The organism is Streptomyces litchfieldiae, from assembly GCF_031845365.1.
GTDB classification, from domain to species: Bacteria; Actinomycetota; Actinomycetes; order Streptomycetales; family Streptomycetaceae; genus Streptomyces; species Streptomyces litchfieldiae.
Genome location: NZ_JAVREL010000002.1, coordinates 391,758 through 447,146 on the forward strand (window position 1 = coordinate 391,758; position 55,389 = coordinate 447,146).

Sequence of the window (55,389 nt, forward strand, 5' to 3'; positions counted from 1 at the left end):
CCGTGCCTGGGTGACGCGTTCGCCTCGCTCGCCTCCGCGCCGATGCTGCTGGGCCACCTGCTCGCCGCCCTCGCCACCGGCTGGCTGCTGCGCCGTGGCGAGGCCGCGCTGTGGCGGCTCATCCGGCTCTCCGCACGCCTCACCGCCGACCTTCTGCCCTGCCTGCCGGCGCTGCGCCGTGCGCTGCGGCTGCTGCGCACGCTGTGCGGCGCGGCTCCGCTGCCCGCGCGGGCGCACCGCCCGGCGCACACGGGCCATCACACGCTCCCCGCCCCGCACGGCATCGTCCTCGCCAACGCGACGACCCCGCGCGGGCCGCCCGCGCGCCCGGCGCACCACTTCACCCTCGCGGCCTGAACGCACTCCCGGGAACGACGAGTGCGCTCTTCCCGCGCGCTCGTTCACCCCTCTTCTCACCACAACGAACTGTGGAGTGCACTCACATGAATCGCACGCGTCTCGCCGTGTCCGCCGCCGTCTCCGCCGCTGCCGTTCTCACGCTCGCCGGGCCGGCCGCCGCCCACGTCACCGTCGACCCCAACGAGGCGGAACAGGGCGGCTACACCACGCTCAACGTCAGGGTGCCCAACGAGCGCGACAACGCCTCGACCATCGGCCTGGAGATCCACCTCGACCCCGAGCACCCGATCGCCTCCGTGCGGACGCAGCCCGTGCCCGGCTGGGACGTGGAGGTCGAGACCGCCGAGCTGGCGGAGCCCGTCGAGGTGCACGGCAGCGAGATCACCGAGGCCCCCAGCGTCATCCGCTGGACCGGCGGGGAGATTCCGCCAGGGACCTTCCAGCAGTTCCCGCTGTCCGTCGGGCCGCTGCCCGAGGACACCGACCAGCTGTTCTTCAAGGCGATCCAGACGTACGACAACGACGAGGTCGTCCGCTGGATCGAGGAGCCGGTGGAGGGCGAGGCCGAGCCCGAACACCCGGCCGCCGTGCTCAGCCTGGCCCCGGCGGAGGGCGGCGGCCACGGCGGTGACGACGCCGCCTCCGGCGACACCGAGGAAACGGACACCACGGCGGAGACCACCGAGAACGCCGCCAGTGAGACCACCGCCGACGCCGACTCGGACGCCTCCGACACCACCGCCCGCGTCCTCGCGGGCGTCGGCATCGCCGTCGGCGTGGCCGGCGTCGCGTTCGGCGTCCTCGCCGGCCGCCGCCGCACCCCCTCCTCGGACGCCTGATACCCGACCGCCCCCCAGCGCCGCGGGGCGGCCACACCCCGCCCCGCGGCACCTCTCGAACTCACGCACACCAGGAACGTTTCGCATGCACCTGCGCAAGATCAGCACCGCCGCCGTCGCCGCCGCCACCGCGCTCACCCTCGCGGCCTGCGGCAGCGAGAACGACTCCGGCGACACCGGCGACGACCCCGTCGCCGAGGTCTCCGGCGCCCAGGCCGAGGACGAGGGCACCGTCCTCGACCAACCCTTCGACAAGCCCGAGCTGCTCCTCACCGACACGAACGGCGAGCCCTACGACTTCGTCGAGGAGACCGCCCGCCGCGCCACGCTGCTGTACTTCGGCTACACCCACTGCCCGGACATCTGCCCGCTCACCATGAGCAACATCGCCGTCGCCACCGCCGGCCTCACCGAGGAGCAGCGCGCCGATCTGCGCGTCGTCTTCGTCACCACCGACCCGGAGCGCGACACCCCCGAGGAGCTGGGCTCCTGGCTGGCCAACCACGACCCCGAATTCACCGGCCTGACCGGCGACTTCGAGACCATCCAGGAGGCCGCCCTGGCCCTCGGCGTGGCCATCGAGCCGTCCTACGAGGACGACAACGGCGACATCGTCTCCACCCACGGCACCCAGGTCCTCGCCTTCCTGCCGACCGACGACAAGGCCCACGTCGTCTACACCGAGGGCGTCACCGCGCAGACCTTCGAACGGGATCTGCCCGGACTGATCGCCGGGGAACTGCCGTGATCCGCCGGGGAATCCCGGCCGTGGCCGCCGCACTCGCCCTCGCCCTCGGCGGCTGCGGGGACGACGGCGGCGGCGAGCCCGAACTCGAAGCCGGCGGCGCCTTCATCCCCGAGCCCGTCACCGCCGACATGGCGGGCGGCTTCCTGACCGTCACCAACACCGGCGACGCCGACGACACCCTCGTCTCCGTCACCAGCGACCTGACCGGGACCGTCGAGTTCCACGAGACCGTGGACAACGCCATGCACCAGGTCGAGTCCCTGCCCATCCCCGCCGGCGGCGAGCTCAGCCTCGGCCGCGGCGGCACCCACCTCATGCTCATCGACCTCTCCCGCAAGCCCACCGAAGGCGAGACCGTTTCCCTCCAACTGCACTTCGAGACATCGGACCCGATCACCCTCGACGTGCCGGTCGAAGCCGCCACCCACACCGGGGAGTGACACCGCAGCCATGACGACCACCATCCCCCGTTCGCCGGCCACGCTGCTCCTGCTCGTCGCCGCGGCGCTCGCCACGCTGCTGCTGGCCGCGTCGCCCGCCGCCGCACACGCCGAACTCACCGGCAGCACCCCCGGGGACGGGGAGGTGGTGGCCACCGCGCCCGACCAGGTCAGCCTCACGTTCTCCGAGTCGGTCTCGCTGGCCGACGACGCTGTCCGCGTGCTCGACCCGCGGGGCGAACGCGCCGACACCGGGCAGCTCGTCGACGAGGGCGGCAACACGCACTCCCTCACCCTCCGGCCCGACCTCGCCGACGGCACCTACACCGTGGCCTGGCAGGCGGTCTCGGCCGACAGCCACCCCGTCGCGGGCGCCTTCACGTTCTCCATCGGCGCCCCCTCCGAGACCACCGTGGAGGTGTCCACCGACACCGGCGACCAGGGCGCCGTCGGCCTGCTCTACGACATCGCCCGCTACGCCTCCTACACCGGCTTCCTCCTCCTCGCGGGTTCGGCCGCGTTCGCCCTGCGCTGCTGGCCGGACGCCACCGGGCGGCGTGCGGTCCAGCGCGTCACGCTCACCGGCTGGACGACGCTCACCGCCGCGACCATCGCGCTGTTGCTGCTGCGCACCCCCTACACCGGCTCCGGCGAACTGGCCGACGCGCTCGACCTCGACGGCCTCGGCGACGTCATCGACACCAGGATCGGCACCGCGCTGGTCACCCGGCTGCTGCTGCTCGCCGCCGCCGGGCTGTTCATCGCCGTGCTGTTCGGCCCCTACGCCCGGCTGCGCGCCACCCCCGAAGGCGACCCCGGGGCCGACCTCGACGAGGACACCGCGAGCCGCGTCAAGGACCTCGCCTTCGGCCTGGCCCTGGGCGGCACGATCCTCGCCATCGGCACCGCCGCCACCTGGTCCATGTCCGAACACGCCGCCACCGGGCGGCAGACGGGCCTGGCCATCCCCGCCGACATCCTCCACCTGCTGGCCGTCGCCGCCTGGCTGGGCGGCCTGACCACGCTGCTGGTCCTGCTGCGCACCGAGCCCGCGCTCCCGCGTGAGGCCGTCCGCCGCTTCTCCGCCGTCGCCCTGACCTCCGTCACGGTGCTGGCCGCCACCGGGCTCTACCAGTCCTGGCGGCAGGTCGGCCTCTCCTGGTCGGCCCTCACCGGCACCGACTACGGCCGGCTGCTCCTCCTCAAGGTCGCGCTGGTCGCCACGCTCCTGCTGGCCGCCCGCATATCGCGCCGCTGGACGGGGCTCCTCACGGACGACCCCGAGCCCGCGAAGGAAACGGAAACGGCCGAGGATCCGGCGCCCGAGCCCCTGACCGACGACCCCGAACGCGCCCGGCAGCTCGCCCGCCAGCGCACCGCCGTCGCCGAGGCCCGCCGCCGCCAGGCCCGGGACGCCGACCCCCGGCGGTCCGGCCTGCGCCGCTCGGTCCTCACCGAAACGGCCATCGCCGCCGTCCTCCTCGCCGTCACCACCGCGCTCACCGCCACCACACCCGCCCGCACCGCCGACAGCGAGACCCCGGCGGCCGCGACCGAGGACACAGCCGGACCGGAGATCTCGGGGAACGCGCAGGGCACCCTGTCGATCCCCTTCGACACCGGCGGCGAGTGGGGCCAGGGCACCGCCGAGGTGGACGTCACACCCGCCCGCACCGGGAGCAACACCGTTCAGATCCGTCTCTTCGACACCGAGGGCCTGCCCACCGGCGCCGTCGAGATCCGCGTCGCGTTCACCCTGCCCGCCGAGGAACTGGGGCCGCTGCGCCACGAACCGCTGCACGTCGGCGTCGGCCACTGGACCGTCACGGACGTCCAACTCCCCCGCCCCGGCGAGTGGGAGATGGCCCTCACCATCCGCACCTCGGACATCGACCAGGTGACCGAGACCACCACCCTCCGCGTCGAGTGACCCATCGATCGAACTGAACGAGCCATGACTGAACGCACCCACCTCTCCCGCCGCCGCCTGCTCACCGCCGCCGGCACGGCGGGCGCCGCCGGGCTGGCCGTCGGCACCACCACCGGCGCCCTCGCCCACTCCGCCGCCACCGACGACCCCGGCCCGGCCCTGACCACCCTCGGCAGCACCGCCGTCCCCTTCCACGGCGACCACCAGCCGGGCATCACCACGCCGATGCAGGCGCACGGCCACCTCGCCGCGTTCGACCTCGTGCCCGGGGCCGACCGCCGCGCCGCCGCCGCGCTGCTGCGCCGCTGGTCCACGCTGGCCGCCGAGCTGATGGCCGGCGGCCGGCCCGAGACGGACACCGGCGTCTCCCACGACGCCGGGCCGGCCTCCCTCTCCGTCACCTTCGGCTTCGGCCACAGCTTCTTCGACGCCACCGGCCTCACCACCGCCCGGCCCGCCGCGCTGGAGCCGCTGCCCGCGTTCTCCGCCGACGAGCTGGACCCGGCCCGGTCGAACGGCGACCTGTGGATCCAGATCGGCGCCGACGACGCGCTCGTCGCGTTCCACGCGCTGCGCACGCTCCAGCGCGCCGCCGCCGAGACGGCCGCCGTGCGCTGGCAGATGACCGGCTTCAACCGCAGCCCGGGCGCGACCGCCCGCCCGATGACCGCGCGCAATCTGATGGGCCAGGTCGACGGCACCAACAACCCCCGGCCGGAGGACGACGACTTCGAGGCCCGCGTCTTCGTGCCCGCCAACGGCGAGCCGGCCTGGATGGCGCGCGGCTCCTACGCCGTCGTGCGCCGGATCCGGATGCTCCTGGACGACTGGGAGAACCGTTCCCTCGACGAGCAGGAACGGGTCATCGGCCGCCGCAAGTCCGACGGCGCGCCGCTCACCGGCGGCGAGGAGACGACCCCCGTCGATCTCGCGGCCACCCATCCGGACGGCACCGGCGTCATCGCCGCCAACGCCCACGTCCGGGTCACCGCGCCGGAGAGCAACGGCGGCGCGGCGATGCTGCGGCGCCCGTTCTCCTACTCGGACGGCTTCCGCGACGACGGCGCCCCGGACGCCGGGCTGCTGTTCATCGCCTGGCAGGCCGACCCGCTGCGCGGCTTCGTTCCCGTGCAGCGGAAGCTCGACCGGGGCGACGCGCTGTCGGAGTTCATCCGCCACGAGGCGAGCGCGCTGTTCGCCGTGCCGGGTGGGGCGCGGGAGGGCGAGTACGTCGGTCAAGCCCTGCTCGAAGGGTGAGCGTCGCACGCGCAGCCGCCCAGCCGCGCGTGACCGGCAAAGCCGCACTTTCGCTGCGCGGGCGGAGAAGCGCCGTTCGGACACTGAGACCAGCGGGCACGGCGCGCAGCGACGGGGCTACCGTTACGGCATGACAGCAGCGAGCCGTTATACGTATCTCGGTCCCGAGGGCACCTTCACCGAAGCCGCGCTCCGCACCCTGCCCGAGGCGGCCACCCGTGAGCTGGTACCGATGATCTCGGTGCCCGCCGCCCTGGACGCCGTGCGCAACGGCGAGGCGGGCGGCGCGCTGGTCCCCATCGAGAACTCGGTGGAGGGCGGCGTCTCGGCGACCGTGGACGAACTGGCCTCCGGCGAGCCGCTGATGATCTACCGCGAGGTGCACCTGCCGATCGCGTTCGCGCTGCTGGTGCGACCGGGCACGACGATCGACAACATCAAGACGGTGACTGGCCACCCGGTGGCCCAGCCGCAGGTGCGGGGCTGGCTGGAGCGTTTCCTGCCGGAGGCGCAGTGGGAGTCGGCGGCCTCCAACGCGGACGGTGCGCGGCTGGTGCAGGAGGGGCGGTTCGACGCGGCGTTCGCGGGCGAGTTCGCGGCGCCGACCTACGGCCTGGAGCCGCTGGTGACCGACATCCACGACGCGCACAACGCCACCACGCGTTTCGTGCTCGTCGGCCGCCCGGCACGGCCGGCCGCCCCGACGGGCGCGGACAAGACGTCGGTGGTGCTGTGGCTGCGCATGGACCGGCCGGGCGCGCTGCTGGAGGTGCTCCAGGAGTTCGCGACCTGTGGGGTGAACCTGATGCGCATCGAGTCGCGGCCCACCGGCCGGGGCATCGGCCAGTACAGCTTCTCGGTGGACTGCGAGGGGCACATCTCCGACCGCCGGGTGGGGGAGGCGCTGATGGGTCTGAAGCGGCTGTGCCAGGACGTGCGGTACCTGGGGTCCTATCCCCGGGCGGACCATGTGGAGCCGTCGGTGATGCCGGGCACGGCGGACGAGGATTTCCTGCTGGCGGCCGACTGGCTGACCCGCTGCCTGGACGGCCGGACGGGCCCGCTGCGCGGCTGAGGGCCCGACCTGTGGACTCTCCGCAAAGTTATCCACAGAGCACCCTGTGTGCCTGTGCATAAGTCGACATGACCAATGAGGCAACATCGACATATGCCCCACCTCCCACCGAAGACACCCAAGCAGGAATGGATCACCTTTCGTCATCTCAATTCCCGCGGGTAACTCGGGAGCGTGAGGCAAATTCCCTCGTAAGTGAGTGTGGGCGGCGGTCGAATGGGGAATTCTCCGCCGCATGACAGGACCGCCGGGTAATCCACTGCGTCATCCACAGGGCCCCCGGCGGCCTGTGGATAACTCTGTGGAGACCGCCCCTGACCTGTGGATTTCCCTCGACGTGCCTTTCCGGGCAAAACGGGCTAAATACCCCAGCGTTCTTTTTCGATGCAACGGCGGTCCACCACCCCGGTAGCCTGGCCCCGTGATTGACCTTCGCCTGCTTCGTGAGGACCCCGACCGAGTGCGCGCGTCCCAGCGCGCCCGCGGAGAGGACGTCGGCCTCGTCGACGCCCTGCTCTCCGCCGACGAGGCGCGCCGGTCGTCCGGTTCCCGGTTCGACGCGCTGCGCGCCGAGCAGAAGCAGCTCGGGAAGCAGATCTCGCGCGCCACCGGCGAGGAGAAGGCCGAGCTACTGAAGCGCACCGGCGAGCTGGCCGCCGCCGTGAAGGCGGCCGACGCCGAGCGCGACGAGGCCGCCGCGGAGGCGGGGGCCCTGCTGCTGAAGCTGGGCAATCTGGTGCACCCGGACGTCCCGGTCGGCGGCGAGGAGGACTTCACCGTCCGCGAGACGCACGGGATCATCCGAGACTTCGAGGCCGAGGGCTTCGAGCCGCGCGACCATCTGGAGCTGGGCCAGGCGCTGGGCGCGATCGACACCGAGCGCGGCGCCAAGGTCTCCGGCTCGCGCTTCGCCTATCTGACGGGCGTCGGCGCGCTGCTGGAGCTGGCCCTGGTCAACGCGGCGATCGCGCAGGCCACGGCCGCCGGCTTCATCCCGATGATGACGCCCGCGCTGGTCAAGCCGCAGGCGATGGAGGGCACCGGCTTCCTGGGCCAGGCCGCGCAGGACGTCTACCACCTGGAGAAGGACGACTACTACCTGGTGGGCACCTCGGAGGTGCCGCTCGCCGGGTACCACATGGACGAGATCCTGGACGGCGGCCAACTGCCGCTGCGCTACGCCGGGTTCTCGCCCTGCTTCCGCCGCGAGGCCGGCTCGCACGGCAAGGACACCCGGGGCATCTTCCGCGTCCACCAGTTCGACAAGGTCGAGATGTTCTCCTATGTCGCGCCGGAGGACGCCGAGGCCGAGCTGGAGCGGCTGCTCGGCTGGGAGAAGCAGTGGCTCACGTCGCTGGAGCTGCCGTTCCGCGTGATCGACGTGGCCAGCGGCGACCTGGGCGCCTCCGCCTCGCGCAAGTACGACTGCGAGGTGTGGATGCCCACCCAGGGCCGGTACCGCGAGCTGACCTCCACGTCCAACTGCGGGGAGTTCCAGGCCCGGCGCCTGTCGATCCGCATGCGGGACAAGGAGAAGGGCGTCCGGCCGCTGGCCACGCTCAACGGGACCCTGTGCGCGGTGCAGCGCACCATGGTCCTCCTCCTGGAGAACCACCAGCAGGCGGACGGCTCCGTCCGCGTGCCGGAGGTGCTGCGCCCCTACCTCGGCGGCCGGGACTTTCTGGAGCCGGTGAACGCCGCGTGAGCGGCGACGGCATAGCGCCGCCCGCGCTGCCGCACCGGTTCCCCTACCGGCTGGTCGCCACGGATCTGGACGGCACGCTGCTGCGCGGCGACGAGACGATCTCGCCGCGCACCCGGGCCGCGCTCGCCGCCGCGCAGGCGGCGGGCGCGCACCACATCGTGGTGACCGGCCGCAGCGTGGCGTGGACGCGGCACATTCTGGACGACCTGGGGTACCGGGGGCTCGCCGTCTGCGGGCAGGGCGCGCAGCTCTATCACGCGGGCGAGCACCGGCTGCTGACCTCCGTGACGCTGGACCGGGCGCTGGCCCGGGGCGTGGTGGCGCGGCTGGAGGCGGAGCTCGGCCCGCTGGCCCTCGCGGCGAACCGGGACGGCCTGGACGGCGACATCGCGATGGACGAGCGCTTCCGCGCGGCGGTGGGCGACGCGTACCGGGGTCGCGGCGAGGACAACCCGTATCCCACGGACGCGCCCGACCGCACCGCGCTCTTCGAACAGCCGCTGATCAAGCTCTACATCCAGCGCACGGGCCTGTCCGACGACGAGCTCGCGGCGGCGGCCCGGTCGCTGGTGGGCGAGCTGGTGGAGGTCGTGGTCTCCGGCGAGAACCTGGTCGAGGTGCTGCCGCTGGGCCTGACGAAGGCCACCGGCCTGGCGCTGGCCGCGCGGCGCCTGAAGGTGACGGCCGGCGAGACGATCGCGTTCGGTGACATGCCCAACGACATACCCATGCTCAAGTGGGCCGCGCACGGGGTGGCCATGGGCGGGGCGCATCCGGATCTGCTGGCCGTCGCCGACGAGGTGACCGCGGGGAACGACGCCGACGGGATCGCCGAGGTGCTGGAGCCACTGCTGCGGCCCGCTGATTCGTAACGCCGCGGCCCGCAAAGTTATCCACAGGTTGTGCACAGGGGGTAGACCCCCGGTGATCAGGCATTTATGGATGAGCAACGGTCGCTGTCCACAGGCGTGTTGGCTTGTGGAGACGTCAACGCCTCACTCGTCCGGGTGATTTGAAACGACCCGTGGGGGTGGTGTCAGGTACACCCCCGACCGGTGCTCTGGGCGGCTGTGGCGCCGGCCCGGGACCGGGGATAGTAGGGCCATGACCGAGATGACGACGCTGCCGGCGGTGACGGCCGGTGCACCCGCACGGACCCGGCGCTCCGGGCGTTTCGAGCGATTCGGGCGTGAACTGCGCTATCTGACCGCCGGATTGCCGGTAGGCATCGCCGCCTACACGGTCATCGTCGCGGGGTTCTCAGTGGGCCTGGGCAGTCTGGCCCTGGTGATCGGGGTGCCCGTGCTGGCCTGGACGCTAAGCGTGGCGCGGTGGTTCGCGGCGGGGGAACGGCGGCAGGTGGAGACGGCGACGGGCCGCGCGATGCCCGCGCCGCACTACCGGGTGGCCGGGCCGGGCGCCACGCTGGGCCAGTGGTGGCGGGCGCTGGGCGATCCGCAGTCCTGGCGGGACCTGCTGCACGCGTTCCTCGCGTTCCCGCTGCGGGTGACGACGTTCTGCCTCGCCCTGACCTGGACGGTGGGCGGCCTCGGCGAGCTGCTGTACGGCACGTGGGCGTGGTCGCTGCCCCGCGACGAGGGCGAAACGGGCGTGCTGGACCTGGCGTTCGGCATCTCCTCGGAGGCCGCCGACATCGCGTTCAACACGGGCGTCGGCATCGTGCTGCTGGCGACCGCCGTCCCCATGGTGCGTGGACTCGTGGCGCTCCAGGCCGCGTTGGCCCGCGCACTGCTTACCCCTTCGGGTGACGGCGGGAGTTCGACGCATAACCCTGCGTGACAGCAGGGAAGAGACGGGGCATGTGGGGATTCCGATGGCGCCGGGAAGCGAGAGTCCGAACGTGGCGGCGGGGCACCATCGTGCTCCCGGCCGGCGTGCCGCCACCGTCACCGCCGCCCGAGCTGGCCGCCGACGAGGTGGCCCTGGGCGAGTGTTCGTGGAGCGGCGTCGCCGTGTGGGACAAGCCGGGCGGCGGCAGCGTCATCGGCTTCTGCGAGCCGTTCACACCGCTCAAGGTGTCCGGGCGGACCGGCCGCTTCCTCAAGATCGAGACCCTGGAGGGCGAGCCCCTCACGGGCTACGCGCTGTGCGCCGTGATCCGGGTGGATCCTCCCGAGAATGGGTCGGGAAAGCTGTAAGGACCCCGCCCCCGCCGGACATCACTGGGTATGGAATCGGAAGCACAGGCTGACGAGTTCGACCGGCTCTTCCGGTCAACCTTTCGCCGGGTACTGGCCTACTGCCTGCGCCGAACCAGTGAGACGGCCGCGCACGACGCGGTTTCCGAGGTGTACGCGGTGGCGTGGCGGAAACGCCGCCACGTTCCGGACGAGGAGCACGACGCGGCCCTGTGGCTGCTCGGCATCGCCCGGAACGTTCTCGCCAACCAGGCGCGTGGGCAACGGCGTTGGGCGCGCCTAATACGACGCGCCGCGCAGCAGCCCGCCGAGCCGCCGCCGTCCGTGTCCACGGACGGGGCGCCCGACCTCGCATCCGCGCTGGCGGCCCTGTCGGCCGCCGATCAGGAAATCCTGCGGCTCACCTACTGGGACGAGCTGCCGCACCGCGACATCGCCGTGGTGCTCGGGATCTCCGTGGGCGCCGTCGCCACCCGCCTGCATCGCGCCAGGGAACGGCTGCGGGCCGCCCTGGCCACCCAGTCCAAGGAGAAGCAACATGCCCGACGTTGAGCGCTCGGATGATGAACTGGCGGAAATCTTCCGCGAGTCGGACCCGGTCGCGCACCGCGCCCTGCCCGACGCCGATGGCCCGCTGGCCCTGCGGATCCGCACGCGGATACACATCGGTCGGCGGCGGCGTGTGGTGCTGATCCCGGCCGTGGCCGCCTGCGCGATGGCCGCGACGGCGGGAGGGTACGCCTGGATCGACGCCGACGGAACGGCGACGGTCCCGCAGCGGCAGGGCCACGCCGTTCAGGACACGGCGGAGGTGACGGCCGCCGCCGCGCCGATCGCGCTCGGCTGCGGAGACCACGGAGACGCGCTGGCCGTCAACGTCGCCTACGACACCCCCGAGGACCGGTGCCGCGACCTGTGGACGAACGCCCCCGAGGAGCTGGTCACCTGCGCGCCGAGCGCGATGGACTACGCGGTCATGGTCCTCCCCGGCGGCCCGGAGGAGTGCGCGGCGAACGACGCGACGGTGTGGGAGGGGCCCACCGACGAGCAGCGGGGACTGTCCCTCGTCGCCGCCGACCTGGCCGCGACGCTGGACGAGGAGGGGCAGTGCCTGACCCCGGAAGAGGTCGCGGAGATCACCGCCGGCCTGCTTGAGGAGCACGGTGTGGACGACTGGACCGTCGAGACGGGGGACGTCATCGTGCGGGCCACGCCGGGTGAGGAGATCGTGGTCGATCTGGAGTGCGTCAACTCCGTGACGTGGAACGCGGAGGAGCACGCGATCGAGCTGGCGTGAACGGAGCCGCAGGCACCCGGCGTCCCGGGTGCCTGCGGTGACGGTCAACGGGCGGTCGTGTACTCCACGAACGCGGCCCAGGCGTCCGTGGTGACCGTGAACGGGCGGCGGGTGGTGTCCTTGGAGTCGCGAACGTGCACGGAGTGTGCGCAAGCGGCGACCTCGACACACTCGCCGCCATCGCCTGCGCTGTAGCTGGACTTGTGCCAGTCGAAGGCGACCTCCACGCAGTCGCCGCCATCGCCGGTGCTGTAGCTGCTCTTGAACCAGGTCAGTTCGCTGTTCACAGTTCTCCTGCCAGCTTCTCGATGAAACGTGCCGACTCCTGGGGGGAGAGGGCCTGCGCTCGCAGGATCCCATACCGCTCGTTCATGAGCGCCACTCGCTTCTTGTCGGAGATCAGCTCATTGCCGTTCTGGTGCTCGACATAGGCGTAGTTGCGGTGCTCCTTGCTGGTCAGCAGGGTCAGGTAGCCGTGCAGCCCTACGTGCTCCTCGCGGTCGGTGGGCATCACCTGGACGGTGATGAAGTGTTTCCTGGCGCAGTCCGCCAGATGCAACAACTGCTCCTTGAGCACGGCCTTTCCGCCCACCGGCCGCAGGAGCACCGACTCCTCGATGATGAAGCCGAGGAACGGCTCGGGCACCCGCTTCAGCAGCTCCTGCCGCTCCAACCGGGCCGCGACCTGCTTCTCGATCTCCTCCTCGCTCAGCGCCGGGGTGTACATCTTGAACATGGCGCGGGCGTAGGCCTCGGTTTGCAGCAATCCCGGGATGGCCAGCGGCGCATAGGAGTTGAGGGCGTAGCAGCCGCGCTCCAACGCGGCGTAGTCCCGGAAGAACTCGCGGTACTTCTCGGCCGCCATATAGTCGGAGACGGACGTCAGCAGGCCGTTGGCCTGAAGTACCCGGTCCAGGCTGTGGATGAGCTCGGTGTCGGGGATCCGCTCGCCGCGCTCCACGGCGCCGATCATCGATGCCGAGATGGCACACGGCTCGGCGACCTGCTCTCTCGTCATCTTGTGGAACTCCCGCAGCGTCCGGCACTGTCGGCCGAACGACAGCCGCAGGGCGGAGATCTCCTGCTCGGCCATGTGTCAACCACCCACTTTCACGCACGTTTGGAATGCACACAGGGGGGCGCCAGCTCACCCACTGTGATGGCATCACTACTGGTCACCGTAGCCGTCCGCCGGGATGGTTGGAGCATGAACTGGGAAAACACCACACCTGAGTGGGTACCGACCCGCGGCTGCACGATGCGCAAGACGGGCCTCTTCTTCGACGCGGTCCGGATCCCCGGCGCGTTCGGCTCGAAGGTGGCCGCCACGCTGGGCGCCTCGAACGGGGGCGAAGCGGGGCCGGTGATCGGGGAGTTGCTGGGCAAGCGGTGGCTGTACTTCGTGCTGCCGGTGGGCACCGTCTCCGAGTTCCAGTGGCCCCTGGAGGTCGAGCGGTACAGCCGGATGACGCCCAACGCGGTCTCGTTCATCGGCATCCCGGCGCTGGAGGGCGACACCTGGCCGCTCTTCTGGTTCTCGCGCCCGACCGCCGACCAGCCGTACGTCGACCCGGCCCTCCTGCACGCGGCGGTGCTCGCCCAGGCGGAGGCGGACACGCATGCCTGACGAGCGGGGCGTTCCTTCCCGGATGGTGATCGTCGCCCAGGTGATAACGGGCTGCGGTCTGGTGGGCGCACTGGCGCTGGCGGTGATCGCGCGATGAACGTGACGCCGGGCAGCGTGGTGCTGTCCGTGGAGATAGACGCGGGTACGGTGCAGCGCGGCGACCAGGTGATGATCGGCGGCCAGCAGTTCACGGTGCGCGACATGCACACGCTGGCCTCGAGCCGCAAACGGCTGGAGTTCGCGACGGGCGAGACGTTCACGATGGCCCCCACCACGATCCTCTGGGCCGCCCGCCGGGTCCCGCCACGCCTCCTGCTGCGCCGGCGGCGACGCTGACTCACGGCGGAGGGCGCCCTCCGCCGTGAGTCAGCGCAGGCCGAGCAGCATGACGTTGTACGTTTCCGAACCCCCCGACGGGCGGGCCTCGCCGATCTCGCGGTACCCCCATGCCCGGTAGGCCGCCCGGGCCGCCGTGCTGTCCGGGTGGACGTTGAGCAGCACGCGTTCGGCCTCGACGCCGTCGAGCAGCGTCTCGTGCAGCCGGCGCGCGATGCCCTGGCCGCGCCACGGTCGGCACACGGCGAGTTCCATGAGACCGAAGGTCCGGTGCCCGTCCTCGCGGCGCATGTCGTCGGGGACGGGCTCGGTCAGTTCGTCCCACCAGGCCGTGCTCGGGTCGAGGAGGTAGCCGTAGGCGATGCCCACCGGCTCGCCGTCGGCGGTACGAGCCAGGGCGGCCCGGAAGCCGCCCCGGCGAGTCCCCGAGTGGAAGCGCCGGAATGCGGCCGCCACGTCTGCGGCGGTCTCGTGGTACGGCGGTTCCGCGAACACCTCGGCGTAGACGAGCCGGAACGCGTCCTCGGCCCGAGCCGCGGACGGCCCGTCCATGCGCTCCATCATCATGCGGCGGCGGACGGCAGAACGTACGCGCGGGCGAAGTGGGTCTTGATGGTGGCGGCGTGGAGGTGCCCGGCCAGAGCCCTGTCGCCTTCGACGCCCATGACGACGTGGATGTGGACGAAGCCGTTTCGGATCTCGCCGGTGCCGGTCATCTCGGCGGGCAGCGGGTAGGTGGTGATGGTGTCCTTCAGGGCATCGTCGGCGGGCATGGTGGAGATGGTGAAGTCCTCGGCGGCTCCGACGAGGGAGACGATCGCGCCGTCGGTGATGCCGGCCTCGGCGACCTGGCGGTTGAGGGAGGCGACCAGTTCGTCGTCGCGGACTTCGAAGGTGATCATCCGGGGCTCCATCCGATCAACGGGCTCAGCTCCCGCAGCATGACCGATGAGCACCATCTGGCGCCAGCGTCACGGGGGTTGAGGGCTTCCGTGGCGAAGCGCTGAGCAAGGTACCGGGCCCGGTGGGGGTAGGCGGCCGGATCGCGGGCGATGGACCCGGCGGTGGTCCAGTCGTCCCCGCAGGTGCGCGCCGTTACCGCCGTCATGTACAGGTGCCGCACTTCCTCGTCGTGGGCCAGGACGCGGGTCACCTCGGCGGCCTTCTCCGCGCCGGGGAGTTTGGCGAGGATGCCCGCGGAGTTCACCCGAAGGATCGCGGTGTCGCCGCTGGTCATCCAGCGCTGCAGGTGGGACACACAGGGCTTGTCGTCGCCGGCCAGCGAGGCGATGACGATGTCCGTGTTGTGCGTGGTCTGGACTTGCGCCAGGGGTCCGGGATCGCGGCTCGCGACGCTGGCGATCATCTCCGAAGCCAGGCTCCCGTGGGCTGCGGTCAGCGCGGCCAGGTCAGGAAGGATCTCCGGTTCACACGGGCGAGCGTAGCTTCGGCCTGTAACTGTTCAAGGGGAAGGCCGAGGACACGCGAGAGGTGGGTGAGCCAGAACGGGCCGGGAATCACCTTGCCCGACTCCCAGCGCTTGACCGCGTCTCTGCCCGGCGCCCCGCTCGCATCGCGTGCCGAAGCACACAGTTCGTCGGCGAGTCGCGCCTGCGTCAGGTTCTTGTCCCGGCGCCGGTCCCGAATCAGGTCGCCAAGAGGCACATGCCGATGATGCCCCCCTGCATGCCCCTCCGGGCAGGGCGCCGCCGGGGTGAAGTTGGAGCATTGCCCGGCTCCTCGCAGACCAGGAAGGCACAGACGTGACGATCACCGACACGACGAAGACCGTGTACGACCTCATCACCCCGGAACTGAGGGCCGACCTCATCACCATGGTCCGCGAGGACTCCTGGCCGGAGATGACCGACGACCAGGGCCGGCGCGGCGTCAACCAGGTGGCGGCCTTCCTCGCCGTCGCCGCGAACACCACGGAGAGGGCCACGCCCAGCCTTCGCGTGGACATCTTCTGGCACGCGTTCGTTCTCCACACCAAGCACTACGCCGAGTTCTGCGAGGCGCTCGGCGGCGGGTTCATCCATCACGTCCCCGACCGCGACAGCGGCCACAACCCCGCCGAGGGCCGGGCCGCGATGCGTCGAACGGCCGAGATGATCCGATCGGCCGGCTTCGACGTGGACCCGGAGTTCTGGCCGATCGACGGCGCGGCCGACTGTACCCAGAGCTACGCGGGCTGCTCCGACAGCCCCGTCGCCAAGTAGCTCCGACACAAGCGGAGCAACTGACCCACCAGAGCTTCAGCCGCCCGGTATCGTGCCGGGCGGCTGTCGCCGTGAACGAGAACGGACAGGTAGTGACTGACGCTCGCAGCAACGCATGGGACACCTACGCGCAGAGCAAGCCCCAGCGGCGGAAGACCAACGCCAAGGGCGAGACCACGTGGTTCAACTGGACCCAGTACCCGGACCACGGCCCCAGGGCCGACGTGCTCAACCTCAACCCGGGAGACAGCGCGCTCGACCTCGGGTGCGGGTCTGGAGGAAACGCCGCTCATCTCGCAACACTCGGCATGAAGGCCGTCGGGATCGACCTCTCCGCCAGGCAGCTCGACAAGGCGCGCGAGCGGTGGCCGGGCGTGGACGGGATGGAACTCCACCAGGCCGACGCCCTCGCCTACCTCGGGGACACATTCACGATCTTCGATGCGGTCTACAGCGTGTTCGGCGCTGTCTGGTTCACCGACCCCGGCCTGCTGCTGCCGATCGTTCACGCGAATCTCAAGCCAGGCGGAGTGTTCGCCTTCTCCCAGCGCCCGCCGGTTGAAGGGTGCTACGGCTGCCAGGCGTCATACATCCCGCGCGGGCCCGAACAGGACCCCGCTGTCGTCAAGCGGTGGGACTACGAACCCGATGCCTGGGCGCTGATTCTCAAGGAACACGGCTTCGTGGACGTGTCAGCGTCCGTGCTTGCCCCTCCCTCAGGAAGTCGGCGCACAGGCACCATGTTCGTCCGGGGCCTCCAAGGAGGCTGAACGAGGGCGCCACGGACACCATCCAGTTCGTTGTCGAATGCTGAGTGACACCACGCGGCTTCCCGTGCCGCAAGAAGGGCGCCCCCGGCGGGCGCCCTTCGCCATGGGGCTAGATTCGTAGCTGTCCATGTTTTCGCTGTAGCCAGGTTGGAGTCTCCGTGACGTTCCGCTTGCTGGTCACCGGTGGAGGCACGGGAGGGCATACCTATCCCGCCCTCACAGCCGTACGCACGCTGCGGGCACGGCTCGCCACCATGAGCCGGTCGCTGGACGTGCTGTGGGTGGGGAAGGCGGACAGCCTTGAGGAGCGCGTGGCGAAGCAGGAGGGGATCGCCTTCGCCACGGTGGCGACGGGCAAGATCCGGCGCTCCGGCAATCCTTTGAAGATGATCTCGCCCGCCAACCTGGCGGACATGGGACGGGTCCCGCTGGGCGTCGCCCAGGCCCGGTCGGTCATCAGGAAGTTCGACCCCGACGTGGTGCTGGCCACAGGCGGGTACGTCGCCGTGCCCGTGGGCACGGCGGCGACGCGACTGTGCCGACGTCCGCTGGTGGTGCACGAGCAGACGGTGCGACTCGGCCTGGCCAACCGGGTGTTGGCGGGCGGCGCCGCGCGAGTGGCGGTCTCCTCGGAATCCACCCTGCCGCTGTTGCCGGAGACCGCCCGGGCGAAGGCCGTCGTCACGGGCAACCCCGTGCGTCCCGAAGTGCTCGCCGGACAGCCCGACAAGGCCGTCCGGGCACTGGACCTGCTCGGATTCGACCCACGGCTGTCCACCGTCTACGTCACCGGTGGCGCTCAGGGGTCGCAGCAGATCAACGGCATCGTGCGCGACACCCTGCCGTGGCTGCTGAGGCATGCGAACGTGATCCATCAGTGCGGGCCGGACAACGAGGCCGCGCTGCGGCAGGAGACCGGCCGGCTTCCCGGTGAGCTGGCCGGGCGCTACCACCTGACCGGCTACGTCGGCCCGGAGCTGCCGGACGTGCTCGCGCTGGCCGAGCTGGTGATCTCCCGCAGCGGAGCCGGCACGCTGGCCGAGCTGACCGCGCTGGGCAAGACTTCGGTGCTCGTTCCGCTGGCGTCATCCGCCGGTAACGAGCAGGCGCACAACGCGCGTTATCTGGAGGACGTGGGGGCCGCCGTCGCCCTGACGGGCGAGGTGACCGCGGAACGCCTGCGCGAGGCGGTGGCGCCGTTGCTGACGGACCCGCACCGCCGGGAGGCGATGGCGGCCCGGGCCCGCGAACACGGCCGCCCGGACGCGGCCGAGCGCCTGGTCGACGTGGTGCTGTCCGCTGCCCGTGACCACCGTTCGGCTTAGGGGAGGTGGCGCCACGCGCCGGCTACGACCAACTGGACGCAACGAACGAATACTTCGGCCGGGCGGCCCCACGGGTCGGGAACGTCGCGGTCGCCGAGGAACAGCGCCAGCCGGGGCAGGGCGCGCATGTCGGCGCGGGTCCGGAGGGCCGCCAGGTTGGCGCGGTCCTCCGGCGGGCGCCCTTCGCCGTGGGTGCCCCGCGCCCTGGACAGATAGGTGACGGTCCGCCAGGTTGGCTCGTATGAACGCAGACGAGCTGTACGACGCAGCCTCGCGCATGATGTTCCCGCACCGGGAGCCGGGGGATGTGGACGAGGCCGAGGCGGAGCGGCTGTACCGGTTGGCCGCCGAGGCCGGTGACGCGCGCGCGTTGGAGCGGGTGGGCTTGTTCGCCGAGAAGCGGGGGGACCTGACCACGGCCGAACGGTTCTACCGGCAGGCCTCCGCCGAGGGGCTGGCACTGGCGGACTTCCGGATCGGGCGGCTGTACGAGGATTTCCTCGGCGACCGGAACACCGCGCGGCAGTGGTACAAGAAGGCCAGCCGCGCCGGTGAATGGCGGGCCACCAAGCGGCTGAAGAACATGCGCTGACGATCTCAGGCTGCCAACGCGGCGCCCAGCCGGCGGATGACCTCGGCCTCGGCGTCGTTGACCGCGTCGCCGGACGGCGCGTGTTCGGTGATGGCCGCGCCGACGATCTCGTCCACGTTGTCGATCAGATCGATCAGGCGCTGTGGCCGCACGCCGTCCGGCTCGGGGTAGCAGGTGGAGCCGAACACCGTGGGCTCCAGCACGTCGAGATCCACGTGGACGTACACCGGGCCGCGCAGACCGTCGAGCACCCGCTCCAGGTCCTCGACGCCGTACCTGCGCAGTCCGGTCTTCGCGAGGTACTCGTGCTCGGACGCGTCACCCGCGCGCTCCCCGGCAATGATCACCTGCTCGGGCGCCAGCGGCCGATCGGGCGTGAGGCCGGCCGGGCCGTCGCCCAGCAACGCGCGCACCACCATGCCGTGGAAGGCGCCCGACGGCAGGGTCACCGGGCTGTACACGTCCGGGTGCGCGTCGATCCACAGCACCGTCAGCCGGTCACCGTAACGGGCGTGCGCCGCGGCGATCGGCGCGATGTCGACCGCGCAGTCACCCCCAACGGTGATCACCCGGCCCTCGATCCCGGCCAGTGCCTCTCGCGTCAACCGCTGGTTCTCGACGAGGACATCGAGCGCCCGTATGCCCGCGGCCTTCTCCCCGCCGTTTTCCAGCACCGGCACCGTCACCACCGCCTGTGCCGGGACGAGTTCGGCGGCGCGACGAGCACCGGCCATCAGCCGCGGCGCCTTGCTCGACGCGGAGCCTTGCCATTGGGGCACGCAGAGAACAGTCGTCATACGGCGACCCTACGAGCCGCTCGGTCACGAGGAAACGGTGGCGGCGGGCGGGGTCCATCGGCGGTTGCGGGGCACGGTGCTGGAGATGCCGTAGTCCTTCTTGAGGTGTTCGGGGATGGCGTAGTGCATGACGCGTCCGCGAGTGAGGGAGGACAGCTCGAAGATGGTGGTGAGGTGGCCGAGGCGGTCCAGGGCCCGGGCGCCGAGCGGGGAGCGGTCCTCGATGGTCTCCAGGACGCCGAGGAGGTGGGGGACGGCCTTGACGACAGTGTCCCACGCGGTGCGGGGCACCTGGAGCCAGTCGGCGCAGGCGTCGCCGATGAGATGGCGGATCAGGGCGGAGACGATCGGGTCGAAGAAGGTGCCGGGCACGACCTCCTCGTAGAGGTCGATGAGCTGCCGGGTCAGGTGCGCGCCCTCCGCGGACGGCCCCATGTGCCGGATCATGTACAGGTCGAGGAACTGGCGGGCCTCGTCAAGCGACTTGGGGACGGCGTCCTGGTCGACGCCGAGCATGGCGCCGACCACGCGCCAGGCGTAGTAGTAGGCTTCCGCGCCTTCCGTGGACATGTGGATGCCGAGGCGGTGCAGGCTGTCCAGGACGAGCAGGGAGAAGAACATCTGCCCGCCGATCATGTCCTCCTGGCAGATCGGCGTTCCCAGTGCTGCGGTGTCCCACCGGTTCTCGCGCCGGAGGTGGTGGCGGATGGAGGCGTGCAGCAGGCGGACCTTCTGGGCGGCGGGGATAAAGCGACTGCCGGCCTCGAAGGCGCCGGGCTGCATCAGGTGGACGGTGAACTGGCCGGTCTCCGCCATCCGTTTGGAGGGGTACTCCAGCCCGTGGGTGGCCGACAGGAGCTTCGCCACGTGGGGGACGACATAGCAGGCGGGCATGGAGGCGAAGGACAGGGCGGTGGAGATGTGCACGTTGTTGTCGATGAAGAACAGCCGGGCCTTCTCCATCTCTCCCCAGTCGACCCAGGCGGGCGGGGCGCCGGTGGCCCGAAGGTACTCGCGGGCGACATCGGGCAGCCCGTCCGGCAGGGGAGCGCCGACGGTCGAGACGTAGCGCATCAGGGTGTTGAACGTGCCCACCTCCCCGCGTTCGAAAAGTGCGGCGACGGTGGCGTCGGCGAGGTCGTCGCCGGGCTGCCGCAGGGCATCCATCGATGCCTGGGTGTAGGTCATGGCAGGGCTCCTTGTCAGGACAGGCGCACGGTCGCCGAATGCGCCAGTTCGGTCAGGGCGGCGGCGGCGTGCGCCGGCGCGTCCAGCTCATGGAGAGCGTCGAGGGCCTGTTCGACACGGGCGGTGATCATGTCCTCGACGCGGTCGGGCACCTTCAGCCGGCTCATCACCTCGCGCACCGCGTGCAGACCGTCCCCGTCCACGCCGCGTCGGCCCAGGAGGGTGCGCAGTCGCGCCCGCTCCTCGTCGTCGGCCATGCGCCAGGTTTCCGCCAGCAGGACCGTCGGGCGATGGCCGCTCACATCGTCGGCGTTGGCCTTCCCGGTCCGGCCCGGGTCACCGAACAGGCCCAGCAGGTCGTCGCGCAACTGGAACGCCTCCCCCAGCGGCAGCCCGTAGGCGGAGTAGCCCTCGCGCAGCCGCCCGCCGGCCCCCGCCAGGGCGCCGCCGATCAACAGGGGCTGCTCGACGGTGTACTTGGCCGTCTTGTACCGGATCACTTTCAGCGACACCTCGGTGTCCGGGGTGGCGCCGGTCCGCAGAATCTCCAGGCACTCGCCCGCGATGAGCTCCCGCGCCAGCACCGACCACAGCGGCCGGGCCCGGGCCAGATAGGCCGCGGGCAGACCGGAGGCGGTGAACGCCTCCCCGGCCAGCGACATCAGCAGATCCCCGACCAGCATCGCCAGCGATCTGGCGGCGGCCACGGCACGCGGGCGGCGGCGTACGGCACCGCGCAGCGCGATATGGGCCGTGGGCCGGCCATGGCGCAACGGGCTGTCGTCGATGAGGTCGTCGTGCACGACCGCGGCGGCATGGACCAGTTCCATGGAGGCCGCCGCCCGCACCAGGGCGTCATGGTCCGGCTGCCCTGCCGCGCGCCAGCCCCAGTAGCAGAACGCCGCACGCAGCCGCTTGCCGTCCGCGACCGCGGCTTCCAGTTGTTCGGCCACCGGGCCGAGGGCCGGGTCGATCGCCGCGAGTTGCTCGGCCTCCCGCGCGACCAACCGGCGCAGTACCTCGTCGACACGGATCTTGAACGCGGCCGGCTCCCACCGTTCAGTCGTCATCGGCGGCCTGCCGAGCCACGACGTGCCGGGCGAGAACCTCCAGGTGGGCCGGGGGCACAGCCGCATACCGGTCCCGCACCAGGCGGCCACGCGCCGTCAGATCGCGCTTGGCCTCCACGGCCAGCTCCGGGATGTCCGAGCGGCACAGCAGCCCTCGCACCGCTCCCAAGGCGGATCCCAGCGTGCTCACCGCCAGGTCCGCCAGTCCGGCCACCAGTAGCACCGCCTGCTCGTCGAGGCCCTCGCGGCGTCCGGCTTCTTGGGTCATGCCTGTCTCCCCCCACAACACCTCTACTCGGCACGGCAGTTCACCTGCCGCATCCCAGCGTCGCCTCGCATCGGACAAGAACAGGAAGGAACTCACCATCGAGTGAAGGACCGCTTACGCGTTCGAATCGACTCCGGAGCACTGAAACCATCGTGAAACCACGTTGAGTGCGCCGTGCCGCAACCTCTGCGGCATGACGACAACGACTTCCCACTCGCTCGCCATCGCGGCCAAGGGGCTGCGCAAGGCCTACGGGGACAAGACGGTGCTCGACGGCATCGACCTGGCGGTGCCGGCCGGTACGGTCTTCTCCCTGCTCGGCCCGCACGGCGCCGGCAAGACCACCGCCGTCAAGATCCTCTCCACCCTCATCACCGCCGACGCCGGGGACCTGCGGGTCGGCGGACACGACCTCGCCACGGACCCGGGTGCCGTGCGCGCCGCGATCGGCGTGACGGGGCAGTTCTCCGCGGTCGACGGGCTGATCACCGGCGAGGAAAACATGCTCCTCATGGCCGACCTGCACCACCTGTCCAAGCGGGAGGGACGCGGCGTCGCCGCCGAGTTGCTGGAGCGCTTCGACCTGACCGACGCGGCGAAGAAGCCGGCCTCCACCTACTCCGGCGGCATGAAGCGCCGCCTGGACATCGCCATGACCCTGGTCGGCAACCCGCGGATCATCTTCCTCGACGAGCCCACCACCGGCCTGGACCCGCGCAGCCGCCACAACATGTGGGGCATCATCCGCGAACTCCTCTCCGACGGGGTGACCGTCTTCCTCACCACCCAGTACCTGGAGGAGGCCGACGAGCTCGCCGACCGCATCGCGGTGCTCAACGACGGCAAGATCGCCGCCGAGGGCACCGCCGAGGAGCTGAAGCGGCTCATCCCGGGCGGACATGTCCGGCTCCGCTTCACCGACCCGGCCGCGTACCAGTCCGCCGCGGTCGCCCTGCGCGACGCCACCCGCGACGACGAGTCGCTGTCGTTGCAGATCCCCAGCGACGGCACCCAGCGCGAACTGCGCGCCATCCTCGACTGGCTGGACTCCACCGGCGTCGAGGCGGACGAGCTGACCGTGCACACCCCGGACCTCGACGACGTGTTCTTCGCCCTGACCGGCGGCACCAACGTCCCCAACCAGCCCAAGGAGAACGCCCGATGAGCACCCTCTCCCTCGCCGTCCGCGACTCGTCCACGATGCTGCGCCGCAACCTGCTGCACGCCCGGCGCTACCCGTCGATGACGCTGAACCTGCTGCTCACGCCGATCATGCTGCTGCTGCTCTTCGTCTACATCTTCGGAGATGTGATGAGCGCGGGCATCGGCGGCGGCGACGCGAACCGTTCCGACTACATCGCCTATGTCGTTCCGGGCCTCCTGCTGATGACCATCGGGAGCACCGTGATCGGGGCCGCGATCTCCGTGGCCATGGATATGACCGAGGGTCTCATCGCCCGTTTCCGCACGATGGCGGTCTACCGAGGCTCCCTGCTCATCGGGCACGTCGTCGGCAGCGTGCTGCAAGTGCTCGCCAGCCTGGTCCTCGTGGGCGCCGTCGCCGTGGCCATCGGCTTCCGCACCACGGATGCCACCCCCCTGGAGTGGCTGGCGGCGTTCGGGCTGATCACGCTGTTCGTCCTGACGCTCACCTGGGTCGCGGTCGGCATGGGCATGGCCAGCCCGACTCCCGAGGCGGCCAGCAACATGGCCATGCCGCTGATCCTCCTCCCGCTCATCTCCAGCGCCTTCATCCCGGCCGACATGATGCCGGGCTGGTTCCAGCCGATCGCCGAGTACCAGCCGTTCACCCCGGCCACCGAGACCCTGCGCGGCCTGCTGCTCGGCACCGAGATCGGCAACGACGGGTGGATCGCGCTCGCCTGGTGCGTCGGCCTGACCGTACTCGGCTACCGCTGGTCGACGGCACTGTTCAACCGCGACCCGAAGTAACCGCCATGACAGCGCGGGCCGCCTCCCGCAACTCGTCGCGCTCCAGGGCGGCGTACTCCGACACCGCGTCGGCGTACGCCGCCCTGTCGGCGTCCTCGGCCGCCTTCCGGGCCCGGGCCGCCGACATCGTCGGCTGGAAGTCGCGCAGCACTCGCAGCCGTTCGGCCAGCGCGATCATCCGAACGGCACCCGCGTCGCCGGACGCGAGCCCCGCCACGCCCAGCGCGTGCAGCGCCGTCCCGAACAAGGGGAGCTCCATGGGCGAGCCGGCCGGACCGGAGAGCAGGGTCACCAGCCCCTGCCGCAACCGGTCGACCACCTCCGCGACCAGTCCGAGACGGCCGGCATGCGCGTGCGCCGTCACCGCCGTCGACTGGATCTGGAGCGTCCACCGGTCGAGGAAGGGGTCGCCGCTGTGCGGCGAGCCGACCGCGGGCACTCCCTGCACGGCGCCGCGCCACAGGCCGAGCCCGACCTCCGTCAGCCCGCGGGCGAGCGCGATCTCGGCGCGCCCGCCGAGGCCGGGACCGTGGTAGTCGTCCTGCTGCGAGGGGTTGTCGCCCTCCGCCTGCCGCAGCCAGTACTCGGCCTCGTCGGGGTCGCCGCGCTGCAGGCAGGCGAGGGCGAGGCCGCCGCGGACGCCGATGGAGTCGTGGTCGTCGCCGAGCCGCGGCAGCACATCGAGCGCCGCCCTGAGGTGTTCATACGCGGCCTCGCCCCGCTCCGTCCGCAAGTACAGCTCGCTCAGCCGGGCGTGCCCCATGACCTGGAGCAACGGGTTGTCCACCGGCCCCAGTGCGGCGATGATCCGCCGAGCCGAGGCGAGCGCGCGGTCGATGTCGTGCTCGTGCTCCCAGACGTAGGTGGCGATGCACTCGGCGACGCCGGCGAGCAGGGGCTGCTCGCTGTCGCAGAGCTTCCGCAGCACTTCGTAGTCGGGGGGCAGCATCTCGGGGACCGCGCCCAGCACAACGGCCATGGCGCGCAGCAGCGTGTCCGGCGGGGCCGGTGGCAGCCGGCGGAGGGTGACGAGGTGGCGCGAGGCGTGCGGGCCGTAGCCCATGAACAGGCTCGCCGTGCACAACACCGCGGCGGCGCGGGCGACTTCGACGTACTCGGGCTCGGGGTGGTAGTGGGACAGCAGCGGGCCGGTGTCCTCGGCGAGGGCGGCGAGGCGGGGGTAGCTGGAGCCGGTGGACCGCAGGGCGGCGAGGACGGCGGTGAGGGCGGCGGTGGTGGCGCCGTCGTCAACGGCCAGGGCGTGCCGCAGGGCCAGTACGAGGTTGTCCTGCTCGGCCCTGCTCCGCTCCCAGGCGGCCAGTGGTTCCGAGCCGAAGACCCAGTCGTGGAGGGCGGCCCCGAAGTCCCGCGCCCAGGCGAGGAACCGGCCGGTGGTCTCCTCGTCCTCGCCCGCCTCCGCGCGCCGGGCCGCGCTGAACTCCCGTACGGTCTCCAGCATCCGGAACCGCACGCCGACCGGGGTGTCGGCGACGGTAAGCAGCGAATGACCGGCCAACTGCTCCAGCAGAAACAGCGCGTCCTCGCCCAGCACGTGTTCCGCGGCTTCGCCGGAGAAGCCGCCGGGGAAGACGGACAGCGTGCGCAGCGCCGCCCTGGCGTCCTCGGCCAGCAGGTTCCAGCTCCACTCGACGACCGCGTGCAGCGTGCGGTGGCGTTCCGGCGCGTCCCGCGCCCCGCCGCGCAGCAGCGCGAAGCGGTCGCCGAGGCGGCGGGCGATCTCCGGCACCGACAGCACCCGCACCCGCGCCGCGGCCAGCTCCACGGCGAGCGGCAGCCCGTCGAGGTGGCGGCACAGCCCGGCCACCGCGTCCGGCGGCAGCTCCACGCCGGGCCGGGCGGCGCGGGCCCGCTGGGTGAACAGTTCGATGGAGGTGTCGAGACCGAGCTCCGGCAGCGCGTACACCGCCTCCGACGTGAGGCCGAGGGGGGCCCGGCTGGTGGCGAGCACCCGCAGGTCCTTCGAGGAACTCACCAAGGCCTGTACGAGGTCGGCGGCGCCCCGGATGACCTGCTCGCAGTTGTCCAGCGCCAGCAGCGCGGGCCCGGAGCCGAGCACGCCGAGGATGCCGGACACCGGGTCGGCCGGGGCGTTGCCGCTCATGGCGCCGGCCCGCCCCTCGCCCGCGCCGAGCGCGGAGGCCACCTCACCGGCCACGTCCTCGTCCGCGGTGACGCCAGCGAGCGGCACGAAATGGACCACCCGCTGCTCGGCCCGGCGGCTGACGGCGTGCGCGAGCCGGGTCTTGCCGAGGCCGCCGGGGCCGACGACGGTGACGGCGCGGGAGGCGCGCAGCAGCCGTTCCACCGCCGCGATGTCCTCGTCCCGGCCGAGCAGCGGGTTTGGCTCGTGCGGCACGCCGTGCCTGACCACGGGCGGCTCGCCGCGCAGCAGCTCCCGCTGAACGGCCTTGAGCCCGGCGCCCGGATCCGTGCCGAGCTCGTCGCGCAGCTCACGGCGGTACGCCTCGTACCGCGCCAGCGCGGCGGACGGGCCCGCCGTCGCCGCCTCGCCGCGCAGCAGCTCGGCGAGCACTTCCTCGTCGCGCGGATGGTCACCGGCGGCCTGGGCCAGCGGCCCGACCGCCTCCGCGTGCCGTCCGAGGCGGGCGAGCGCGAGCGCCCGGGCGCGCAGCAGCATGCCGCGGACGGGGGCGCGCTCGGCGCGCAACGCGGCCACGGGGTCATCGGTGTCGCCGGCCTCGTCGGGAGTGCCCTCCCACAGCGCGAGCCCGGCCTCGGCCGCGGCCAGCGATCCGGCGTGGTCCCCGGCCCTGGCCCGGTCCGCGCTGACGGCCGCGTGCCGCAGCAGGGCGGAGCTGTCGACCTGGTCCTCGGGGAGGGCGAGCCGGTATCCGGTCGGCGTGCTCGCGATGACGCCGGCGCCCAGTTGGGCCCGCGCCCGGGACACGAGGACCTGCACCGCCTTGCCCGGCCGCTCCGGCAACTCCTCCGGCCACAGCCCCGCCACAAGCCGCTCGGTGCTGCACCCCGTGCGCAAGTCGCCCGCGAGCAGCGCGAGAAGACCGCGGAGCCGGGGCGCGGTGACCTCCTGTCCGCGGTAGGCGACGCGCGGCAGCAGGGTCAGGTCGGTGGTCACCCGTGCAGAGTAGCCACTGAGATACTCCCGCCATGGATGCCGGGGTAGTGGAGAGCGCGGGCTGGGTGCTGCGTTCCGCCGAAACGGCCGATGTCGAGGTGATCGCGGAGCTGCGGGCCACGGTCATGCGGCCGGATCTGGAGCGCCTGGGGCGTTACGACGAGCACCGGGTGCGGCAGCGGCTGCGGGACTCGTTCTCCCCGCTGCACACGTCGGTCATCATGGTCGACGGCGAGCTCGGCGGCTGCGTTACGGTCCGGCCCGCCGACGGCAGGCAGTGGCTGGAGCACTTCTACCTCGCCCCGCGTCATCAGGGCCGCGGGCTCGGGTCCGCCGTGCTGCGCTCGGTGCTGGAGCGGACCGACGCGCGGGGCGAGACCGTGGCGTTGAACGTCCTCCGGGGCAGCGCCGCCCGCCGGCTCTACGAGCGGCACGGGTTCGTCCTGGAGTCCGAGGACCCGATCGACGTCTTCATGGTGCGCCCGCCTCAGGCGGGACCCGGGGTGACCAGGCCGGACTGATAGGCGAACACGACGAGTTGAGCGCGGTCGCGGGCGTTGAGCTTGGTCATGGCCCGGTTGATGTGGGTCTTCGCGGTGAGCGGGCTGATCACCATGCGGGCCGCGATCTGGTCGTTGGCCGGGCCCTGCGCGACCTGCTGCGAAGGCCGTGGGAGACGGCGGCGGCGGGTGCACCGAATGCCGTAACCGTATGACCATCCGAGCCGTTGAACATACGCGCGGAGGCGACTGGAGTACGTGGCGTTCGAGAGTGCGTGAAGTGGCGGTGGCCGGCGCCGGCGAGGAGACCGGGTCGGCAGTGCAGTGATGTGACGTGTTGAGCAGATCTCCGCTCCTGGGCCCTGGATACGGGCGTGCACTGTCCTACTCGTTCGAGACCGGAAGGGGTCTCTTCGTCATGCACGACGAACAAGTACTGATGGAGTCGCGCACGCTGCGCGGCCGTTACACAGAGTGCGTGGACGCGCTCGACAAAGTGAAGGCGCTCGAACTGCTGCCCGACGGGATGCACCTGACGACGGAGGCGGTGGCGGCGTACTTCGTTGTCCACAGGAAGGTCATCAGCAAGGTCGTCGACAGGCACCGTGACGAGCTCGTGGAGAGCGGTCTGACCGTGCTCGAAGGCTGACCTGCGGAAATTTAAGAGCGACATCTTGTCGCTCTATTCCGGAAGTTATCCACAGCCCCGCTCGGGCCTGGCCCTCTACACCCGCCGCACCGTGCTCAACATCGCGATGCTCCTGCGGGACAGCCCCGTGGCACGGGAGGTGCGGAAGTACCTTCTGGGGGCCGAGGAGCAGTTGAGGCGTCGGAGTGGCGACGTCGATCGGGCGCTCGTGGAAATCGGTGGTGTACTCCGGGAGTTGGGGCCAGTTATCCACAGGATGTCCGCTCGACTGGAATCTGTGGAAAGGCGTGTGGACAACACGGAGCGTATCGTCTGCGCGATCAGCGAGCGGCTCACCGGTTGATCCCGTCCGGCAGGGCACGGACGTCGGGCGAGCGCCGGGGTATTCCCGACGGTCGTCTGGGGGCCGGGGCCCGGGGGCGGTGACACCGTGTTGTCAGTCAGTTGATACCCGTGGCGTCAGGCGGGACGGAGGTGACCCGACAAGTCCCGGACGGGCGCGTGCCCCCCGCGCCCGTCCGGGAGAGAACATCAGTCGTCGCCCGCCACCTTCAGGCTGCGCAGTCGCTCCCCGGCGTACCACGTGCCGAGCAGTGTCGCGGCGGCGAGCAGGATCACCGCGGTCGGGAGCGCCACGTCGGAGGTGATGTCGGCGCCGTCCGCGGCGATGCGTTCGGCCAGGGCCAGTGACCACTGCTGGATGGACAGCGTGCGGGCGCCGGGGACCAGGCTGCCGAACAGGGCCTCCCAGACCAGGGCGTAGACCAGGCCGAACACCACCGCGTTGCGCGAGACGGTGCCCAGCAGCAGGAAGACGGCGCTGTAGGCGATGGAGGCGACCGCGGCGGCCGCGGTGAACGCGGTGGCGATCTGCTGGCTGTTGCCGTTGAGGATCAGGCCCGCCAGCAGGATGGGCAGCGTGGTGAACGCGACGGTGACGCCGATGGCGACCAGCAGCTTGGTGACGATGATCGTGCGCCGGTTCAGCGGCTTGGACAGCAGGTAGACGATGGAGCCGTCGTCGATCTCCGGGGCGATGGCGCCCGTTCCGGCGATGACGCCGATGAGCGGGACCATCGAGGCGAGGGCGAAGCCGCCCAGGATCTCGGTGGCGGCCCGGTCGTCGACGCCGCCCAGGGCCCGGACGGCGATGGCGATGACGATCAGCAGGGCGGGCAGGGCGCACAGGATCAGCGCGCGGCGGCGGCCGAGCAGGGCCCGGTAGGTGAGCCGGGCGACAGTGTGGTTGTACATCGCTTCAGTCCTTACGCGCTGACCAGGTAGGAGAAGACGCTTTCCAGCGACTCGTCGGACGGTGAGACCGTCAGCAGCCGGATGCCGTGGTCCTTCGCCAGGCGGGGGAGCTGCGTGGTGAAGCGGCCGAAGTCGACGGCCTGGATGCGCAGCGCGTTCTCCCCGGCGTCGAACTCGATCCCCGTGGTGGACCGGTCGGCGATGAGCGCGGCGGCGAGCGCGCGGTCGTCGCTGGAGCGGACCAGATAGCGGTGCGGCCGGTCGGTCATCAGGCGGCGGATCTTGCGGTAGTCGCCGGAGGCGGCGTGCCGGCCCGCCACGATCACCTCGATGTGGGTGGCCAGTTGCTCGACCTCCTCCAGGATGTGCGAGGAGAACAGGACCGTGCGGCCCTCGTCGCCCATCTTCCGCAGCAGGTCCATGAGATGCATGCGCTGGCGGGGGTCCATGCCGTTGAACGGCTCGTCCAGCAGCAGTACGGACGGCTCGTGGACCAGCGCCGACGCCATCTTCACGCGCTGGCGCATGCCCTTGCTGTAGGTGGCGATGCGGCGGTCGGCGGCGCCGGTCATCTCCACCGTCTCCAGCGCGGCGCGGGCGGCGGCCGCCGGGTCGGGCAGGCCGTGCAGCTCCGCGTTGGCGAGGACGAACTCGCCGCCGGTCAAGTAGTCGTACATGCCCTCGCGTTCGGGGACGAGGCCGATGTGGCGGTACGCCTCCGCGTTGCGCCAGATCGTCTCGCCGTCGAGGGTGACGGTGCCCGCGGAGGGCGCGAGGAAGCCGCTCATCATGTGGATGAGGGTGGACTTGCCCGCGCCGTTGGGGCCGAGCAGGCCGGTGACGCCGGGGCCGATGTCCATGCTGATGTCGTTGACCGCGACGACGTTCCCGAACCAGCGGGAGGTCTTGGTGATGTGGATGGTGGTCACAGGCCCGCCTTCCGGTAGCGGCGCGTCAGCAGGACGTAGCACAGGGCGATGAGCGCGGCGGTGACCAGCAGGTAGGCCACGCCGGCCGCGTCGCTCGGCACGATGTTGTCGGGGAACTCGGTCTCGCCGCCGAGGAACTTCGCCTGGAAGCCCTCCATCAGCGAGCCGGGCGAGAAGAGGCCGAGCCAGCCGACCGCGTCCGGGTTGCCCTGCTCGTTGGCGACGACCATGACGGACAGCACCGCGAAGTAGGGGATGGTCAGCACCGCGATGATGGCCGCCACGCCGAAGCCGCGGCGGGGCGTCAGCGAGGCGATGAGCAGGCCGATCGCCGCGTGCAGGACGGCGAAGACCGCGGTGGCGACCAGGCCGCGGCCGAACGCGGTGGTCTGGTCGGCGAAGCCCAGCTCGGCCAGCAGGCCGCCGGCGTAGGCGATGACCAGCGGGAGGGCGATGAAGAGGAACAGCGCGGCGGTCAGCGCGGCGAACTTCGCGATCACGTAGTCGGCGCGCTCGATGGGGCGGGAGAAGTACAGCGGGATGGTCTTGTAGCGCAGGTCGAGCGAGACCATCTGCGGTGCGGCCAGGGCCAGGTAGAGGCCGAAGATCGGCTGCATGAACAGGCCGTAGCTCGTGTAGTCGATCGGCAGCTCGTCCATGCCGACGGTCATCGCGACCGCGACCATCACCACGGCGGGGGCGCACATGATGACGAACAGGCCGATCGGCAGCACCTTGGACCGGGCCGAGCGGCCCAGGCCGAAGGCGCCGCGCAGCGAGTGGACGAACAGCGAGCGCCGGGCGTACATGGCGCCCAGCCGCTGGCCCTCGTAGCGGCGGTAGCCGATGTCGTGGATACGGGCGTCGGTGCCGGTGCTCATCGTGTCCTTCCATTCGCTTCTCCGGTCACGCGGCGAAGGTGCCGGCCGCGCGTCGGCATGCGGCGAGTGGCCGCGTGCCCGTCGCTCATCTACCGGCCTCCGTCATGTGCTCGGGGGAGTCCTGGAAGACCTCGGCGATGCGGTGGCGGCGCTGCTCCATGCGGATCAGGCCGAGGCCGAGGCCGGCGATGGCATCGCGGACCGCGTCGTAGACGGCCTCGTCGGCGGCGTCGACGTAGACCAGGTGGCCCGCGCCGGCGGTGACGTCCAGGCCGCGGTCGGTGAGCGCGGTGCGCAGGGCCTTGGTGCCGTCGGGGTGCGCGTCGGAGTCGGTGACCTCGACGGCCAGGGAGGCGGTGGCCTCGGTGAAGCTGGCGGTGGCCTGGGAACGCAGCAGCTTGCCGCCGTCGATGACGACGATGTGGTCGCTGGTGCGCTCCAACTCGCCCAGGAGGTGAGAGGTCACCAGCACGGATATGCCGAAGTCGGAGTGGATGCGGCGGATGAGGCCGAGCATCTCGTCACGGCCCGCCGGGTCGAGGCCGTTCGTCGGCTCGTCGAGGAGGACCAGCTTCGGGTCGTGCACCAGCGCCTGCGCCAGCTTGACCCGCTGCTTCATGCCCGTCGAGTAGCCGCCGATGGGGCGGTACCGCTCCTCGTACAGGCCGACGTGGCGCAGGGTGTCCGCGGTGCGCTCGCGGGCGGAGGTGCGGGGCAGTCCGGCCATGCGGGCCATGTGGACGACGAACTCGGTGGCCGAGACATCGGGCGGCAGGCAGTCGTGCTCCGGCATATAGCCCACCTGCTCGCGAATGGCACCGCCCTCGTGGGCGGCGTTGCGCCCCAGGACGGTGGCGGTGCCCTCGCTCGCCGGCGCGAGGCCCAGCAGGATCTTGATGAGGGTCGACTTGCCGGCTCCGTTGGCGCCGACAAGGCCCGTCACACCCGGCCCGATGTCCACGGTCAGCCGGTCCAGGGCGGTCACCTTGGGGTACCGCTTGGTCAGGCTCTCGGTCTGAATCACGCTCACCCCGGCGACGCTAGTGCTTTTGTGCATATCGCGCGTCACACTTTGGTAGGGCCGGGCCTGAACTTTGGTAGGGCCTCTCCCCGGTGGCTCCCCTAGGGGTCTATTCGGCGCGGAGGAACGCGCTGGTGGTGACCTGCCCGATCTTGGTGAAACGAGTCTTCCCGCTCGCCAGGTGCTCGTCGGTGGCCTCCTTCACGCCCGGCCACACGCGGTCGTCGTAGTCGTCGATGACGATCACGGCGCCGGGCGCGGCCAGCTCCTCCACCCACTCCAGGTCCGCCTTGACGCCCTTCGCCGAGTGGTCCCCGTCCACGACGATCACGCCGAACTTGCCGCCGGCGAGCGTCGCGTGGATGTCGTCGTCCGTGGAGTACCCGCGCAGCAGCCGCACCCGGTCGGGGAGCACGCCCGCGTAGTGCAGGTTCGCGCGGACGATGTCCTCGCTGATGGGGGTGCCCGAGGCGTCCACGGTGATCTCCATGCCCTCCTGGAGCTGCACCGGGGCGATGGGGTCCACGATCGTGAGGTGGTAGGGGATGCCGGCGCGCAGCATCTGGCGGGCGAGGCAGCCGGCGAACAGCCCGTAGAGCGTGCCGATCTCCAGAATGTCGCCGTTCGGGGGCTTCAGGAGCGGGGTGGTGGCCAGCTTGCCGAGGATGTTGGAGGTGCCGCCCGCGATCCGGCCGACGCCGCGGTTCTCCACCTCCACCAGAGTGCGGTACGCCTGGATCACGGCGCGACGGGCGTGCTTCTCGCCGGTGGCCGCGCCGACCTGCTTGGCGACGGCGCCGAGCTGAGCGGGGCTCGGGTGGCGGTTGAAGCGGCGGCCGTCGCTGCCGAGGAGCAGCTCGATGCTGTGCTGCTGCTCCTTGAGGCGTTGCAGCTCTTCCTTGGCATTGCCCAGTTCCTTGCGCAGTTTGCGGTCGATGCGCTGATCGATGCGCCTGAGGAGAGGGCGAGCGGTTCTGCGGAGGAGACTCATGTTCCGACGCTAGTGCGCTACGAACGTTTAAGCCATCCCCGCATCGGAACGTTGAAACTCCCTCGGGGTTTCTTCATTTCGCGTTCAACTCGCAAGCTGGGCAAGCCCTTCGGTGACCACGCGCTCGAAGACGTCGGGGTCGGCGGCGAACACCGAATCCGGCACGGGCCAGTGCAGCACCAGCTCGTCGAATCCCAGCGATGCCACCGTTCCGGCGTAATCGACGAACGCGGCGACCGAGGACAGCGGGCCGACGCCCAGCGGCGTGAAGCTGGAGTCCAGCAGGACGCGGCTGAGGCCGGCCGGCTCGCGCCCGGCGTCCTCGCACACGCCGTCCAGCCGCTCGGCCTGCCGGGCCAGCCCGGCGAAGAAGTCCGCCGGGGTGCCGCCGAACGTCTTGGGGTCGCCGATGGTCACCCACGCCTGGCCGTGCCGGGCCGCCAGCCGCATGCCGCGCGGGCCGGTGGCGGCGACGGCGAACGGGAGGCGGGGGTGCTGCACACAGCCGGGGATGTTCCGCACCTCGTGCGCGGAGTAGAAGTCGCCCTGGTAGGAGACGCCGCCGCCGCCCTCGCTGAGCAGCCGGTCCAGCAGCCGGACGAACTCGGCGAACCGGTCGGCCCGCTCGCGCGGCGACCAGGCGTCGTGGCCCAGCGCGGTGGCGTCGAAGCCGGTGCCGCCGGAGCCGATGCCCAGCGTGATCCGGCCATTCGACACGTCGTCGAGCGTGATCAGCTCCTTGGCCAGGGTGACCGGGTGCCGGAAGTTGGGCGAGGTGACCATGGTGCCCAGCCGGATCCGGTCGGTGACGGCCGCGGCGGCGGTCAGCGTCGGGAGGGCCCCGAACCAGGCGCGGTCGCGAAAGCTGCGCCAGGACAGATGGTCGTAGGTGTAGGCCGCGTACAGGCCCACCTCCTCGGCGCGCTGCCAGATCCGGCGGCCCTCCTGCGACCACCGGTGCACGGGGAGGATCACGGTGGACAGCCGCAGGGGAAGCTCGGTGGAAACAGCCATGGGCAGCAAGCGTAGGCCCTTTCCGGCCACCGTTGTGCCCGGTCCCGATAAGGACCGGCCAAGACCGGACGTGACGCCCGCAGGATCACATACGAGTACGTTTCCGCCCGGATGTGCGCGCATATGCTGGATGACTGTGCCTCTCTCCCCGCCCCCGCTGCCCCGCCTCATCGCCACCGACCTCGACGGCACCCTGCTCCGCGACGACGGCACCGTCTCGCCGCGCACCGTCGCGGCCCTGGCCGCCGCCGAGGCGGCCGGCGTCCAAGTGATCTTCGTGACCGGCCGCCCGGCGCGCTGGATGAGCGTCGTCAGCGACCATGTGCACGGCCACGGCGTCGCCATCTGCGGCAACGGCGCGGCCGTCGCCGATCTGCACCGCGGCGGCGAGCTGATCGAGACCCGCCCGCTGCCCCGCGAGAACGGGCTCGCCATCGTGCACGCGCTGCGCCGGGCCGCGCCCGGCGTCTCGTTCGCGGTGGAGCGCACCATCGGCATCCACCACGAGCCGGCCTACCCGCCGATGAGCATGGACCCGGCCTCCGAGGTGGCGCCGGTGGAGAAGCTGCTCGGGGCACCCCCGGCGTACACCGGGCACCCGATGCTGAAGCTCCTCGCCCACCACGACCGGCTCGACCCGGACGCGTTCCTCGAACTGGGCCGCGAAGTGGCAGGCGAGCACGGCGAGTTCACGCGGTCCAGCCGGACGGCGCTGCTGGAGGTCAGCGCGCCGGGCGTGAGCAAGGCCAGCACACTGGCGGCGCGCTGCCGCCGTTACGGGATCCGCCCGGACGAAGTGGTCGCGTTCGGGGACATGCCCAACGACCTGGAGATGCTGGGCTGGGCGGGCATCGGGTACGCGATGGCGAACGCGCACCCGGCGGTCCTGGCCGCGGCGCCCCGGGTGACCGCGTCCAACGAGGAGGACGGGGTGGCACTGGTCATCGAACGGCTGCTGGCGGGCTAGATCGTCAGTCGCGGTCGCCGCCCTCGGCGGGGCTGGTGAAGTTGGGGCTGGAGAAGTCCGGGTGGCCGAAGCCGGGGCGCTCGCGAGCGGCCTCGTCTTCCTCGTCGTCCGCCGGGCTCGTGAAGTGCGGACTGGTGAACTCGGGGCTGGCGAACTCCGGTTGGCCGTAGCGCGGCCGGGGCACCGAGCCGCCCGTGGCCCGGCTGGAGAAGTCGGGGCTGGTGAACCTGGGGCTGGAGAACCGCAGCCGCGGCGTCCGGCCCGGCCGGTGGCGGCCCGCGCGTTCCCGCAGGAACGGCGCGATGCCTCGCTCGTACAGCGCGCGCCGCCACTCCTCGTGGGCGCGCGCGAGCTGGTCCGCCGGCGCGGAGGCGCGGATCGAGGTCGCGCCGTTGCGCACGGCCGCCACCAGCAGACCGCCGGCCGCGACCAGCAGCCCGAGGGCCGCCACGACCGCGAACACCCAGCCGACGTTCCGCATGGGCTCGGCCATCGCCGGCTCCGGCTCGGCGAGTCCGAGCGCGTACCCCATCAACAGGAAGACCACGGCGGCGATCGCGGCGAGCACCGGCACCAGGGCGAAGAAGGCGGTCACCAGGCCGGCCCCGGAGGACGCGCCGGTCACCTCGCGGCGCCCGCGGTCCCCCGGCTCGGGCCGGGGGCCGAGCCGGGCCCGCGCCAGCCGTTCGTACTCGGTGGCGGCGGCGGAGGCGATGCGGGGCAGCGCGTCGACGGCGGCCTCGCGCAGCCGCGCGAGCTCGTCGGTGTCGGCGCCGGTGGTGAGGCGGGCGGTGCGCAGCGCCTCGTCAAGGATCCGTTCGAACTCGGCACGGTCCTCGGAGGGCAAAGGGTCAGCGCTGTTCATGGGCGTCACCCCAGGTGCTTCTCTGGCTGAGAGCTCGGTGAGCGGGTCCATGATGGTAAGCGCAACCGGCCGGACGTGACAGAGAATTACCCGAATCTTCGCAGCCTTCGGGGCGATAAGCGACGCTTCGGGACGTTACGCGGCGAGCGGGAGCCGGGCCACCAACAGCTTCCCGGCCATGGTGACGCCGCCGTCCATGGCGATGGCCAGCGAATCGGCGTACACGTGCGGGCCGTCCACGCGGGGCGCGGCGTCGCCGCCCTCGCCGCCCGCGTCGGCGTCCACGCCGTTCTCCCCGGTGAGGTAGGGGATGGGGCTGTGGCCGTGCACCACGCGCTTGCCGCCGTACGTGTCCAGCAGCTCGCGCACGGCCAGCGGGCCGCCCTCGTCGCGAAACGCGAAGCGCTTGGTGAACTTGCGGAAGAGATCCCAGGTCTCCTCCACGTCGTTGCGCTGGAGGGCCTGCCAGATGGCGTCGTTGACGTCGTCGATCGTGCTGCCGTAGTCGAGGTAGGCGGTGGTGTCGGAGTGCAGGAGCAGATGCCCGTCGGCCAAGGCCATCGAGTCCAGCCGCGACATCCACTGGATGTGGTGATCCCGCAGCCGCTCCATGTCCGTGCGCTGCCCGCCGTTGAGGATCCAGGCGGCCTGGAACGAGGCCGTGCCCGCCGCGGAGTCCACCGGGGTGTCGCCGAAGCGGCTCGCGCCCAGCAGCAGCAGCTCGTGATTGCCCAGCAGCGCCTTGCAGTACCCGCCGGCGGCGGCGGCCTCGGCGGACAGCCGCATCACGAGGTCGATCACGCCGACGCCGTCAGGGCCCCGGTCGGTGAAGTCGCCCAGGAACCACAGCCGGGTCTTGCCCGCGGCCCAGCGGTCCTCGGCGTCCGTCAGCCCGGCCTCGCGCAACGCGGCCCGCAGCTCGTCGAGATACCCGTGGACATCGCCCACGACGTAGAGCGGGCCCGCGCCCTCGATCACGGGCAGGTCGGGCACCGTCGGAGAGTAGACGGCATCTTGCTGGTCAGCGCCGTGCCACACACCCGGTCCCTCGCCGGCCCCCTGAGTCATCGACCCCTCCACCACTACGCGCCGCCTCCGCCGTTACGACCTGTCCGACCGGCCAGGTCGCGGTGCCATTCGCCCATCATAGGAATCCCGGTGGCCGGATGTGACCCTCCGGGGGTGCACCGGCTGCCGGAATCTGTCTACCCGAAACTACTGGTCGGCGGCAGGGGGCGTTCGCGGGGCCACCACCGTGGCGCTCGGAACGCGGCGCGGGGAGCGTCCGATTCGCTGGGAGGAGGCCCGCACGATGAGCTCCGTCGGCATCACCTGATGGGCCTCGGCGCGGCCCGACTGCCCCTCGATCGCGTCGATGAGGAGCTGGATGACGGTGGTGCCGATGCGCCCCGGCTTCAGCGACAGGGTGGTGATCGGCGGCTCGGTGCTGGCGTAGACGCTGGACTCGCTGCAGCAGACGACGAGCAGGTCGTCGGGCACGCGCAGGCCGTAACGGCGGGCGGCGGCCAGCAGGTCGGTGCCGTTCGGGTCGAAGAGGCCGTAGACGGCGTCGGGGCGGTCGGGCCGGGCCAGCAGGCGGTCGGCGGCGACCGCTCCGGCGCAGGGGTCGTGCGCGGGGTACGCCTCGTAGACCGGGTCCTGGCCGTGGCGTTCGCACCAGTGGAGATAGGCCGTGGTGGACAGCCGGGTGTACGTGTCGGTGCTGGTGCCGGTCAGCAGCCCGATGCGGCGGGCGCCGGCGGTGGCGAGGTGGTCCAGCAGATTGGTGACGGCGGCCTCGTGGTCGTTGTCCACCCAGGCGGTGACGGGCAGGCTGCCGCCGGGCCGGCCGTCGGAGACGACGGGGATGCCCTGCCGGACCAGCTCGGTGACCACCGGGTCGTGGTCGGAGGGGTCGATGACGACCGTGCCGTCGAGCGCGACGTTGGACCAGACGTCGAAGTCGCGGTGCTGGGAGGCCGCGGGGAGGATGACGAGCGCGTAGCCGCGGGCCAGCGCGGCGGAGGTGGCGGCCCGGGCCATCTCCGCGAAGTAGGCGAACTCGGTGAAGGTGAACGGCTCTTCGCCGTAGGTGGTGACCGTGAGCCCAATCAGGCCGGACTTGCCGGTGCGCAGGGTGCGGGCGGCGGCGGAGGGCCGGTAGCCGAGGCGGTCGGCGACGGAGCGGACGTGGCGGCGGGTGGCGTCGGGCAGCCGGCCCTTGCCGTTGAGAGCGTCGGAGACAGTCGTGATCGAGACACCGGCGGCCGCTGCGACATCCCGGATGCCGGCGCGCCCGCCTGTGCGGCGACCGGCGGACCTGGTCACCTGATGCTTCGCTGCTGTCATGGCGACCTGATGGTAGGCCCGGCCGGGCGCCGGGCAGGCGGAATCAACTCCCGCCGGTGACACGACGTTTCTGCATGATCAATTGTCGCTGCCGCCTGGGATACGAAGATCATCCGAGGCCGGAGAGCGTCAGGGAACCGATGTGCGAGCCACTCGGGCGGATGGCGGTGCCGAATTCAACATCCGCTGCCTCACCCTCACGGGTGTAGCGCGCCAGGGAGTTCGCCAGGGGTGTGCGAATGCCGCGATGCGCCCGCCGGTCCAGGGGATACGCCCGGCCGGACCGTGCTCCTAAAGTGGGCGGGTGACCGCATCTTCTCAGGAACCCGCCGCTCCCCCGGTCTCCGGCCCCCGGCTGCGTGCCGCGCTGGACGGCATCCCGGCCTACTCGCCGGGGCGGCCAGCCGGCCAGGAACCGGGCTCGTTCAAGCTCTCCTCCAACGAAAACCCCTACCCGCCGCTGCCGGGCGTCCTGGAGACGGCCGTGGCCGCGATGAGCTCGCTCAACCGCTACCCGGACATGTCCGCCGCGGCGCTCTTCGAGGCACTGGCCGAGCACTTCGCGGTCCCGGCCGGCCATCTCGCGCTGGGCACCGGCTCGGTGGGCATCGCGCAGCAGTTGATCCAGGCCACGGCCGGGCCCGGGGACGAAGTGATCTACGCCTGGCGCTCGTTCGAGGCGTACCCGATCATCACGCAGATCTCCGGCGCCACCTCGGTGCGGGTGCCGCTGACCGCGACCGAGGAGCACGACCTGCCGGCGATGGCCGACGCGATCACCGACCGGACGCGGCTGATCTTCGTCTGCACGCCCAACAACCCGACGGGGCGCGCGATCCGGCGGGCCGGGCTGACCGCGTTCCTGGACCGGGTGCCGGCGGACGTGCTGGTCGTACTGGACGAGGCGTACCGGGAGTTCGTGCGGGACGAACAGGTGCCGGACGGGCTGGAGCTGTACCGGGAGCGGCCCAACGTGTGCGTGCTGCGCACGTTCTCCAAGGCATACGGGCTGGCCGGGATGCGGGTCGGGTTCGCGGTGGCGCACGAGCCGGTGGCCGCGGCGCTGCGCAAGACGGCGGTCCCGTTCGGGGTGAGCCAGGCCGCGCAGAACGCCGCGATCGCCTCGCTGCGCGCCGAGGACGCGCTCCTCGCCCGGGTGGACGCGCTGGTGGCCGAGCGGGGGCGGGTCGCGGCCCGGCTCGCCGAGCAGGGCTGGACCGTGCCGGAGTCCCAGGCGAACTTCGTGTGGCTGCGGCTGGGGGAGGACACCTCGGCGTTCGCGGCGGCGTGCGAGGCGGCGGGCGTGACGGTCCGGCCGTTCGCGGGCGAGGGGGTCCGGGTCACGGTGGGCGAGACCGAGGCCAACGACATCGTGCTGCGGGTGGCGGGGGAGTTCCGCGCCGCGCGCGGCAACGTGTGAGCCCGCCCCGGCGCCGTCTGAGCCCGCTCCTGGGCCCGCCGAGTCCGGAAATCTGCTGAATGCACCCCCGCCTCGGGGGCGGGGGTGCCGGGGTCCTATCATGGCTTGTGAATGTGAATACGTTCACAAGATAGGACCGCGGGCGAACCGTCCGCGGGCGCAGCGGAGGAGCAGAACATGGATCTCGCTCTCGCGCCGGAGACCCTGGCACGGTGGCAGTTCGGGATCACGACCGTCTACCACTTCCTCTTCGTCCCGCTCACCATCTCCCTGGCGAGCCTGACCGCGGGCCTCCAGACCGCGTGGGTGCGCACCCGCAAGGAGAAGTACCTCAAGGCCACCAAGTTCTGGGGGAAGCTTTTCCTGATCAACATCGCGATGGGCGTGGTCACCGGCATCGTGCAGGAGTTCCAGTTCGGGATGAACTGGTCGGACTACTCGCGCTTCGTCGGTGACGTCTTCGGCGCCCCGCTGGCGTTCGAGGCGCTGATCGCCTTCTTCTTCGAGTCCACCTTCATCGGGCTGTGGATCTTCGGCTGGGACAAGCTGCCGCCCAAGCTGCACCTGGCCACGATCTGGACCGTCGCCGTGGGCACCGTGATCTCCGCCTACTTCATCCTGGCGGCCAACTCCTGGATGCAGCACCCGGTCGGCTACCGGATCAACGAGGAGACCGGCCGCGCCGAGCTCACCGACTTCCTCCACGTGCTGACGCAGAACACGGCCGTCGCCCAGTTCGCCCACACGATCACGGCGGCGTTCCTCACCGGCGGCGCGTTCATGGCCGGCCTCGCCGCCTACCACCTCGCCCGCGGTCGGCACGTCGCCGTCATGCGCACCTCGCTGCGGGTCGGGCTGATCACCATGGTGATCGCCGGGGCGCTGACGGCGTTCAGCGGCGACCGGCTCGCCAAGATCATGTACGAGCAGCAGCCGATGAAGATGGCCGCCGCCGAGGCGCTGTGGGAGACCGAGGCGCCCGCGCCGTTCTCCCTCTTCGCCGTCGGCGACGTCGAGCAGGGCCACAACGTGGTCGCGGTGGAGGTGCCCGGGCTGCTGTCGTTCCTCGCCCACGACAACTTCTCCGAGGCCGTGCCCGGCATCAACGACATGAACGAGCAGTTGGCCGAGCAGTACGGGCCGGGCGACTACCGGCCCAACATCCCGCTCGCCTACTGGAGCTTCCGCTGGATGATCGGCTTCGGCATGGCGTCGGCGACGCTGGGCGCGGTGGGGCTGTGGCTGACCAGACGGCGGTTCTGGCTGGCGCCCGCGCTGCGCACCGGCGAGGACGAGGCGCCGCGCCTGGCCCTCACCCGCACCCGGGCACTGGGCCCCGCGCTCACCGGCTGGTACTGGCGGCTGGCGCTGCTCACCATGCTCTTCCCGCTGATCGCCAACGCGTGGGGCTGGATCTTCACCGAGACCGGGCGGCAGCCCTGGGTGGTCTACGGGCTGCTGCGCACCTCGGCGGCGGTCTCCCCCGGCGTCTCACAGGGCGAGGTCATCACCTCGCTGGTCGTCTTCACCGCGCTCTACGCCACGCTCGCCGTGATCGAGGTGCGGCTGATGATCCGGTACGCCAAGGCCGGCCCGCCCGAGCTGACCGAGGCCGACCTCAACCCCCCGACCCGGATCGGCGGTGGTGGCGGCGCCGCGAAGGACGGCGCCGACGCGGACGCCGACCGGCCGATGGCCTTCTCGTACTGAGCTCGTGACGAGCGGAAGGAGCGTGCGGTGAATCTCCCCGAGATCTGGTTCGTGCTCATCGCGGTCCTGTGGACCGGCTACTTCTTCCTGGAGGGCTTCGACTTCGGCGTCGGCGTGCTCACCGGGACCCTGGCCCGCGACCGCGGTGAACGCCGGGTGCTGATCAACACGATCGGCCCGGTCTGGGACGGCAACGAGGTGTGGCTGATCGCCGCGGGCGGCGCCACGTTCGCGGCCTTCCCCGAGTGGTACGCCACTCTCTTCTCCGGCTTCTACCTGCCGCTGGTGCTCATCCTGGTCTGCCTCATCGTGCGCGGCGTCGCGTTCGAGTACCGGCACAAGCGGCCGGAGGAGCGCTGGCAGCGGAACTGGGAGCACGCCATCTTCACCACCTCGCTGCTGGTGGCGTTCCTGTGGGGCGTCGCGTTCGCCAACATCGTGCGCGGCGTGCCCATCGGGCCCGACCACGAGTACACGGGCGACGTGCTGGACCTGCTCGGGCCGCACGCCCTGCTGGGCGGGGCGGCGGCGGTGGCGCTGTTCACGTTCCACGGCGCGGTGTTCACGGCGCTGAAGACCGTGGGCGACATCCGGCGCCGGGCGCGCCGGGCGGCCGGCGGGCTGGGCGTCGCGGCCGGGGTGCTGGGCGGGGCGTTCCTGCTGTGGACGCAAGCAGACAGCGGCAACGGGCGCAGCCTCGTGGCGCTGGCCGTCGCCGCCGCGGCGCTGCTCGCCGCGCTCGGCGCGAACGCGCGCGGGCGCGAGGGCTGGGCGTTCGTGCTGTCCGGGGTGGTCGTGGTGGCGGCCGTGGCGAGCCTGTTCCTGGCGCTGTTCCCCGACGTCATGCCGTCCTCGCTGGACCCCGCGTGGAACCTGACCGTGGACAACGCTTCCTCCACGCCGTACACCCTGCGCATCATGACGTGGTGCGCGGCCCTGGCCACCCCGCTCGTCGTGCTCTACCAGGGGTGGACGTACTGGGTCTTCCGCAAGCGCATAGGGACGCAGCACATCGCGGAGTTGACGCACTGAACGAGCCAACGCGCCGACGAGCCAACGCACCAGACGGATACGGCGTCTGTCAGGCATGGAAGCGCCGAACCAGTAGAGGGATGTCCACGTGACGTCAGACAGGTCAGCCACCAGGACGAGGGCCGTCGACCCGCGGCTGCTGCGCCATGCCCGTGCCACCCGCGGCTTCCTGACCGCGTCCGTGGCGCTGGGCTTTGTCGGCGCGTGCCTGGTGATCGCCCAGGCGATGCTCATCGCCGGGATCGTCACCGACGCGTTCACCGCCGGGGAGGGGTTGTCCGAGCTGGGCACGCCGCTGCTGCTGCTCGGTGCCACGGCCGTCGGCCGCGCGGGGGTGACGTACCTCACCGAGCTGGCCGCGCACCGGGCCTCGGCCGCGGTCAAGTCGGAGCTGCGGCTGCGGCTGCTGGAGCACGCCACGCGGCTGGGGCCCGGGCGGCTGGACGGGCGATCCACGGGCGAGCTGACGACGCTGGCCACGCGCGGCATCGACGCGCTCGACGGGTACTTCGCGCGGTATCTGCCGCAGTTGGGACTGGCCGCCGTGGTGCCCGTCGCCGTGCTGGCACGCATCGTCACCGACGACTGGATATCGGCCGTCACGATCGCCGTGACGCTGCCGCTGATCCCGTTGTTCATGGCACTGATCGGCTGGGCGACCCAGGCCCACATGGACCGGCAGTGGCGCCAACTCGCCCGGCTCTCGGGGCACTTCCTCGATGTGGTGGGCGGGCTGGCCACGCTGAAGGTGTTCGGGCGGGCCAAGGCCCAGGCCGAGAACATCCGCCGCATCACCGACGACTACCGGCGCAGCACGCTGCGCTCGCTGCGGGTGGCGTTCCTGTCGTCGTTCGCGCTGGAGCTGCTGGCCACCATCTCGGTCGCGCTGGTCGCCGTGTCCATCGGCATGCGGCTGGTCCACGGCGAGCTGGACCTCTACACCGGGCTGGTCGTGCTGCTGCTGGCGCCGGAGGCGTATCTGCCGCTGCGGCAGATCGGCACCCAGTACCACGCCGCGCAGGAGGGGCTGTCGGCGGCCAACGAGGTGTTCGCCGTCCTGGAGACCGAGCCGGTGGCCGGCGGCACGGCACCGGCGCCGGCCGGGGACCGGGCCACGATCACGCTGGAACGGGTGGTCGTTCGCTATCCGGGCCGGGCGGCCGACGCCCTCGCCGAGACCTCCCTGACCATCGCGCCGGGCGAGACAGTCGCCCTGACCGGGCCGTCCGGCGGCGGCAAGTCCACGCTGCTGGCCGCGCTGCTCGGCTTCGTGCGGCCGGCCGAGGGCCGGATCCTGGTCGACGGGCAGGACCTGGCCGGGCTCGACCCGGCCGACTGGCACCGCCAGATCGCCTGGGTCCCCCAGCACCCGCACCTCTTCGCGGGCACCATCGCGGACAACGTGCGGCTGGCCCGCCCGGACGCGGACGACGCGGCGGTCGCGGCGGCACTGCGCGACGCGGCGGCCGGCGACCTGGATCCGGACCGGCTGCTGGGCGAGTCGGGCGCGGGCCTGTCGGCCGGGCAGCGCCAACGGGTCGCCCTGGCCCGGGCGTTCCTCGCCGACCGGCCCATCCTGCTGCTGGACGAACCGACGGCGGCGCTGGACGGGACCACGGAGGCGGCGGTCGTGGAGGCGGTGCGGCGCCTGACGGTGGGCCGCACGGTGGTCCTGGTCACCCACCGCCCGGCCCTGCTGTCGGCGTGTGACCGGATGTTTCACGTGGAACCACAGCCGGCCGCGGTGGAGGAGTCGGTCCCGGTCGCGGCTCCCGCCGCCGTCGAGCCGGAGCCCATCGAGACCGAGCCGGCCGTCGCCCAGCCGGGCGACACCTGGTCGGAGGCCACCGGGAACGGGGGCCCGCTCGGGTGGGTGCGGGCCGCCGGCCGGGCGCGGCGGGCGCGGCTCGGCTGGGCCGCCGTGCTGGGCGCGCTGGCCCTGGGCAGCGGCGTGGGCCTGATGGCCACCTCCGGGTGGCTGATATCCCGGGCCTGGGAGCAGCCGCCCGTGCTGTATCTGATGGTCGCGGTCACCGCCACCCGGGCGTTCGGCATCGGGCGGGCCTTCTTCCGTTACACCGAACGGCTCCTGGGCCATGACGCCGTGCTGCGGATCCTGGCCGGGCTGCGCGTGACGGCGTACCGGCGGCTGGAGCGGCTGGCCCCGGCCGGGCTCGGCCGCACCCGGCGCGGCGATCTGCTCTCGCGTGTGGTCGCGGACATCGACGCGCTCCAGGACTACTTCCTGCGCTGGCTGCTGCCGGTCGCCGCCGCCGCGACCGTGGGCACGGCCGCCGTGCTGTTCACCGGCTGGCTACTGCCCGCCGCCGGCGCGGCGCTCGCCGCCGGGCTGCTCACCGCCGGGGTCGCCGTGCCCGTGCTCACCGGCGCGGTGGCCCGCCGCACCGAGCGGCGGCTCGCCCCGGCGCGCGGCGAACTCGCCACCCGGACGGTCGATCTGCTCACCGGCACCGCCGAACTGACCGTCGCGGGCGCGCTGCCCGCCCGGCACGCGGCGCTGGCCGAGGCCGACGGCGAGCTGACCCGGCTGGCCGCCCGTTCCGCCGCCGCCACCGCGCTGGGCGGCGGGCTGACCTCCCTGATCACCGGCCTGACCGTGGTCGCCGCCGCCTGGGCCGGGGTGCCCGCCGTGGGCGACGGCAGCCTGGAAGGCGTGTGGCTGGCCACGGTCATCCTCGTTCCGCTGGCCGCGTTCGAGGCGGTGGCCGGGCTGCCGCTGGCCGTTCAGCAGCGGCAGCGCGCGGACGAGGCGGCCCGGCGGGTGCGGGAGGTCATGGACGCCCCGGCGCCCGTCACCGAGCCCGCGCACCCGGCCGCCGCGCCCGCCACCCCGTTCCCGCTGGCGCTGCGCGGGCTGACCGCCCGCCACCCCGGCCAGGACCGGCCCGCGCTGCGCGGCCTCGACCTCGACCTGACCCCGGGCCACCGCGTCGCCGTGGTCGGCCCGTCGGGCGCGGGCAAGACGACGCTGGCCCACTGCCTGCTGCGCTTCCTCGACGTGGAGTCCGGCACCTACCGCCTCGGCACGGCGGACGCGACGGCGCTGGACGGCGACACCGTGCGCCGCAGCGTCGGCCTGTGCGCGCAGGACGCGCACATCTTCGACAGCACCCTCCGGGAGAACCTGCGGCTGGCCGCCCCCGGCGCGGACGACGACGCGCTGCGCGCCGCGCTCGGCGCCGCCCGGCTGCTCGACTGGGTCGAGGGGCTGCCGGACGGCCTGGACACGCTGGTCGGCGAGTTCGGCGCGCGGCTGTCCGGCGGCCAGCGGCAGCGCCTGGCGCTGGCCCGGGCGCTGCTGGCCGACTTCCCCGTGCTGGTGTTGGACGAGCCCGCCGAACACCTCGACCTGCCCACCGCCGACGCGCTCACCGCCGACCTGCTGGCCGCGACCGAGGGCCGCACCACGGTGCTGATCACCCACCGGCTGACCGGGCTGGAGAAGGTGGACGAGGTGCTGGTGCTGGACGGCGGCCGGGTGGTGCAGCGCGGCCCCTACGCCGACCTCGCCACCGTCGAGGGCCCGTTCCGCGGCATGCTCGACCGCGAGCAGAACCCGACTTTCGCCCTCGAACGGGACTAATTACCCTCGCTGTCATGCGGCAGATGCCCCGGCTGCTCCGGGCGATGGAGGCCATCGGCGGCGACATCGAACCCCGGGACCTGCCGGGCCGGATCGCCCGGACCGCCGCCGAGCTGGCCGGCACGCGCTTCGCCGCGCTGGCCCTGCTGGACGAGGACGGCGACGGCCTCGGCCGGCTCCACACCCATGGCGGCGACGAGCCGCCGGGCATCCGGACGGAGCTGGCCCGCGTCCTCGGCGGCGGCGCGGAGGACGGCGGCCCCGGGGCGCTGTGTGTGCCGGTGCTCGTGCACGGCGCGCGGTTCGGCGCGCTCCTGCTGGCGGGCCGGCCCGGCGGCCCGTTCACCACCGAGGACCGGCAGATGCTGCGCATCCTGGCGACCGAGGCGGGCATCGCCATCGGCAACGCCCAACTGCACGAGGCCGTGCGCCAGCAGGCCCGCTGGATGGACGGCAGCCTGGAGCTGTCCACCTCGCTGCTGTCGGCCGACGAGGACAACGCCCTGGCCGTCGTCGCCGAACAGGCCCGGCGGCTGGCCCGCGCCACCACCGCCACCGTGCTCGAACCGGCCCCCGACGGCGGCCTGGAGATCGTCGCCGCCTGCGCCGACGACGCCGCCCGCCTGATCGGCACGACCGTGCCCGGGCACAGCCCGGCCGTGCGCCAGGTGCTGGCCGGCGAGCCGGTGTTCATCGACGAGCCCGCCACCGACGCCCGGCTCGTCACCGGCCTGGCCCGGCACGAGGGCCCGGGCATGCTGCTGCCGCTGGCCAGCGACGGCACCACCCTCGGCGCGCTCCTCCTGACCCGCGTCCGGGACGCCCCGCCCTACTCGATGGCGGAGCGCGCCATGGCCACCCAGTTCGCGCAGCAGGCCGCGCTCGCCCTGGTGCTGGCGGGCGCCCGCCGCGACCGGGAACAGCTCGCCGTGCTGGAGGACCGCGACCGCATCGCCCGCGACCTGCACGACCTCGTCATCCAGCGGCTCTTCGCCGTCGGCATGACGCTGGAGAGCACCCGGCGCGCCACGCCCGCCGAGGACGTCCGCGACCGGCTCGACTCCGCCACCGCCGAACTCGACGCCACCATCCAGGAGATCCGCACCACGATCTTCGCGCTCCAGCAGCCGCCCGAGGAGGCGCCGGCCGGCTTGCGCACCCGCGTGCTGCGCGAGACCGGTGCCATCGCCGGGCCGCTGGGCTTCCCGCCGTCGGTCGCGTTCACCGGCCCGGTGGACGCGGTCGTCGGCGAGGGCGTCGCGCGCAACCTGGTGGCCGCGCTGCGCGAGGGCCTGTCCAACGCGGCCCGGCACGCGCGCGCCTCCCGCGTCGAGGTCGAGGTGGACGCCACCGCCCGGCTGCCGGACGGGCGGGACGCCGTGCGGCTGACGGTCGCCGACAACGGCGTCGGCATGCCGGCCGGCGAGACCCGCCGCAGCGGCCTGGACAACCTGGCGCGGCGCGCGGAATCCCTGGGCGGCTCCGCCGAGCTGGGCCCGGGCATCGACGGCGCGGGCACCAAACTCACGTGGCAGGCGCCGCGTTGACGCGTTACGGTCCGGGCATGGCAGGACGCACAGTGGTCATCAGCGGCGGCGGCACCGGCATCGGCCTCGCCACGGCCCAATGTTTCGCGCGGGACGGCGACACACCGGTGCTCATCGGCCGCCGCGCCGATGTGCTGGCCCGGGCGGCGGCCGGCGTCGACGGCGCGGTGGCCCTCCCGGGCGACCTCACCGACGCCGATGACGTGGCACGGATCGCGCGGACCCTCGGCGACCGGTTCGGCACGGTGGACGTGCTGGTCAACAGCGCGGGCGGCAACGGCAGCCGCGAGCCGGGCCCGGGTGACGACAGCCCGCTGGCCGCCGCCGCGCACGCCTGGACGGTGAACTTCCGCGTCAACACCCTCACCGCCGTCCTGCTCACCGAGGCCCTGCGCGACCGCCTCGCCTCCCCCGGCGGCCGGGTGCTCTTCCTCAGCTCGATCGCCGCCTACCGGGGTTCCGGCTCCGGCGCCTACGCGGCCAGCAAGGCGGCGCTGCACCCCTACGCGGCGGACCTCGCCCGCGCGTTGGGCCCACGCGGCGTCACGGTGAACGTGGTGGCGCCGGGCTTCATCGACGAGACGGAGTTCTTCGGCGGCGGCATGCCCGCCGAACGCCGCGAAACGCTGGTCACCGAAACACTCGACGGCCGCGCCGGCACGCCCGGCGATGTCGCCGAGACACTGCACTGGCTGGCCTCCCACGCGGCGGCGCACATCACCTCACAGGTGATCCAGGTCAACGGCGGGGCGGAACGCGGCCACTGAGGGGTGGCCTGCGGCCGGCTGGGCCGAAAGCCGACGGCGGGCCGGGTCGGCTGGGCCAGGAACACGGCAGCGCGGGCACCCATGGCAGGCGAGCCCCCGGAGACTCGGGTCACCGGGAATCGGGCGTGGCCGCCAGGACACAGCCGGGGTCTCCCTCGCCACCGCGAGGGTGCGGGTGCCCGTGGCCAGCGAGCCCCGGCAGACCGGGTCACCGGGGGACGACCGTGGCCGTCAGCCCACCACCGCCGAGGGCTCGGCGGTGCGGGGCCCGGCCCCTGAGGAATGGCCTGCGGCCGACGCGGGCCCGGACCGGGTCGGACAGAAACGCGGCAGCGCGGGCGGCGCCTGTGGCCGACGAGGCCAACGCACTCGCGGCGGCGCGGGACCCGGCGGCCGGCGCCCGCCGTGTGGTCACTGGACCACGGCCGCCGCGGCATCCGTTCGGGCCGGGGTCGGCTGGGCCGGGAGGCGGCGGCGGGCCGGGGGTGGGGTGGCCAGGAGTGCGGCCGTGGCCGCTGCCGTGCCGGCGCAGGTGCCCGTGGCCAGGGAGATCCAGGGGACCGGCGTCACCGGGGTCGTTGGCGGCAGCGCCTCGGTCAGCCGGACCAGCTTCGCGCCCGTGGCGTCGGCCGCCCGTTCGGCGTGGTCGATCAGCGCCCGCGCCACCGCGTTCGCCGTCGTCGCCGCGTCGCGCGGGCTCGGGCCCGTGCCGGTGATCTCGATGACCGGGGCCTCCGGCGAGGTCACCGCCCGCACCCGGGTGCCCGGCTCCGCCGCCCGCCGCACCGCGTCGTCCGCGGCCAGCCGCCCGTACGCCTGGGCGAAGCCCAGCGGGTCGCCGCCCCCGGCGGCGGTCGCCGCCAGCGTGCCGGTCGCGGCGTACTCCCGGTCGGTCAGCAGCGCGTGCGCCGCCCCGGCCAGCAGACCGAGCAGCACGCACAGCGCGGGCAGGTACCTCATCGGCGGCACACCCCTTCGTAGACGTTCATCAGCCGGTCCACGGACCGGTCGATGCCATACCGGGCCACCGCGGCGGGCACCGGCAACCGCCGTGCCCCCAGCGCCAGTTCCGCCGTCAGCGCGTCGGCCAGTTCCGCCGGCCCGGCGCCCACGCGGCGGGCCCCGGGCGCCTGAGAGCGCGGCAGTTCCTCCACCACGGGCGCCGACGCGTGCAGCACCGGCAGCCCGGCGGCCAGCGCCTCCAGCACGGCCAGCCCGAACGTCTCCTCGGTGGACGGCGACACGAACACGTCCAGCGCGGACAGCAGCCCCGGCACATCCGGGCAGCCGCCCGCCAGCACCACCCGCCCGGCCAGCCCCAGCCGGGCCGACAGCACGCGCAGCGCCGCCCTCTCCGGCCCCTCGCCCGCCAGCACCACCCAGACGTCGTCCGGCAGCCGGGCCGCCGCCCGCACCAGCGCGTCGAACCGTTTCCCCGGCACCAGCCGCCCCATCCCGCCCACCACCACCGCGCCGCGCGGCACCCCGAGCGCCGCCCGCGCGGCGTCCCGCGCCGCCGGATCGAAACGGAACCGGTCCGGCTCGATCCCGTTCGGCACCAGATGGATCCGCCGCTCCGGCACCCCCCAGGCGAGCAGCCGCCCCGCGACCGTCGCCGAGACGGCCACGGTCGCCGCGCCCAGCCGTTCCGTCGCCAGGTACAGCGCCCGGGTGCCCGGCGTCAGCGGGCGGCCCTCGATGCGGTGCGCGCCCAGCGAGTGCTCGGTGGCCACCACCGCCCGCACCCCGGCCAGCCGCGCGGCGATCCGCCCGTACACGCAGGCCCGGTAGAGATGGGTGTGCACCACGTCGTAACGCCCCCGGCGGATCAGCCGCACCAGCCGGGGGAGCGCGCCCACGTCGCGATTGCCGCCCATGCCCAGGTGCGTGACGCGCACCCCGTCGGCCGCCAACTGCCGGGCGACCGGCCCGGGGTTGGTGAGCGTGACCACGTCGCAGGCGAGCGGCAGCCGGCGCAGCAGCGCGCGCAACTGCCGTTCGGCACCACCGATGCCCAGCCCGGTGATGATGTGCAGGGCTCTCACCGGGGTTCGCCCACCACGGCCGGAGCGGGCAGCGACGGCACCGGGCGGCGCCGCCACGGGTGCAGCTTCCGCTTCAGCCGCAGCCGCAGCGCGGTGTCCCGTTCGCCGATGTGGATCCGGGGCAGCGCGAACTGGCCGGTCAGCCGCCCGGGGCTGACCGCGCACGCGTAGCCGTAGCCCGCCGCCCGCACGGCCTCGACCGCCCGCTCGTCCACGGCGCCGTACGGGTAGCAGAAGCCGGTCGGCGGCGCGCCGGTGATCTCGGCCAGTCGCGCGCGGCTGTGCGCCACCTCGCGCTCCAGCACCTCGTCGGCGACGCTGGGCAGCGACAGATGCGTCATCCCGTGCGAGCCGATCTCCATCCCGGCCGCGGCCACCGCGCGGATGCCGTCCGCGTTCAGCAGCCGCTTGCGCGGGCCGTCGTCGTCCCACGCGTTGCTGCCGTGCAGCCGGCCGGGCAGCACGAACACGGTGGCCGTGCAGCCGTGGCCGCGCAGCAGCGGCAGCGCGGTGTCCAGGAAGTCGCGGTAGCCGTCGTCGAAGGTCAGCCCGACGAGGCGGGCCGCCCGGCCGACCGCGCGGGCGCGCAGCAGCTCGGCCACGGACACGCCGCGCAGGCCGCGGCGGCGCAGCCAGGCGAGCTGGCTGTGCAGCCGGTCGGGGGTGACGGTGATCCGGTAGGGGTCGGAGGCGGCGTAGCCGACCGAGTGGTACATGAACAGCCACAGCGGTTGGGCGGCGGCAGCGGCGTCAACGGACATGGCGGTGCCTTTGCTTGAGGGTGATGGGGAACGTGCGGGCCTTGAGCAGCAGGGCGGACAGGAACAGCGCCGCCTCCGGCACCCGCAGCGCCAAGGCCGCCGCCGCGAAGACGGCGGGAACCAGGACGCAGCCGAGCGCGAGGGACGGCAGCGGCGTGGAGCCGGGCAGCGCGGCGGCCCAGCCCGCGGCGGCGGCCAGCAGCGCCGCCCCGGCGAGCCGGGCGAAGCGGCCCAGCAGCAGACGGGTGTCGACGGGGATGGTGCGGCCGGCCAGGCCGCGCAGCAGGAGCAGCGCGGTGAGGCTGATCCCGGCCGCGTTGGCGGCGGCGATCCCCGGCGCGCCCCAGGGACCGACGGCGACCAGCCCGCCGGCCGCGGTGACCAGCAGGCCCGGGACCATGGCGGCCAGCGGGAACCAGGTGGGGCGGGCCGCCGAGAAGAACGGCCGGGCCAGCGCGCCGACCAGCGTGTGCCCGAGCAGGCCGAGCGCGTACACCCGCATCACCCCGGCGGTGGCGGCGGTGGCCTCGGGTCCGAACGCCCCGCGCTGGAAGAGGAGTTCGACGATCTGGGGGGCGTAGGCGGCGACGTACGCGGCGCCCAGCAGCACCACGAGCCCGGCCAGCAGCAGATCGCGCTCCACGCGCCGCCGGGCCCGTTCCAGATCGCCGTCGGCCACCGCGCGGGCGACCAGCGGCAGGGTCACGGTGCAGATCATCATGGCCAGGACCATGGGGAGCTGGGCCACTTTCTGCGCGTAGTTCAGGCAGGAGATGGCGCCCGGCGGCAGCCCGGCGGCGAGGAAGCGTTCGACCAGGACCTGGGACTGGCGGGCCAGCGCGAACAGCGCGACCGGCGCGATGACGGCGGCCCCGGCCAGCGCCACCGGCGCGACCGCGGGGCCCCGGGACCGGGACCGGGCGGGCAGGCGGCGCAGGAAGAAGGGCAGTTGGACCAGGACCATCAGGACCCCGCCGACCGCGACCCCGGCCGCCGCAGCCCGCACCCCCCACAGGGCATGCAGGGTCAGCGCGGTGGAGACGATGCCGACGTTGTACGCGAGGTAGATCGCGGCGGGCGGCAGAAAGCTGCGGTGCGCGCGCAGCGCGGCGCTGAAGTAGCCCGCGACACCGAAGGTGAGAAGAGTCACGGCGGTCAGCCGCGTGCAGTCCACCGCCAGCGCCGGATCGGCGAGCCCCGGCGCCAGGGCGCGCACCACCAGTGGCGCACCGGCCGCCAGCGCGCCGGCCGCGGCGGCGAGCGCGAGCAGCAGCCGGGGAAACGTGGCCGCGAACAGCGCCCGCACCCCCGCGTCGCCGCCGCGCGCCAGCGCCAGGCTGAACGCGGGCACCAGCACCATCGCGGTGCCCTCCTCGATGAGGAGCGTCGCGGCGAACTCGGGCACGGTCCAGGACACGAGGAACGCGTCGGTCGCACCGTCGGCGCCGAAGAGCGTGGCGATGATCTGGTCCCGCAGCAGCCCGCACAGCGCCCCGGCGGCGATGAGCACCGCGGTGAGGGAGGCGGCCCGGGCGACGAACCGCTCCCCACCGGGCGCGCCCCGTTCCCCTGCGAGCAGCGCGCTCACGGCGACTCCCGCCGAGCCCCGGGCGCGAACGCCCACCACGCGGCCAGGCCGAACACCACCGCCGTCAGCACGGTGTGCGGGCCACCGATGTCCGCGTACAGGAAGTTGACCGCCTGCCACACCAGCAGCCCGGTGGCGACCAGCCCCACGTCGGGCGAACGGGAACGGCGCAGCCGGACCAGGCAGCCGGCCAGCAGCGCGGCCCAGGAGCCGATCAGCGCGGTGGCGCCGATCAGGCCCTGTTCGCTCAGGACGAGCAGATACATGTTGTGCGGAGAGGTCAGCTCCTGGCGGCGGAACTCCTGCCCGGCGCCGCCCGTGTCGCTGCCCGCCGACAGCCCCAGCGAGGCGTGGCTGTCGCGGTGCGCGGCGAAGCCCTTGGGCCCGGTGCCCGTCCACGGCTCGGCGCGCCACATGGCCAGCGCCACGTCCCACATCGCGTACCGGTCGACCACCGACTGGTCGGGGGTGCCGGTCACCTCCCCGATGCTGCCGAGCCGGTCCCCCACCATCCCCGAGCCGAACGCGGCGCCGCCGACCAGCAGCGCGCCCCCGGCCAGCAGCGCGAGCAGGGTGCGGGGCGCGAGCCGGAAGGCGACGGGCAGCAGAACGGCGAGCACCGCGGCGGCGGTGGCCAGCCAGGCGCCCCGGCTGAAGGAGAACGCCAGCGGCAGCGCGAACAGCGCGGCGCAGCCCAGCAGGACCGGCCGCCACCAGCGCGGCGCCGAGCGGGGCGGCGCCAGGCCGAGGCCCAGCGCGGCGATCAGGCCGTAGGAGACCACGGTGGCCATGCCCATGACGTTGAACGGGCCGAACGTGCCCACCGCGCGGACGTTCTGGCCCAGGTACGAGGCGCCGGTGCCCGTGGCGTACTGCACGACGCCCACCGCGCCCTGGGCGGCGGCCAGCGCGACGACGGCCAGCGCCACCAGCCGGAAGTCGCGGCGGTCGCGCAGCATGAGCAGCACGGCCAGCGGCACCAGCACGAAGACCTGGAGGAAGCGCAGAAAGCCGGTCAGGCTCGCGGCCGGGTCGCCGGAGGCCATCGTGGCGGCGGCGAACGCGACGGCGGGCGCGGCCAGCACGGCGGCGGCCCGGCGCGGCCGCGGGCGGGGGCCGCGCGCCATCAGGGCGGCGCACACCCCGACGAGGACGGCGGAGGCGAGGTCGGCGACCGCGACCTGCCCGCCGCCCAGCGTCCACCGGCCGGTGGGCAGGGCCAGCAGCAGCACGGTGGCGAGGGCGGGCAGCGTGCGAAGGGCCGGGCGGGCGACGGCTGGCGCGTTCATCGCCCGCCGCCGAACCGGAAGCAGGCGGTGGTGGTGCGCAGCACGATCACCACGTCCTGCCACAGCGACCAGGTCTCGATGTAGAGGTTGTCGAAGCGGGTGCGGTCCTCGATGGAGGTGTCGCCGCGCAGCCCGCTGATCTGGGCCAGGCCGGTCAGCCCCACGGGCACCCGGTGGCGGTCGGCGTAGCCGGGGTGGATCCGGCTGAACCGCTCGACGAAGTGCGGGCGTTCGGGCCGGGGGCCGACCAGGCTCATGTCGCCGCGCAGCACGTTCCACAGTTGTGGCAGCTCGTCCAGGGAGCTGCGGCGCAGCAGCCGCCCGACCGGGGAGATCCGGCGGTCGTCGGCGATGCTCCAGCGGGTGGCGGCCTCGCTCTCGTCGGTGGGCCGCAGCGTGCGGAACTTGAGCATGACGAACGGCCGGCCGTCCTCGCCGATCCGCACCTGGCGGAAGAGGACGCCGGGGCCGTCGGACAGCCGGACGGCCAGCGCGCACAGGCCCAGCAGCGGCGCGACGGCGGCCAGCGCGAGGCCGGCGACGGCGATGTCCAGCGCCCGTTTCGCCACCCGGCCGGCGCGGCGGCGCGGCGGCGGGGCGAGGCGGCGGCAGACGAAGCCCCACACATGGCCGACGGGGCGAAGCGCGCCGGGGGCGGCGGCCGGGTCGGCGGCCATCAGCCACACCGTGCAGCCGCGCGCCCAGAACAGCCGGACCAGCGCGTCCTGCGGCGGGCGGGCGAAGACGACGTCGCGGACGCCGCCGCGGCCGACGGCGCCGGAGATGTCGCGCCGTGAGGTGAGCACGGGCAGCGGGCAGAGCTCCGGCAGCCGCTGGGGAACGGGCCCGACCAGCCCGACCGGGCGCATGCCGTATTCGGGGCGCTGGGCCAGCACGGCCGCGACCCGCTGCCCGGCGCGGCCGGTGCCGACCACCAGCACCGGAGCGGGCCGGGCGCGCGCGGCCCGGCGCCGGGCGAGGTGCCCGGCGGCGCGGGCGGCGGCGGCCAGCGCGGTGTGGGCGGCGATCAGCAGGAGGAGCGCGGCCGGGGAACGGGCGCCGGCGAGCAGGATCTCGGCCGCGCACCAGGCGAGGGCGGCGTGGCCGAGCAGCCGGGGGAGTTCGTCCAG

At 72.7% G+C, this 55,389-nt stretch carries 57 protein-coding genes and 1 pseudogene (2 of these 58 running past the window's edge); 31 read left to right on the forward strand and 27 right to left on the reverse strand.

Annotation, left to right across the window (positions count from 1 at the left end):
* The 13 genes from RM590_RS05355 to RM590_RS05415 all read left to right on the forward strand — a co-directional run.
* Positions 1–357, forward strand: the end of a protein-coding gene (locus RM590_RS05355) for a hypothetical protein (protein ID WP_311703187.1). The gene continues 438 nt to the left of window position 1, outside the view; 357 of the gene's 795 nt are visible here — the last part of the coding sequence; the start codon falls outside the window, past its left edge; it ends in the stop codon at positions 355–357.
* Between the two features lie 86 nt (positions 358–443).
* A complete protein-coding gene (locus tag RM590_RS05360) occupies positions 444–1,199 on the forward strand; it encodes a YcnI family copper-binding membrane protein (RefSeq protein WP_311703188.1) in 756 nt (251 codons plus the stop codon).
* Positions 1,200–1,284: 85 nt separating this feature from the next.
* Positions 1,285–1,947, forward strand: coding sequence for an SCO family protein (locus RM590_RS05365; RefSeq protein ID WP_311703189.1), 663 nt, complete (start codon positions 1,285–1,287; stop codon positions 1,945–1,947).
* Positions 1,944–2,387, forward strand: coding sequence for a copper chaperone PCu(A)C (locus RM590_RS05370; RefSeq protein WP_311703190.1), 444 nt, complete (start codon positions 1,944–1,946; stop codon positions 2,385–2,387). The genes RM590_RS05365 and RM590_RS05370 overlap by 4 nt, the downstream gene beginning before the upstream one ends.
* A 10-nt stretch (positions 2,388–2,397) precedes the next feature.
* Positions 2,398–4,317, forward strand: a complete 1,920-nt coding sequence (locus RM590_RS05375; RefSeq protein ID WP_311703191.1) for a copper resistance CopC/CopD family protein — start codon at positions 2,398–2,400, stop codon at positions 4,315–4,317.
* 24 nt (positions 4,318–4,341) lie between these two features.
* The gene (efeB, locus tag RM590_RS05380; protein ID WP_311703192.1) at positions 4,342–5,574 is read left to right on the forward strand and encodes an iron uptake transporter deferrochelatase/peroxidase subunit; all 1,233 of its coding nucleotides are present in this window, start codon (positions 4,342–4,344) and stop codon (positions 5,572–5,574) included.
* A gap of 130 nt (positions 5,575–5,704) precedes the next feature.
* Entirely contained in the window at positions 5,705–6,649 is a 945-nt protein-coding gene (gene pheA / locus RM590_RS05385) for a prephenate dehydratase (RefSeq protein WP_311703193.1), read from the forward strand.
* A 421-nt stretch (positions 6,650–7,070) separates the two neighbouring features.
* Positions 7,071–8,354: a serine--tRNA ligase gene (gene serS, locus RM590_RS05390; RefSeq protein ID WP_311703194.1), complete on the forward strand. Its 1,284-nt coding sequence runs from the start codon at positions 7,071–7,073 to the stop codon at positions 8,352–8,354.
* Positions 8,351–9,226 carry an HAD family hydrolase gene (locus tag RM590_RS05395; RefSeq protein WP_311703195.1) on the forward strand — a complete coding sequence of 292 codons (876 nt, stop codon included), beginning with the start codon at positions 8,351–8,353 and terminating at the stop codon, positions 9,224–9,226. The genes serS and RM590_RS05395 overlap by 4 nt, the downstream gene beginning before the upstream one ends.
* Before the next feature lie 232 nt (positions 9,227–9,458).
* Positions 9,459–10,154 carry a sensor domain-containing protein gene (locus tag RM590_RS05400; RefSeq protein ID WP_311703196.1) on the forward strand — a complete coding sequence of 232 codons (696 nt, stop codon included), beginning with the start codon at positions 9,459–9,461 and terminating at the stop codon, positions 10,152–10,154.
* Between the two features lie 95 nt (positions 10,155–10,249).
* A complete protein-coding gene (locus RM590_RS05405; RefSeq protein WP_311703197.1) occupies positions 10,250–10,513 on the forward strand; it encodes a hypothetical protein in 264 nt (87 codons plus the stop codon).
* A 30-nt stretch (positions 10,514–10,543) separates the two neighbouring features.
* Positions 10,544–11,065: an RNA polymerase sigma factor gene (locus RM590_RS05410; protein ID WP_311703198.1), complete on the forward strand. Its 522-nt coding sequence runs from the start codon at positions 10,544–10,546 to the stop codon at positions 11,063–11,065.
* Positions 11,052–11,810, forward strand: a complete 759-nt coding sequence (locus tag RM590_RS05415) for a hypothetical protein (RefSeq protein WP_311703199.1) — start codon at positions 11,052–11,054, stop codon at positions 11,808–11,810. Before RM590_RS05410 ends, RM590_RS05415 begins: the two co-directional genes overlap by 14 nt.
* Positions 11,811–11,854: 44 nt before the next feature.
* Here the strand turns inward: RM590_RS05415 and RM590_RS05420 are convergent, their stop codons facing one another.
* On the reverse strand, positions 11,855–12,097 hold the full coding sequence (locus RM590_RS05420; protein ID WP_311703200.1) for a DUF397 domain-containing protein: 243 nt from the start codon (positions 12,095–12,097) through the stop codon (positions 11,855–11,857).
* Positions 12,094–12,903, reverse strand: a complete 810-nt coding sequence (locus RM590_RS05425) for a helix-turn-helix domain-containing protein (protein ID WP_311703201.1) — start codon at positions 12,901–12,903, stop codon at positions 12,094–12,096. The genes RM590_RS05420 and RM590_RS05425 overlap by 4 nt, the downstream gene beginning before the upstream one ends.
* Positions 12,904–13,017: 114 nt before the next feature.
* Between RM590_RS05425 and RM590_RS05430 the strand changes: the two genes are divergently transcribed.
* Both RM590_RS05430 and RM590_RS05435 read left to right on the forward strand, forming a co-directional pair.
* On the forward strand, positions 13,018–13,437 hold the full coding sequence (locus tag RM590_RS05430; protein WP_311703202.1) for a hypothetical protein: 420 nt from the start codon (positions 13,018–13,020) through the stop codon (positions 13,435–13,437).
* 93 nt (positions 13,438–13,530) lie between these two features.
* On the forward strand, positions 13,531–13,773 hold the full coding sequence (locus RM590_RS05435; RefSeq protein WP_311703203.1) for a hypothetical protein: 243 nt from the start codon (positions 13,531–13,533) through the stop codon (positions 13,771–13,773).
* A 30-nt stretch (positions 13,774–13,803) separates the two neighbouring features.
* Here RM590_RS05435 and RM590_RS05440 read toward each other — a convergent pair whose 3' ends face one another.
* The 4 genes from RM590_RS05440 to RM590_RS05455 are packed head-to-tail and all read right to left on the reverse strand — an operon-like array spanning position 13,804 to position 15,438.
* Positions 13,804–14,325, reverse strand: a complete 522-nt coding sequence (locus RM590_RS05440) for a GNAT family N-acetyltransferase (protein WP_311703204.1) — start codon at positions 14,323–14,325, stop codon at positions 13,804–13,806.
* 11 nt (positions 14,326–14,336) lie between these two features.
* Positions 14,337–14,675 (reverse strand): PCC domain-containing protein, encoded by a 339-nt coding sequence (locus RM590_RS05445; protein WP_311703205.1) that lies wholly within the window; start codon positions 14,673–14,675, stop codon positions 14,337–14,339.
* Positions 14,672–15,139: a hypothetical protein gene (locus RM590_RS05450; RefSeq protein WP_311703206.1), complete on the reverse strand. Its 468-nt coding sequence runs from the start codon at positions 15,137–15,139 to the stop codon at positions 14,672–14,674. The genes RM590_RS05445 and RM590_RS05450 overlap by 4 nt, the downstream gene beginning before the upstream one ends.
* Before the next feature lie 29 nt (positions 15,140–15,168).
* On the reverse strand, positions 15,169–15,438 hold the full coding sequence (locus tag RM590_RS05455; protein ID WP_311703207.1) for a helix-turn-helix domain-containing protein: 270 nt from the start codon (positions 15,436–15,438) through the stop codon (positions 15,169–15,171).
* A 98-nt stretch (positions 15,439–15,536) separates the two neighbouring features.
* On the opposite strand from RM590_RS05455, the gene RM590_RS05460 reads away from it, so the two are divergent.
* The 4 genes from RM590_RS05460 to RM590_RS05475 all read left to right on the forward strand — a co-directional run bounded on the left by RM590_RS05460 (position 15,537) and on the right by RM590_RS05475 (position 18,682).
* A complete protein-coding gene (locus RM590_RS05460) occupies positions 15,537–15,995 on the forward strand; it encodes a glycine-rich domain-containing protein (RefSeq protein ID WP_311703208.1) in 459 nt (152 codons plus the stop codon).
* Positions 15,996–16,087: 92 nt separating this feature from the next.
* On the forward strand, positions 16,088–16,765 hold the full coding sequence (locus RM590_RS05465; protein ID WP_311703413.1) for a class I SAM-dependent methyltransferase: 678 nt from the start codon (positions 16,088–16,090) through the stop codon (positions 16,763–16,765).
* 158 nt (positions 16,766–16,923) lie between these two features.
* Positions 16,924–18,090 (forward strand): UDP-N-acetylglucosamine--N-acetylmuramyl-(pentapeptide) pyrophosphoryl-undecaprenol N-acetylglucosamine transferase, encoded by a 1,167-nt coding sequence (locus tag RM590_RS05470; RefSeq protein ID WP_311703209.1) that lies wholly within the window; start codon positions 16,924–16,926, stop codon positions 18,088–18,090.
* 241 nt (positions 18,091–18,331) lie between these two features.
* Positions 18,332–18,682, forward strand: a complete 351-nt coding sequence (locus RM590_RS05475) for an SEL1-like repeat protein (protein ID WP_311703210.1) — start codon at positions 18,332–18,334, stop codon at positions 18,680–18,682.
* Positions 18,683–18,687: 5 nt separating this feature from the next.
* On the opposite strand, the gene RM590_RS05480 is transcribed toward RM590_RS05475, so the two are convergent.
* From RM590_RS05480 to RM590_RS05495, 4 genes are read right to left on the reverse strand one after another with little or no spacing between them, the layout of a single operon-like run.
* Positions 18,688–19,479: an arginase family protein gene (locus RM590_RS05480; protein WP_311703211.1), complete on the reverse strand. Its 792-nt coding sequence runs from the start codon at positions 19,477–19,479 to the stop codon at positions 18,688–18,690.
* 24 nt (positions 19,480–19,503) lie between these two features.
* The gene (locus RM590_RS05485; protein WP_311703212.1) at positions 19,504–20,667 is read right to left on the reverse strand and encodes an oxygenase MpaB family protein; all 1,164 of its coding nucleotides are present in this window, start codon (positions 20,665–20,667) and stop codon (positions 19,504–19,506) included.
* A gap of 14 nt (positions 20,668–20,681) precedes the next feature.
* On the reverse strand, positions 20,682–21,737 hold the full coding sequence (locus RM590_RS05490; protein ID WP_311703213.1) for a polyprenyl synthetase family protein: 1,056 nt from the start codon (positions 21,735–21,737) through the stop codon (positions 20,682–20,684).
* Positions 21,727–22,005, reverse strand: coding sequence for a polyprenyl synthetase (locus tag RM590_RS05495; RefSeq protein WP_311703214.1), 279 nt, complete (start codon positions 22,003–22,005; stop codon positions 21,727–21,729). The genes RM590_RS05490 and RM590_RS05495 overlap by 11 nt, the downstream gene beginning before the upstream one ends.
* Before the next feature lie 193 nt (positions 22,006–22,198).
* On the opposite strand from RM590_RS05495, the gene RM590_RS05500 reads away from it, so the two are divergent.
* Together RM590_RS05500 and RM590_RS05505 are read left to right on the forward strand one after the other, a co-directional pair.
* Positions 22,199–23,170: an ATP-binding cassette domain-containing protein gene (locus tag RM590_RS05500; protein ID WP_311703215.1), complete on the forward strand. Its 972-nt coding sequence runs from the start codon at positions 22,199–22,201 to the stop codon at positions 23,168–23,170.
* A complete protein-coding gene (locus RM590_RS05505; RefSeq protein WP_311703216.1) occupies positions 23,167–23,958 on the forward strand; it encodes an ABC transporter permease in 792 nt (263 codons plus the stop codon). The genes RM590_RS05500 and RM590_RS05505 overlap by 4 nt, the downstream gene beginning before the upstream one ends.
* On the opposite strand, the gene RM590_RS05510 is transcribed toward RM590_RS05505, so the two are convergent.
* Positions 23,939–27,076 carry an ATP-binding protein gene (locus RM590_RS05510; protein WP_311703217.1) on the reverse strand — a complete coding sequence of 1,046 codons (3,138 nt, stop codon included), beginning with the start codon at positions 27,074–27,076 and terminating at the stop codon, positions 23,939–23,941. The two genes, RM590_RS05505 and RM590_RS05510, sit on opposite strands and share 20 nt — an antisense overlap.
* Before the next feature lie 32 nt (positions 27,077–27,108).
* Between RM590_RS05510 and RM590_RS05515 the strand changes: the two genes are divergently transcribed.
* The gene (locus tag RM590_RS05515) at positions 27,109–27,597 is read left to right on the forward strand and encodes a GNAT family N-acetyltransferase (protein ID WP_311703218.1); all 489 of its coding nucleotides are present in this window, start codon (positions 27,109–27,111) and stop codon (positions 27,595–27,597) included.
* On the opposite strand, the pseudogene RM590_RS05520 reads toward RM590_RS05515, so the two are convergent.
* Positions 27,564–27,731 (reverse strand): annotated as a pseudogene (locus RM590_RS05520) (response regulator transcription factor); the annotation flags it as partial. The gene RM590_RS05515 and the pseudogene RM590_RS05520 sit on opposite strands and share 34 nt — an antisense overlap.
* A gap of 263 nt (positions 27,732–27,994) precedes the next feature.
* Between RM590_RS05520 and RM590_RS05525 the strand changes: the two are divergent.
* Both RM590_RS05525 and RM590_RS05530 read left to right on the forward strand, forming a co-directional pair.
* Positions 27,995–28,225, forward strand: coding sequence for a hypothetical protein (locus RM590_RS05525; RefSeq protein WP_311703219.1), 231 nt, complete (start codon positions 27,995–27,997; stop codon positions 28,223–28,225).
* Between the two features lie 91 nt (positions 28,226–28,316).
* Complete coding sequence (locus RM590_RS05530; protein ID WP_311703220.1) at positions 28,317–28,568, forward strand: hypothetical protein; 252 nt, start codon at positions 28,317–28,319, stop codon at positions 28,566–28,568.
* Positions 28,569–28,756: 188 nt separating this feature from the next.
* On the opposite strand, the gene RM590_RS05535 is transcribed toward RM590_RS05530, so the two are convergent.
* The 6 genes from RM590_RS05535 to RM590_RS05560 form a co-directional block, all read right to left on the reverse strand.
* Positions 28,757–29,479: an ABC transporter permease gene (locus RM590_RS05535; RefSeq protein WP_311703221.1), complete on the reverse strand. Its 723-nt coding sequence runs from the start codon at positions 29,477–29,479 to the stop codon at positions 28,757–28,759.
* 11 nt (positions 29,480–29,490) lie between these two features.
* Positions 29,491–30,408 (reverse strand): ABC transporter ATP-binding protein, encoded by a 918-nt coding sequence (locus tag RM590_RS05540; RefSeq protein ID WP_311703222.1) that lies wholly within the window; start codon positions 30,406–30,408, stop codon positions 29,491–29,493.
* Positions 30,405–31,289, reverse strand: coding sequence for an ABC transporter permease (locus tag RM590_RS05545; RefSeq protein ID WP_311703223.1), 885 nt, complete (start codon positions 31,287–31,289; stop codon positions 30,405–30,407). The genes RM590_RS05540 and RM590_RS05545 overlap by 4 nt, the downstream gene beginning before the upstream one ends.
* Before the next feature lie 85 nt (positions 31,290–31,374).
* Positions 31,375–32,346, reverse strand: coding sequence for an ABC transporter ATP-binding protein (locus RM590_RS05550; protein ID WP_311703224.1), 972 nt, complete (start codon positions 32,344–32,346; stop codon positions 31,375–31,377).
* Between the two features lie 73 nt (positions 32,347–32,419).
* Positions 32,420–33,301, reverse strand: a complete 882-nt coding sequence (locus tag RM590_RS05555; protein ID WP_311703225.1) for a class I SAM-dependent methyltransferase — start codon at positions 33,299–33,301, stop codon at positions 32,420–32,422.
* Between the two features lie 84 nt (positions 33,302–33,385).
* The gene (locus RM590_RS05560; protein ID WP_311703226.1) at positions 33,386–34,315 is read right to left on the reverse strand and encodes an LLM class flavin-dependent oxidoreductase; all 930 of its coding nucleotides are present in this window, start codon (positions 34,313–34,315) and stop codon (positions 33,386–33,388) included.
* Positions 34,316–34,445: 130 nt separating this feature from the next.
* Here RM590_RS05560 and RM590_RS05565 point away from each other — a divergent pair, with 130 nt between their 5' ends.
* Positions 34,446–35,282: a Cof-type HAD-IIB family hydrolase gene (locus RM590_RS05565; RefSeq protein WP_311703227.1), complete on the forward strand. Its 837-nt coding sequence runs from the start codon at positions 34,446–34,448 to the stop codon at positions 35,280–35,282.
* A gap of 4 nt (positions 35,283–35,286) precedes the next feature.
* Here the strand turns inward: RM590_RS05565 and RM590_RS05570 are convergent, their stop codons facing one another.
* The 3 genes from RM590_RS05570 to RM590_RS05580 all read right to left on the reverse strand — a co-directional run bounded on the left by RM590_RS05570 (position 35,287) and on the right by RM590_RS05580 (position 38,496).
* Positions 35,287–36,147, reverse strand: a complete 861-nt coding sequence (locus tag RM590_RS05570) for a hypothetical protein (RefSeq protein ID WP_311703228.1) — start codon at positions 36,145–36,147, stop codon at positions 35,287–35,289.
* A 135-nt stretch (positions 36,148–36,282) separates the two neighbouring features.
* Positions 36,283–37,215, reverse strand: a complete 933-nt coding sequence (locus RM590_RS05575) for a metallophosphoesterase (protein ID WP_394813790.1) — start codon at positions 37,213–37,215, stop codon at positions 36,283–36,285.
* Between the two features lie 147 nt (positions 37,216–37,362).
* Positions 37,363–38,496: a LacI family DNA-binding transcriptional regulator gene (locus tag RM590_RS05580; RefSeq protein ID WP_311703230.1), complete on the reverse strand. Its 1,134-nt coding sequence runs from the start codon at positions 38,494–38,496 to the stop codon at positions 37,363–37,365.
* A gap of 304 nt (positions 38,497–38,800) precedes the next feature.
* Here RM590_RS05580 and hisC point away from each other — a divergent pair, with 304 nt between their 5' ends.
* The 6 genes from hisC to RM590_RS05610 all read left to right on the forward strand — a co-directional run bounded on the left by hisC (position 38,801) and on the right by RM590_RS05610 (position 48,576).
* The gene (gene hisC, locus RM590_RS05585) at positions 38,801–39,916 is read left to right on the forward strand and encodes a histidinol-phosphate transaminase (protein ID WP_311703231.1); all 1,116 of its coding nucleotides are present in this window, start codon (positions 38,801–38,803) and stop codon (positions 39,914–39,916) included.
* A 177-nt stretch (positions 39,917–40,093) separates the two neighbouring features.
* Complete coding sequence (locus RM590_RS05590) at positions 40,094–41,626, forward strand: cytochrome ubiquinol oxidase subunit I (protein ID WP_311703232.1); 1,533 nt, start codon at positions 40,094–40,096, stop codon at positions 41,624–41,626.
* Between the two features lie 27 nt (positions 41,627–41,653).
* On the forward strand, positions 41,654–42,658 hold the full coding sequence (gene cydB / locus RM590_RS05595; protein WP_311703233.1) for a cytochrome d ubiquinol oxidase subunit II: 1,005 nt from the start codon (positions 41,654–41,656) through the stop codon (positions 42,656–42,658).
* Between the two features lie 88 nt (positions 42,659–42,746).
* Complete coding sequence (cydD, locus tag RM590_RS05600) at positions 42,747–46,262, forward strand: thiol reductant ABC exporter subunit CydD (protein ID WP_311703234.1); 3,516 nt, start codon at positions 42,747–42,749, stop codon at positions 46,260–46,262.
* A 14-nt stretch (positions 46,263–46,276) separates the two neighbouring features.
* Positions 46,277–47,809 carry a GAF domain-containing sensor histidine kinase gene (locus RM590_RS05605; RefSeq protein WP_311703235.1) on the forward strand — a complete coding sequence of 511 codons (1,533 nt, stop codon included), beginning with the start codon at positions 46,277–46,279 and terminating at the stop codon, positions 47,807–47,809.
* Between the two features lie 17 nt (positions 47,810–47,826).
* Positions 47,827–48,576, forward strand: coding sequence for an SDR family NAD(P)-dependent oxidoreductase (locus RM590_RS05610; RefSeq protein ID WP_311703236.1), 750 nt, complete (start codon positions 47,827–47,829; stop codon positions 48,574–48,576).
* Positions 48,577–48,987: 411 nt separating this feature from the next.
* Here the strand turns inward: RM590_RS05610 and RM590_RS05615 are convergent, their stop codons facing one another.
* The 6 genes in view from RM590_RS05615 to RM590_RS05640 are tightly spaced (each overlapping or abutting the next) and all read right to left on the reverse strand, a layout consistent with a single transcriptional unit that may run on beyond the window.
* Positions 48,988–49,536 carry a lipopolysaccharide biosynthesis protein gene (locus RM590_RS05615; RefSeq protein ID WP_311703237.1) on the reverse strand — a complete coding sequence of 183 codons (549 nt, stop codon included), beginning with the start codon at positions 49,534–49,536 and terminating at the stop codon, positions 48,988–48,990.
* Complete coding sequence (locus RM590_RS05620) at positions 49,533–50,621, reverse strand: glycosyltransferase (protein WP_311703238.1); 1,089 nt, start codon at positions 50,619–50,621, stop codon at positions 49,533–49,535. The genes RM590_RS05615 and RM590_RS05620 overlap by 4 nt, the downstream gene beginning before the upstream one ends.
* A complete protein-coding gene (locus RM590_RS05625) occupies positions 50,618–51,382 on the reverse strand; it encodes a polysaccharide deacetylase family protein (protein ID WP_311703239.1) in 765 nt (254 codons plus the stop codon). Before RM590_RS05625 ends, RM590_RS05620 begins: the two co-directional genes overlap by 4 nt.
* The gene (locus RM590_RS05630; protein ID WP_311703240.1) at positions 51,372–52,970 is read right to left on the reverse strand and encodes a lipid II flippase MurJ; all 1,599 of its coding nucleotides are present in this window, start codon (positions 52,968–52,970) and stop codon (positions 51,372–51,374) included. The genes RM590_RS05625 and RM590_RS05630 overlap by 11 nt, the downstream gene beginning before the upstream one ends.
* Positions 52,967–54,259 (reverse strand): O-antigen ligase family protein, encoded by a 1,293-nt coding sequence (locus RM590_RS05635; protein WP_311703241.1) that lies wholly within the window; start codon positions 54,257–54,259, stop codon positions 52,967–52,969. The genes RM590_RS05630 and RM590_RS05635 overlap by 4 nt, the downstream gene beginning before the upstream one ends.
* Positions 54,256–55,389, reverse strand: partial view of an exopolysaccharide biosynthesis polyprenyl glycosylphosphotransferase gene (locus tag RM590_RS05640; RefSeq protein WP_311703242.1) — the 3' portion only. The gene runs 288 nt beyond the window's last position; only the last 1,134 of its 1,422 coding nucleotides appear in the window; its start codon lies beyond the right edge, outside the window — the gene reads right to left on this strand; its stop codon occupies positions 54,256–54,258. The genes RM590_RS05635 and RM590_RS05640 overlap by 4 nt, the downstream gene beginning before the upstream one ends.

Excerpts from the sequence above, each read along its gene's own strand:
- RM590_RS05360 (WP_311703188.1), top strand. The coding sequence starts at position 444 with ATGAATCGCACGCGTCTCGCCGTGTCCGCCGCCGTCTCCGCCGCTGCC.
- RM590_RS05365 (WP_311703189.1), top strand. The coding sequence starts at position 1,285 with ATGCACCTGCGCAAGATCAGCACCGCCGCCGTCGCCGCCGCCACCGCG.
- RM590_RS05375 (WP_311703191.1), top strand. The coding sequence starts at position 2,398 with ATGACGACCACCATCCCCCGTTCGCCGGCCACGCTGCTCCTGCTCGTC.
- efeB (WP_311703192.1), top strand. The coding sequence starts at position 4,342 with ATGACTGAACGCACCCACCTCTCCCGCCGCCGCCTGCTCACCGCCGCC.
- pheA (WP_311703193.1), top strand. The coding sequence starts at position 5,705 with ATGACAGCAGCGAGCCGTTATACGTATCTCGGTCCCGAGGGCACCTTC.
- RM590_RS05400 (WP_311703196.1), top strand. The coding sequence starts at position 9,459 with ATGACCGAGATGACGACGCTGCCGGCGGTGACGGCCGGTGCACCCGCA.
- RM590_RS05410 (WP_311703198.1), top strand. The coding sequence starts at position 10,544 with ATGGAATCGGAAGCACAGGCTGACGAGTTCGACCGGCTCTTCCGGTCA.
- RM590_RS05415 (WP_311703199.1), top strand. The coding sequence starts at position 11,052 with ATGCCCGACGTTGAGCGCTCGGATGATGAACTGGCGGAAATCTTCCGC.
- RM590_RS05425 (WP_311703201.1), bottom strand. The coding sequence starts at position 12,903 with ATGGCCGAGCAGGAGATCTCCGCCCTGCGGCTGTCGTTCGGCCGACAG.
- RM590_RS05430 (WP_311703202.1), top strand. The coding sequence starts at position 13,018 with ATGAACTGGGAAAACACCACACCTGAGTGGGTACCGACCCGCGGCTGC.
- RM590_RS05435 (WP_311703203.1), top strand. The coding sequence starts at position 13,531 with ATGAACGTGACGCCGGGCAGCGTGGTGCTGTCCGTGGAGATAGACGCG.
- RM590_RS05440 (WP_311703204.1), bottom strand. The coding sequence starts at position 14,325 with ATGGACGGGCCGTCCGCGGCTCGGGCCGAGGACGCGTTCCGGCTCGTC.
- RM590_RS05445 (WP_311703205.1), bottom strand. The coding sequence starts at position 14,675 with ATGATCACCTTCGAAGTCCGCGACGACGAACTGGTCGCCTCCCTCAAC.
- RM590_RS05450 (WP_311703206.1), bottom strand. The coding sequence starts at position 15,139 with ATGATCGCCAGCGTCGCGAGCCGCGATCCCGGACCCCTGGCGCAAGTC.
- RM590_RS05475 (WP_311703210.1), top strand. The coding sequence starts at position 18,332 with ATGAACGCAGACGAGCTGTACGACGCAGCCTCGCGCATGATGTTCCCG.
- RM590_RS05480 (WP_311703211.1), bottom strand. The coding sequence starts at position 19,479 with ATGACGACTGTTCTCTGCGTGCCCCAATGGCAAGGCTCCGCGTCGAGC.
- RM590_RS05485 (WP_311703212.1), bottom strand. The coding sequence starts at position 20,667 with ATGACCTACACCCAGGCATCGATGGATGCCCTGCGGCAGCCCGGCGAC.
- RM590_RS05490 (WP_311703213.1), bottom strand. The coding sequence starts at position 21,737 with ATGACGACTGAACGGTGGGAGCCGGCCGCGTTCAAGATCCGTGTCGAC.
- RM590_RS05495 (WP_311703214.1), bottom strand. The coding sequence starts at position 22,005 with ATGACCCAAGAAGCCGGACGCCGCGAGGGCCTCGACGAGCAGGCGGTG.
- RM590_RS05500 (WP_311703215.1), top strand. The coding sequence starts at position 22,199 with ATGACGACAACGACTTCCCACTCGCTCGCCATCGCGGCCAAGGGGCTG.
- RM590_RS05505 (WP_311703216.1), top strand. The coding sequence starts at position 23,167 with ATGAGCACCCTCTCCCTCGCCGTCCGCGACTCGTCCACGATGCTGCGC.
- RM590_RS05515 (WP_311703218.1), top strand. The coding sequence starts at position 27,109 with ATGGATGCCGGGGTAGTGGAGAGCGCGGGCTGGGTGCTGCGTTCCGCC.
- RM590_RS05525 (WP_311703219.1), top strand. The coding sequence starts at position 27,995 with ATGCACGACGAACAAGTACTGATGGAGTCGCGCACGCTGCGCGGCCGT.
- RM590_RS05535 (WP_311703221.1), bottom strand. The coding sequence starts at position 29,479 with ATGTACAACCACACTGTCGCCCGGCTCACCTACCGGGCCCTGCTCGGC.
- RM590_RS05545 (WP_311703223.1), bottom strand. The coding sequence starts at position 31,289 with ATGAGCACCGGCACCGACGCCCGTATCCACGACATCGGCTACCGCCGC.
- RM590_RS05550 (WP_311703224.1), bottom strand. The coding sequence starts at position 32,346 with ATGCACAAAAGCACTAGCGTCGCCGGGGTGAGCGTGATTCAGACCGAG.
- RM590_RS05555 (WP_311703225.1), bottom strand. The coding sequence starts at position 33,301 with ATGAGTCTCCTCCGCAGAACCGCTCGCCCTCTCCTCAGGCGCATCGAT.
- RM590_RS05560 (WP_311703226.1), bottom strand. The coding sequence starts at position 34,315 with ATGGCTGTTTCCACCGAGCTTCCCCTGCGGCTGTCCACCGTGATCCTC.
- RM590_RS05565 (WP_311703227.1), top strand. The coding sequence starts at position 34,446 with ATGACTGTGCCTCTCTCCCCGCCCCCGCTGCCCCGCCTCATCGCCACC.
- RM590_RS05570 (WP_311703228.1), bottom strand. The coding sequence starts at position 36,147 with ATGAACAGCGCTGACCCTTTGCCCTCCGAGGACCGTGCCGAGTTCGAA.
- RM590_RS05575 (WP_394813790.1), bottom strand. The coding sequence starts at position 37,215 with ATGACTCAGGGGGCCGGCGAGGGACCGGGTGTGTGGCACGGCGCTGAC.
- RM590_RS05580 (WP_311703230.1), bottom strand. The coding sequence starts at position 38,496 with ATGACAGCAGCGAAGCATCAGGTGACCAGGTCCGCCGGTCGCCGCACA.
- RM590_RS05590 (WP_311703232.1), top strand. The coding sequence starts at position 40,094 with ATGGATCTCGCTCTCGCGCCGGAGACCCTGGCACGGTGGCAGTTCGGG.
- RM590_RS05605 (WP_311703235.1), top strand. The coding sequence starts at position 46,277 with ATGCGGCAGATGCCCCGGCTGCTCCGGGCGATGGAGGCCATCGGCGGC.
- RM590_RS05610 (WP_311703236.1), top strand. The coding sequence starts at position 47,827 with ATGGCAGGACGCACAGTGGTCATCAGCGGCGGCGGCACCGGCATCGGC.
- RM590_RS05615 (WP_311703237.1), bottom strand. The coding sequence starts at position 49,536 with ATGAGGTACCTGCCCGCGCTGTGCGTGCTGCTCGGTCTGCTGGCCGGG.
- RM590_RS05625 (WP_311703239.1), bottom strand. The coding sequence starts at position 51,382 with ATGTCCGTTGACGCCGCTGCCGCCGCCCAACCGCTGTGGCTGTTCATG.
- RM590_RS05635 (WP_311703241.1), bottom strand. The coding sequence starts at position 54,259 with ATGAACGCGCCAGCCGTCGCCCGCCCGGCCCTTCGCACGCTGCCCGCC.